General features: G+C 37.8%; 53 protein-coding genes (1 of these 53 only partly in view). 52 read left to right on the forward strand and 1 reads right to left on the reverse strand.

Translation table 11 applies throughout. The features are described from left to right. From ACQKOF_RS01365 to ACQKOF_RS01620, 52 genes are all read left to right on the forward strand, one after another. Nucleotides 1-1,250, forward strand: partial view of a DNA translocase FtsK gene (locus ACQKOF_RS01365; RefSeq protein ID WP_427552934.1) — the 3' portion only. The gene continues 1,039 nt to the left of window position 1, outside the view; only the last 1,250 of its 2,289 coding nucleotides appear in the window; its start codon lies off the left edge, out of view; the stop codon is at nt 1,248-1,250. Between the two features lie 185 nt (nt 1,251-1,435). After that, nucleotides 1,436-2,164, forward strand: coding sequence for a GntR family transcriptional regulator (locus tag ACQKOF_RS01370; RefSeq protein ID WP_387080068.1), 729 nt, complete (start codon nt 1,436-1,438; stop codon nt 2,162-2,164). A gap of 54 nt (nt 2,165-2,218) precedes the next feature. Then, nucleotides 2,219-3,301 (forward strand): BMP family lipoprotein, encoded by a 1,083-nt coding sequence (locus tag ACQKOF_RS01375; RefSeq protein ID WP_427552937.1) that lies wholly within the window; start codon nt 2,219-2,221, stop codon nt 3,299-3,301. Between the two features lie 511 nt (nt 3,302-3,812). After that, on the forward strand, nt 3,813-5,360 hold the full coding sequence (locus ACQKOF_RS01380) for an ABC transporter ATP-binding protein (RefSeq protein WP_427552939.1): 1,548 nt from the start codon (nt 3,813-3,815) through the stop codon (nt 5,358-5,360). After that, nucleotides 5,360-6,406, forward strand: coding sequence for an ABC transporter permease (locus ACQKOF_RS01385; RefSeq protein WP_427552941.1), 1,047 nt, complete (start codon nt 5,360-5,362; stop codon nt 6,404-6,406). The genes ACQKOF_RS01380 and ACQKOF_RS01385 overlap by 1 nt, the downstream gene beginning before the upstream one ends. A 1-nt stretch (nt 6,407) precedes the next feature. Beyond that, nucleotides 6,408-7,367, forward strand: coding sequence for an ABC transporter permease (locus ACQKOF_RS01390; protein WP_427552943.1), 960 nt, complete (start codon nt 6,408-6,410; stop codon nt 7,365-7,367). 255 nt (nt 7,368-7,622) lie between these two features. Next, entirely contained in the window at nt 7,623-8,894 is a 1,272-nt protein-coding gene (gene yfmF / locus ACQKOF_RS01395) for an EF-P 5-aminopentanol modification-associated protein YfmF (protein WP_427552945.1), read from the forward strand. Continuing rightward, nucleotides 8,891-10,192, forward strand: coding sequence for an EF-P 5-aminopentanol modification-associated protein YfmH (gene yfmH / locus ACQKOF_RS01400; protein WP_427552947.1), 1,302 nt, complete (start codon nt 8,891-8,893; stop codon nt 10,190-10,192). Before yfmF ends, yfmH begins: the two co-directional genes overlap by 4 nt. After that, nucleotides 10,189-10,917: an elongation factor P 5-aminopentanone reductase gene (ymfI, locus tag ACQKOF_RS01405; RefSeq protein WP_427552949.1), complete on the forward strand. Its 729-nt coding sequence runs from the start codon at nt 10,189-10,191 to the stop codon at nt 10,915-10,917. The genes yfmH and ymfI overlap by 4 nt, the downstream gene beginning before the upstream one ends. Before the next feature lie 44 nt (nt 10,918-10,961). Then, a complete protein-coding gene (locus tag ACQKOF_RS01410) occupies nt 10,962-11,219 on the forward strand; it encodes a DUF3243 domain-containing protein (RefSeq protein WP_370042801.1) in 258 nt (85 codons plus the stop codon). 227 nt (nt 11,220-11,446) lie between these two features. Next, nucleotides 11,447-12,235 (forward strand): DUF3388 domain-containing protein, encoded by a 789-nt coding sequence (locus tag ACQKOF_RS01415; protein WP_427552951.1) that lies wholly within the window; start codon nt 11,447-11,449, stop codon nt 12,233-12,235. 15 nt (nt 12,236-12,250) lie between these two features. Then, entirely contained in the window at nt 12,251-13,174 is a 924-nt protein-coding gene (locus ACQKOF_RS01420; protein ID WP_427552953.1) for a helix-turn-helix domain-containing protein, read from the forward strand. A 50-nt stretch (nt 13,175-13,224) separates the two neighbouring features. Then, the gene (gene pgsA, locus ACQKOF_RS01425) at nt 13,225-13,803 is read left to right on the forward strand and encodes a CDP-diacylglycerol--glycerol-3-phosphate 3-phosphatidyltransferase (protein ID WP_427552955.1); all 579 of its coding nucleotides are present in this window, start codon (nt 13,225-13,227) and stop codon (nt 13,801-13,803) included. Between the two features lie 17 nt (nt 13,804-13,820). Beyond that, nucleotides 13,821-15,080, forward strand: coding sequence for a competence/damage-inducible protein A (locus tag ACQKOF_RS01430; RefSeq protein ID WP_427552957.1), 1,260 nt, complete (start codon nt 13,821-13,823; stop codon nt 15,078-15,080). A gap of 159 nt (nt 15,081-15,239) precedes the next feature. Next, on the forward strand, nt 15,240-16,304 hold the full coding sequence (gene recA, locus ACQKOF_RS01435) for a recombinase RecA (protein WP_386846775.1): 1,065 nt from the start codon (nt 15,240-15,242) through the stop codon (nt 16,302-16,304). A 684-nt stretch (nt 16,305-16,988) separates the two neighbouring features. After that, nucleotides 16,989-18,548: a ribonuclease Y gene (rny, locus tag ACQKOF_RS01440; RefSeq protein WP_427552959.1), complete on the forward strand. Its 1,560-nt coding sequence runs from the start codon at nt 16,989-16,991 to the stop codon at nt 18,546-18,548. Between the two features lie 279 nt (nt 18,549-18,827). Further along, nucleotides 18,828-19,592 carry a tyrosine-protein phosphatase gene (locus tag ACQKOF_RS01445; RefSeq protein ID WP_427552961.1) on the forward strand — a complete coding sequence of 255 codons (765 nt, stop codon included), beginning with the start codon at nt 18,828-18,830 and terminating at the stop codon, nt 19,590-19,592. A gap of 168 nt (nt 19,593-19,760) precedes the next feature. Next, a complete protein-coding gene (locus ACQKOF_RS01450; protein ID WP_427552963.1) occupies nt 19,761-20,861 on the forward strand; it encodes an O-antigen ligase family protein in 1,101 nt (366 codons plus the stop codon). Between the two features lie 116 nt (nt 20,862-20,977). Further along, on the forward strand, nt 20,978-21,694 hold the full coding sequence (locus ACQKOF_RS01455; protein WP_427552965.1) for a YveK family protein: 717 nt from the start codon (nt 20,978-20,980) through the stop codon (nt 21,692-21,694). An 8-nt stretch (nt 21,695-21,702) separates the two neighbouring features. Beyond that, complete coding sequence (locus ACQKOF_RS01460) at nt 21,703-22,398, forward strand: CpsD/CapB family tyrosine-protein kinase (RefSeq protein WP_370042921.1); 696 nt, start codon at nt 21,703-21,705, stop codon at nt 22,396-22,398. A gap of 9 nt (nt 22,399-22,407) precedes the next feature. Further along, entirely contained in the window at nt 22,408-23,487 is a 1,080-nt protein-coding gene (locus ACQKOF_RS01465) for a glycosyltransferase (protein WP_427552967.1), read from the forward strand. A 147-nt stretch (nt 23,488-23,634) separates the two neighbouring features. Further along, a complete protein-coding gene (locus ACQKOF_RS01470; protein ID WP_427552969.1) occupies nt 23,635-24,789 on the forward strand; it encodes a glycosyltransferase in 1,155 nt (384 codons plus the stop codon). Nucleotides 24,790-24,804: 15 nt separating this feature from the next. Further along, on the forward strand, nt 24,805-26,343 hold the full coding sequence (locus tag ACQKOF_RS01475) for an oligosaccharide flippase family protein (protein WP_427552971.1): 1,539 nt from the start codon (nt 24,805-24,807) through the stop codon (nt 26,341-26,343). Nucleotides 26,344-26,463: 120 nt separating this feature from the next. After that, nucleotides 26,464-27,489, forward strand: coding sequence for a glycosyltransferase family 2 protein (locus ACQKOF_RS01480; protein ID WP_427552974.1), 1,026 nt, complete (start codon nt 26,464-26,466; stop codon nt 27,487-27,489). 160 nt (nt 27,490-27,649) lie between these two features. Beyond that, complete coding sequence (locus ACQKOF_RS01485) at nt 27,650-28,447, forward strand: TIGR00282 family metallophosphoesterase (RefSeq protein WP_427553153.1); 798 nt, start codon at nt 27,650-27,652, stop codon at nt 28,445-28,447. Between the two features lie 795 nt (nt 28,448-29,242). Continuing rightward, nucleotides 29,243-29,509 carry a stage V sporulation protein S gene (locus ACQKOF_RS01490; protein WP_010858535.1) on the forward strand — a complete coding sequence of 89 codons (267 nt, stop codon included), beginning with the start codon at nt 29,243-29,245 and terminating at the stop codon, nt 29,507-29,509. Nucleotides 29,510-29,931: 422 nt separating this feature from the next. Then, the gene (locus ACQKOF_RS01495; protein ID WP_427552976.1) at nt 29,932-31,671 is read left to right on the forward strand and encodes a 2-oxoacid:acceptor oxidoreductase subunit alpha; all 1,740 of its coding nucleotides are present in this window, start codon (nt 29,932-29,934) and stop codon (nt 31,669-31,671) included. Then, on the forward strand, nt 31,671-32,537 hold the full coding sequence (locus tag ACQKOF_RS01500; protein ID WP_387080111.1) for a 2-oxoacid:ferredoxin oxidoreductase subunit beta: 867 nt from the start codon (nt 31,671-31,673) through the stop codon (nt 32,535-32,537). Before ACQKOF_RS01495 ends, ACQKOF_RS01500 begins: the two co-directional genes overlap by 1 nt. Nucleotides 32,538-33,029: 492 nt before the next feature. Beyond that, nucleotides 33,030-33,737, forward strand: coding sequence for a lantibiotic protection ABC transporter ATP-binding protein (locus ACQKOF_RS01505; RefSeq protein ID WP_427552979.1), 708 nt, complete (start codon nt 33,030-33,032; stop codon nt 33,735-33,737). Nucleotide 33,738: 1 nt separating this feature from the next. Next, nucleotides 33,739-34,467 carry a lantibiotic immunity ABC transporter MutE/EpiE family permease subunit gene (locus tag ACQKOF_RS01510; protein ID WP_427552981.1) on the forward strand — a complete coding sequence of 243 codons (729 nt, stop codon included), beginning with the start codon at nt 33,739-33,741 and terminating at the stop codon, nt 34,465-34,467. Between the two features lie 3 nt (nt 34,468-34,470). Continuing rightward, entirely contained in the window at nt 34,471-35,226 is a 756-nt protein-coding gene (locus tag ACQKOF_RS01515) for a lantibiotic immunity ABC transporter MutG family permease subunit (RefSeq protein ID WP_427552983.1), read from the forward strand. A 28-nt stretch (nt 35,227-35,254) separates the two neighbouring features. Next, entirely contained in the window at nt 35,255-35,917 is a 663-nt protein-coding gene (locus tag ACQKOF_RS01520) for a response regulator transcription factor (RefSeq protein ID WP_427552985.1), read from the forward strand. After that, nucleotides 35,905-37,335 carry a sensor histidine kinase gene (locus ACQKOF_RS01525; protein WP_427552987.1) on the forward strand — a complete coding sequence of 477 codons (1,431 nt, stop codon included), beginning with the start codon at nt 35,905-35,907 and terminating at the stop codon, nt 37,333-37,335. The genes ACQKOF_RS01520 and ACQKOF_RS01525 overlap by 13 nt, the downstream gene beginning before the upstream one ends. A 169-nt stretch (nt 37,336-37,504) precedes the next feature. Next, nucleotides 37,505-37,876 (forward strand): 2-oxoglutarate ferredoxin oxidoreductase subunit beta, encoded by a 372-nt coding sequence (locus ACQKOF_RS01530; RefSeq protein ID WP_427552989.1) that lies wholly within the window; start codon nt 37,505-37,507, stop codon nt 37,874-37,876. 249 nt (nt 37,877-38,125) lie between these two features. Beyond that, nucleotides 38,126-39,214 (forward strand): ABC transporter substrate-binding protein, encoded by a 1,089-nt coding sequence (locus ACQKOF_RS01535; protein ID WP_427552991.1) that lies wholly within the window; start codon nt 38,126-38,128, stop codon nt 39,212-39,214. Beyond that, nucleotides 39,204-40,040, forward strand: coding sequence for an alkaline phosphatase family protein (locus ACQKOF_RS01540; RefSeq protein ID WP_427552993.1), 837 nt, complete (start codon nt 39,204-39,206; stop codon nt 40,038-40,040). Before ACQKOF_RS01535 ends, ACQKOF_RS01540 begins: the two co-directional genes overlap by 11 nt. A 595-nt stretch (nt 40,041-40,635) precedes the next feature. Next, nucleotides 40,636-41,475, forward strand: coding sequence for an ABC transporter permease (locus ACQKOF_RS01545; RefSeq protein WP_427553155.1), 840 nt, complete (start codon nt 40,636-40,638; stop codon nt 41,473-41,475). Continuing rightward, a complete protein-coding gene (locus ACQKOF_RS01550) occupies nt 41,475-42,260 on the forward strand; it encodes an ABC transporter permease (protein ID WP_427552995.1) in 786 nt (261 codons plus the stop codon). Before ACQKOF_RS01545 ends, ACQKOF_RS01550 begins: the two co-directional genes overlap by 1 nt. Further along, nucleotides 42,257-43,258, forward strand: a complete 1,002-nt coding sequence (locus ACQKOF_RS01555) for an ABC transporter ATP-binding protein (RefSeq protein ID WP_427552998.1) — start codon at nt 42,257-42,259, stop codon at nt 43,256-43,258. Before ACQKOF_RS01550 ends, ACQKOF_RS01555 begins: the two co-directional genes overlap by 4 nt. Further along, entirely contained in the window at nt 43,255-44,040 is a 786-nt protein-coding gene (locus tag ACQKOF_RS01560; RefSeq protein ID WP_427553001.1) for a DeoR/GlpR family DNA-binding transcription regulator, read from the forward strand. Before ACQKOF_RS01555 ends, ACQKOF_RS01560 begins: the two co-directional genes overlap by 4 nt. After that, complete coding sequence (locus ACQKOF_RS01565; RefSeq protein WP_427553003.1) at nt 44,037-45,044, forward strand: histidinol phosphate phosphatase domain-containing protein; 1,008 nt, start codon at nt 44,037-44,039, stop codon at nt 45,042-45,044. The genes ACQKOF_RS01560 and ACQKOF_RS01565 overlap by 4 nt, the downstream gene beginning before the upstream one ends. Before the next feature lie 58 nt (nt 45,045-45,102). Next, on the forward strand, nt 45,103-45,312 hold the full coding sequence (locus tag ACQKOF_RS01570; RefSeq protein ID WP_427553005.1) for a hypothetical protein: 210 nt from the start codon (nt 45,103-45,105) through the stop codon (nt 45,310-45,312). Between the two features lie 126 nt (nt 45,313-45,438). Beyond that, complete coding sequence (gene miaB, locus ACQKOF_RS01575) at nt 45,439-46,983, forward strand: tRNA (N6-isopentenyl adenosine(37)-C2)-methylthiotransferase MiaB (protein WP_427553007.1); 1,545 nt, start codon at nt 45,439-45,441, stop codon at nt 46,981-46,983. After that, on the forward strand, nt 46,984-47,421 hold the full coding sequence (locus ACQKOF_RS01580) for a RicAFT regulatory complex protein RicA family protein (RefSeq protein WP_370042771.1): 438 nt from the start codon (nt 46,984-46,986) through the stop codon (nt 47,419-47,421). Nucleotides 47,422-47,591: 170 nt separating this feature from the next. After that, entirely contained in the window at nt 47,592-48,206 is a 615-nt protein-coding gene (cotE, locus tag ACQKOF_RS01585; RefSeq protein WP_427553009.1) for an outer spore coat protein CotE, read from the forward strand. Between the two features lie 119 nt (nt 48,207-48,325). Next, nucleotides 48,326-50,905 carry a DNA mismatch repair protein MutS gene (gene mutS / locus ACQKOF_RS01590; protein WP_427553011.1) on the forward strand — a complete coding sequence of 860 codons (2,580 nt, stop codon included), beginning with the start codon at nt 48,326-48,328 and terminating at the stop codon, nt 50,903-50,905. Between the two features lie 14 nt (nt 50,906-50,919). After that, a complete protein-coding gene (mutL, locus tag ACQKOF_RS01595; RefSeq protein ID WP_427553013.1) occupies nt 50,920-52,788 on the forward strand; it encodes a DNA mismatch repair endonuclease MutL in 1,869 nt (622 codons plus the stop codon). A gap of 196 nt (nt 52,789-52,984) precedes the next feature. Continuing rightward, nucleotides 52,985-54,631: a glycerol-3-phosphate dehydrogenase/oxidase gene (locus tag ACQKOF_RS01600; protein ID WP_427553015.1), complete on the forward strand. Its 1,647-nt coding sequence runs from the start codon at nt 52,985-52,987 to the stop codon at nt 54,629-54,631. 3 nt (nt 54,632-54,634) lie between these two features. Continuing rightward, the gene (locus tag ACQKOF_RS01605; protein ID WP_427553017.1) at nt 54,635-55,549 is read left to right on the forward strand and encodes an alpha/beta fold hydrolase; all 915 of its coding nucleotides are present in this window, start codon (nt 54,635-54,637) and stop codon (nt 55,547-55,549) included. Beyond that, nucleotides 55,536-56,438 carry a tRNA (adenosine(37)-N6)-dimethylallyltransferase MiaA gene (gene miaA / locus ACQKOF_RS01610; protein WP_427553019.1) on the forward strand — a complete coding sequence of 301 codons (903 nt, stop codon included), beginning with the start codon at nt 55,536-55,538 and terminating at the stop codon, nt 56,436-56,438. Before ACQKOF_RS01605 ends, miaA begins: the two co-directional genes overlap by 14 nt. A gap of 90 nt (nt 56,439-56,528) precedes the next feature. Next, nucleotides 56,529-56,759, forward strand: coding sequence for an RNA chaperone Hfq (gene hfq, locus ACQKOF_RS01615; protein ID WP_427553021.1), 231 nt, complete (start codon nt 56,529-56,531; stop codon nt 56,757-56,759). A gap of 99 nt (nt 56,760-56,858) precedes the next feature. Then, entirely contained in the window at nt 56,859-57,161 is a 303-nt protein-coding gene (locus ACQKOF_RS01620) for a rhodanese-like domain-containing protein (RefSeq protein WP_427553023.1), read from the forward strand. A 57-nt stretch (nt 57,162-57,218) separates the two neighbouring features. Here ACQKOF_RS01620 and ACQKOF_RS01625 read toward each other — a convergent pair whose 3' ends face one another. Further along, a complete protein-coding gene (locus ACQKOF_RS01625; protein ID WP_427553025.1) occupies nt 57,219-57,614 on the reverse strand; it encodes a hypothetical protein in 396 nt (131 codons plus the stop codon). Nucleotides 57,615-57,671: the final 57 nt, after the last annotated feature.

Below are 57,671 nucleotides of genomic sequence, written 5' to 3' on the forward strand. Positions count from 1 at the left end.
TAACCAAATACGAAATATTACCAGATGTAGGTGTGAAAGTAAGTAAAATTGTAAACTTACAGGATGATCTTGCCTTAGCACTTGCTGCGAAGGATATTCGTATGGAAGCACCCATTCCTGGGAAGTCAGCGATTGGCATTGAAGTACCAAATAGTGAGGTAGCAATTGTTACACTAAGGGAAGTATTAGAGTCTAAAGATGGGGCAAAGCCAGAAGCATTATTACAAGTTGCGTTTGGTCGTGATATTACTGGGCAAGCAGTACTCGCTGAACTCAATAAAATGCCACATTTACTTGTTGCAGGTTCAACAGGTAGTGGGAAAAGTGTGTGTATAAATGGTATTGTCGTATCAATCCTAATGCGTACAAAACCACATGAGGTAAAGCTGATGATGATTGACCCGAAAATGGTGGAGTTAAATGTTTATAACGGAATTCCTCATCTACTGGCACCAGTTGTTACAGATGCACGTAAAGCGTCTCAGGCTTTAAAGAAAGTTGTGTCAGAAATGGAACGCCGCTATGATCTATTTTCTCATACAGGTACTCGTAATATCGAAGGCTACAATGGCCATGTACAAAAAGTCAATGAACAAACGGGTGAAAAACAACCGAAATTACCTTATATTGTGGTAATTGTAGACGAGTTAGCAGACTTAATGATGGTTGCCTCAAGTGATGTAGAGGATTCTATTACACGTTTAGCACAAATGGCACGTGCAGCAGGGATTCATTTAATCATTGCAACCCAACGACCAAGTGTAGATGTGTTGACAGGTGTTATTAAAGCAAATATACCTTCGCGCATTGCCTTTGCGGTGTCATCAGCAATCGATTCTAGAACGATATTAGATATGGGTGGAGCAGAACGTTTGCTAGGTCGAGGAGATATGTTATTTTTACCTGCCGGTGCATCTAAACCAAAACGTGTGCAAGGTGCTTTTTTATCAGACCAAGAAGTTGAGTCAGTTGTTAACTTTGTTATAGAACAGCAAAAGGCACAGTATCAGGAGGAAATGATTCCGACCGAAGAAGAGGCGATTTTAGAGGAAACGGATGAATTATTTGATGAGGCTGTACAGTTAGTTGTAAGTATGCAAACGGCCTCTGTTTCGATGTTGCAACGCCGCTTCCGTATCGGCTATTCGAGAGCTGCTCGTATTGTTGATCAAATGGAACAACGCGGTATTGTCGGGCCTTCAGAAGGTAGTAAACCTCGACAAGTGCTCATTCATCAATACGATAATTAGAGCCAAAATAACGACAAAAACTCGAATAATATTGTCTACATCGAGCAGGCTCAAATTCTTTTAAAATTCGAAAGCAATTACACTAAGGTGTAATTGCTTTCAGTCTATAAAAATGTTATATTTATGAACGATTAGTAGGAATGTTGTACATCAGATGTCTGATCTCTGATTTGGTGGTGATATATGTGACTATTAAAGCAGATCATCGTCATCTCTATCTTCAAGTAATTGATCGTTTAAAGTCTGACATTGAAATAGGCGTTTTTAAAGAAAATGAAAAACTGCCTTCAGAGTTTGAATTATCGAAATCACTAGGAGTCAGTCGAGCAACACTTAGAGAAGCGCTACGACTGTTGGAAGAGGAAAATGTTATTGTGCGTCGACATGGGGTAGGGACATTTGTCAACCCTAAGCCGTTGTTTACATCAGGTATCGAGCATCTATCGAGCATTTCTTCTATGATCGAGGCAGCAGGTATGGAACCCGGTTCCCGCTTTTTAAAGGCGACGGAAAGCATACCTTCTGAGGAAGATTTAAAACGCTTCCAATGTGATGGCGAAGATAAAATACTCACAATTGAACGTGTCAGAACAGCGGATGGTGAGCCGGTAGTATACTGCATAGACAGATTACCAGCAAGCTTCCTGCCAACTGACTTTGTAGAAAAAAAGGAAGTTTCACTCTTCTCTGCACTTGAACAATCTGGTAAAATTCATGTTGCCTATGCTGTTACATATATTGATCCAATCGGGTATCATGAGCAAGCTTCACCGATTTTAAATTGCGGGCGTGAAACAGCTCTTTTAGTATTAAAGCAGTTGCATTACGATGATCATGATCAAGTAGTGCTGTATTCAAAAAATTATTTCCGAGCTGATAAATTCAGCTTCCATGTAGTTCGTAAAAGGGTGTAGAACATTTCTAAATATTTTTCCTGCTAATTACAATACCTTTGGGGGGTTAATCAAATGAAAAAACGTAAATTTGGCTTAGTATTATCATCAGTTTTAGCTGCAAGTGCAATCTTAGGTGCATGTGGTACGAAAGACGAAGAAAAACCTGCAAAAGAAAATGAAAACGCATCATCAGGCGAAAGCAGCAAAGAAGCATTCTCAGTAGCAATGGTTACTGACGTAGGTGGCGTTGATGATAAATCATTCAACCAATCTGCTTGGGAAGGTGTTCAAGCTTACGGTAAAGAACATAACCTAGAACAAGGTAATGGCTTCGACTACTTACAATCAAAATCAGATGCAGACTATGAATCAAATTTAAACGCTTTATTACGTCGTAACTTTGATTTAGTTTATGGAATCGGTTTCATGATGGCTGACGCAGTTGAAGCTGTTGCTTCAGACAACCCAGAAAAACATTTTGCATTAATCGATGCTGAAGTAAAAGCAGACAACGTTGTTAATGTTCTTTTCAAAGAGCAAGAAGGTGCTTTTTTAGCTGGTGTAGCTGCTGCGAAAATGTCTAAATCAGGTAAAATCGGTTTCGTGGGTGGAGTAGATATTCCAGTTATCAACCGCTTCGAGGCTGGATTTGTTGAAGGTGCAAAAGCTGTAAATCCAAAAATCAAAATCCAATCAAAATACACTGGTGCATTCGATAAAGCTGACCTTGGTAAAATTACTGCAAACAGCATGTACTCTTCTGGTGTAGATGTAATCTTCCACGCTGCTGGTGCAACTGGTAACGGTGTATTCTCTGAGGCAAAGGAACGTAAGAAAAAAGACCCTAATGCAAATGTATGGGTAATTGGAGTAGACGCTGACCAATACGAAGAAGGTAAAGTAGACGATAAAACAAATGTAACTTTAACTTCTATGTTAAAAGGTGTTAACACAGCAGTTGTAGATATTTCAAATAAAGCGAAAAACGGTGAATTCCCAGGAGGCAAAACGCTTACTTATGGTTTAGCTGAAGACGGAGTGAAACTTGCAGATTCTCGTGGTGCAATCCCAGCAGATGTTCAAGCTGTCATTGACGAATATAAAGAGAAAATTGCTAAAGGTGAAATTAAAGTTCCAGAAAAAGTGAAAAAATAATTCATCTTTTGATCATCATAAGGGACTTTTAGAGAGCCCTTATGATGATTTTTCAATCTATCGTTATATTTCGACTATTTGCAATACTCTATCGGATCATATTTATTTACCATAGAGGTAGTAATTTTTCTATGAGTTTATCGTAAGAATAGTAATGATGGTAACAAGTTAATAGAAGAAAGGTTTCTAACGATGACCTTTCCTGTATTAATTTATCTTTATTCAGAAGAATATCTACCTCTATTAGGGACAAGATATGCATGAATTTTTGTTAATAGGGTACATAATGCCGCTGAACGAAGATGGAACCTTTGGCTGAAGTCATTGCTGTGTATGTGAAAAACGTTGAATTAACAGTGACTATAGCTAGTATTATTAACAGGACGTATTGTTTATCTGTGTGAAAGTGGAATGTTAACGAAGCGTCAGCAACACATGTTTTCTGTAGCTAGAGCGAAGTAACAGCCACAAGGTGAAAATGATAAAAGTGCCTATTAAGGGAGTGACGAAATTGGAACACGTGATTGAGATGCTAGGAATCCGAAAAGAATTCGGTAATTTCGTGGCGAATAATAACATCACCCTCCAACTGAAAAAAGGCGAAATCCATGCATTGCTAGGTGAAAATGGTGCAGGTAAATCGACTTTAATGAACGTCCTTTTTGGTTTGTATCAACCAGAAGGTGGCGAAATTCGAGTTCGTGGGAAGGCTGTTAAAATTACAAACCCAAATGTGGCCAATGATTTGGGGATTGGTATGGTCCATCAACACTTTATGTTAGTGGAAAATTTTACAGTGACAGAGAACATTATTTTAGGTTCTGAACCCACAAAAATGGGGATTGTTAACATTAAAGATGCAGCAAAGAAAGTACAAGCACTTTCTGAGAAATATGGTTTAGATGTTGATCCGCATGCCAAAATCGAGGATATTACTGTGGGGATGCAACAACGTGTTGAAATTTTAAAAACACTATACCGCGGTGCAGAAATTTTAATCTTTGACGAACCTACTGCATCTTTAACACCACAGGAGATTACAGAGCTTATTCAAATAATGCGCCGCTTAATTGCAGAGGGCAAATCCATTATTTTAATTACCCATAAGCTAAAAGAAATTATGGAAGTCTCCGACCGTGTGACGATTATCCGAAAAGGGGAAGGGATTGGAACAGTTATAACTGCTGATACAAATCCTAACCAATTAGCTGAAATGATGGTTGGTCGCCAAGTCGAATTTAAAACAGAAAAAACAGAAGCAAAACCAACTGATGAAGTACTTACAATCGACAACTTGGTTGTTACAGACTATCGTAATATCGATAAAGTAAAAGGTTTGAACTTAAAAGTACGCAAAGGTGAAATTGTTGGTATTGCGGGTATCGATGGCAACGGACAATCCGAGTTAATCGAAGCCATTACTGGTCTCCGTAAAGTAAAGAGTGGACATGTTAAATTAAATGGTACTGATATTACAAATATGAAACCTCGAAAAATTACTGAGGAAGGCGTTGGGCATATCCCACAAGATCGCCATAAGCATGGTTTAGTATTAGATTTCCCAATCGGTCATAATATCGCACTACAAACATATTATCAGTCTCCAATCGCTAAGGGCTTTGTCATGGACTACAAGAAAGTGTCTGAAAAAGCACGTCAAATCATTGGGGAATATGATGTGCGTACTGGTAATGGTGAAATGACTCCAGCACGTGCCCTTTCAGGTGGTAACCAGCAAAAAGCAATTATCGGTCGTGAAATTGATCGTAATCCAGATTTATTGATTGCTGCTTTACCAACACGTGGCCTTGACGTAGGTGCTATTGAATTTATTCACTCTCGCCTTATCGAGCAACGTGATAAAGGAAAAGCAGTACTGTTAATTTCATTTGAATTAGATGAAGTCATGAATGTTTCTGACCGTATCGCTGTTATTTATGATGGTCAAATTGTTGATGAGTTAAATCCAAAAGAAACAACAGAACAAGAGCTTGGTCTATTAATGGCAGGACAAAGTAGTAAAAATAACATGAATGATGCGAAGGAGGGGAACGACTAATGTCAAATCGTGTCATTAATATACTCGTTCCTATCATCTCTATTATTATCGGTTTAATTGTTGGTGCTATCGTAATGTTAGTCAGCGGCTATGACCCAGTACAAGGTTATAGCGCCCTTTGGACAGGTATTTTTGGAGATTCATATTCTATTGGGAACACAATCCGTCAAATAACACCGTACATATTGGCGGGTCTTGCGGTAGCATTTGCCTTCCGCACAGGATTATTCAACATCGGTGTTGAAGGTCAGCTAATTTTAGGTTGGCTAGCAGCAGCTTGGGTAGGATATGCATTTGATCTACCTAAATTTATTCACTTACCATTAGCATTGCTTGCGGCAGCTGCTGCAGGTGCATTTTGGGCCTTTATTGCAGGTTTCTTAAAAGCGAAATTTAAAGTTCACGAAGTTATTGCGACAATTATGTTAAACTATACTGCGCTTTATATTGCGAATGCAGTGATTAAAAAATTGTCTGACGGTAGCTTTAAAACAGAACGCGTTCATGAATCAGCATCTTTGCGTTCTCCGTTTTTAAGAGAGCTTACAGACAATTCAAGTCTTCACTATGGGATCATTATTGCATTATTAATGGTAGTAGTTATGTGGTTCATTTTAGAAAAAACAACACGTGGATATGAGCTAAAAGCGGTAGGCTTTAACAAGCATGCTGCAGACTATGCTGGTATGAACGTCAACAAAAACATTATTTTAGCTATGACGATTTCAGGTATGTTCGCTGGTCTTGGTGGTGCTATGGAGGCACTAGGTACTTTCGGAAACGCTTCTATTAAAGCAGGCTTTACTGGTATTGGTTTCGATGGTATCGCTGTTGCCTTACTTGGTGCTAACACGCCACTAGGGGTTGTATTTGGAGCTTCATTATTCGGCTCACTAAAATACGGAGCGCTAAATATGCCAAATGCTGCGGGTATTCCAGAGGAAATTGTATCTATTATTATCGCGTTAATTATTTTCTTTGTAGCATCAGGCTATATCATACGAGTAGCATTACAAAAATTGAGCAAGAAAAAGGAGGGGCAATAACATGAGCTTTTTAGAAATGTTATATTTCATCATCCCTTCTGCAATTCTTTATGCAACACCTTTAATCTTTACGGCAATCGGTGGCGTATTCTCTGAACGTTCTGGTGTTGTAAACATCGGACTAGAAGGTTTAATGATTGTTGGTGCATTTGTTGGTATTTTTGTTAATCTAGAATTTGCTTCGACATTCGGTGCAGCAACAATTTGGGTGGCAATGCTGGCAGCTTTCGTTGTTGGGGGAATCTTTTCACTTCTCCATGCCGTTGCTTCGATTTCCTTCCGTGCCGATCAAACGGTATCGGGGGTTGCTATCAACTTATTAGGTTTAGCGGTATCCGTATTCTTGGTGAAAATGATTTATGATAAAGGTCAAACGGATATGATTACTCAACCAATAGATCGTTTCGCTATCCCTTATTTAGGAGATATTCCGTTCTTCGGTCCATTATTATTCCAAAACGTCTACAGTACATCGATATTAGCTTTTGCAGTAGCTATTGGAGCATGGTTTATCATTTATAAAACTCCATTTGGTTTACGCTTACGAGCTGTTGGTGAGCACCCAATGGCTGCAGATACAATGGGAGTAAATGTTAATAGAATGCGCTATATTGCTGTTGTCATCTCTGGGGCATTAGGTGGTCTTGGTGGTGCAGTGTACGCGCAAACAATTACACACGATTTCTCACATGCAACAATTGCTGGGCAAGGCTTTATGGCGATTGCAGCAATGATTTTCGGGAAATGGCATCCGATTGGTGCTTTAGGTGCAGCATTATTCTTTGGATTAGCTCAAACGTTAAGTATTGCAGGAAACCAAATTTCATACATTCAAGACATCCCTGCTGTTTACTTACAAATTTTACCTTATGTATTAACAATCTTTGCATTAGCAGGATTTATCGGTAAAGCAAATGCACCAAAAGCTAGTGGCCAACCTTATATTAAGGGGAAACGCTAAAAAACAGACAATTATTTACACTAAAGACTGGGCGAAAATGCTCAGTCTTTTTCCTTGTACATATCTCAAGTGTTTGGGAAAATAATGGTTGAGGTTAACCTTTATTTGCTAGTATGAATAGGTTAATTAATCACCAAATGTAATTTCTCACTTTTCATATACATACTTTGGATTCTTTTTGCAATTATAGACAATAGACATGTATAGTATGTGTAGTACTTTGTTATATTAAGAAAGATAAGGAGGGTTCTATATATGTTTAAAACAATACCTTTTGCAAAAGGTGTCAATTTGCATATCCGACAAACGACCCAATTTAAAACTGTGAATTTTTCAATTAAATGGAGAAAAGCATTAACGGCCACAAATGCGTCTGAACGCACTGTGTTAACAAATGTATTGCAACACAGTAATGAAAAATATAAGACAACAGCTGCATTCCGAGGTTTCTTGGATGACTTGTATGGCACAGTGTTGTATTTTGACACATCTAAACGTGGTAATGAACATACAGTACTGATGAATGTAGAGGCCGTTAATGATCATTATTTGGCAAATACAAGTGTTTTAAACGAGGTACTCGGTTTATTGCACACAGCAATATTTGAACCGAATTTAGAAAACGGTGTATTTAAGGAATCTATTGTAGAGCGTGAAAAGAAAACGGTCATTCAGCGTATTGAGTCTATTTTTGACGATAAATCTCGTTTTGCGCAGCAACGTCTTCAACAAATTTTACGTCCAAATGAACCGGCCTCTATTTCTGCTAACGGAACTGTCGAGGACATTCAAAAAATAACCCCTACATCATTATTTGAAGCATATCAATCCATGCTTGCTAATGATAAAATCGACATCTATGTCGCAGGTGATATCAATGAAGACGAAATCGTAGCGAACCTAAAAAAAGCGCTACCATTTACTGATCGTACACCTGAAGAAATCCCAGCTGTGCTTCCACAACAGCATCCACAAAATGATTATGTACGTGAACAACAAGAAATGAAGCAAGGAAAGCTGCATATTGGCTTTAGTACACCAGTACGATTTGGTGACCCTGATTTCACTAAAATGCAAATCTTTAACGGCGTGTTCGGTGGTTATCCTCATGCCAAATTATTTATGAATGTTCGTGAAAAGGAAAGTTTAGCTTACTATGCGTCTAGCTCATATGCGTCACATTATGGCTTAGTCTTTGTTGTGTCTGGGATTGAACCAAAGAATGAAGAAAAAGCGCTCTCACTAATTAAGGAACAACTTACTGTTATGCAAGCAGGCGATATTACAGATTTGGAAATAGAGCAAACAAAGGCAATGCTGACGAATCAGCTAAAAGAAGCATTGGATTCTGCTCGAGGACAAATAGAAATTTTTGACCAATATAAAGATTTACCCGAGGAGTTTTCTGTTGAAGCTTGGGCAAATAAATGGAAAGCTGTGACCAAGGAAGATATTGTTGAGATGGCGAAGCAAGTACAGCTAGAAGCGGTCTATTTCTTATGTGGAAAGGAGCAAGCCGCACAATGAAAACAATTGAATTCAAGCAATTAGATGAAACATTGTATTATGAAAAATTAGAGAATGGCTTAGATGTCTATATTTTACCAAAAAAAGGCTTTTCAAAAACGTTTGTGACGTTTACAACTAAGTACGGTTCTGTTGATCGTACATTTGTGCCGATTGGTGAGACGGATAGCATTACAGTACCAGATGGCATTGCTCACTTTTTAGAGCATAAAATGTTTGAAAAAGAAGATGGCGATGTCTTCCAAAAGTTTAGTGAATTCGGTGCTTCAGCCAATGCCTTTACATCATTTACACGTACGGCGTATTTATTTTCTTCGACGAACAATATTTATAACAGCACAGAAACATTATTAAATTTTGTTCAAGAGCCTTACTTTACAGAAGCAACAGTCAATAAGGAGAAAGGCATTATTGGTCAGGAAATTACGATGTATGACGATCAGCCAGATTGGCGGCTCTATTTTGGTACAATCGAAAATATGTATCATAATCACCCAGTAAAAATTGATATCGCTGGTACAATAGAGACGATTGATGGCATTACAGCGGACCATTTATACACGTGCTACAATACATTTTATCATCCGTCCAATATGTTATTGTTTGTCATTGGCGCAGTAGATCCTAATGAAATGATGACGTTTATTCGTGACAATCAAGGCAAAAAAGAATTCCCTGAACTAACACCAATTCAACGCTTCTTTGATCAAGAGCCGACTGAGGTTGCTATTAAAGAACGTGAGTTGCATATGGATGTACAAAAGCCTAAAGTCTATATCGGTTTAAAAGCAAAAGAAACAAATTTTTCAGGGCGTGACATGTTAAAGCATGAGCTGTCTGTTCAAATTGCACTTGAACTTATTTTTGGACGTACATCTAAATTTTATGAGAGTGTCTATGAAAATGGCTTGATTGATGAAACGTATGCATTTGATTTCACGTTAGAAAAGGGCTTTGGTTTTGCTATGATTGGCTCAGATTCTACAGATCCGGCTGCATTAGAGAAAGCTATTAAGGAAGAATTAGCAAAGTATGATGGAGATGCGCAATTTGAAAGTGCCGATTTAGAACGAGTGAAACATAAAAAAATAGGTTTCTTCCTACGTGCACTGAATTCTATAGAATTTATCGCCAACCAATTTACACGTTATTCGTTTAATGAAATGAATTTGTTCGATGTTGTGCCTGTACTAGAGGAACTAACGATTGAAGATTTGAAAAAAGCATTTTCTTCAATTCAAGGTGAATCTCAACAAACTGTCTTTAAAATTTTACCTACAGAGAAGGGCGTACAGTGAAAAAGTTTGTCCTCGTGTTAGGTGCATCAGGTGAGATTGGCCGTGCTATTTGCCAGAGTCTGGCAGAGGACGGTTGGTCCATCTACATACACTTTTCAAACAATGAAACAGGAGCACAGGCTTTATACCGCTCTCTTTCAGAAAACTTCCCTGCACAGGAATTTATGCTTGTACAGGGAGATTTTTCGAAAGCTTCCGGGGCACAATTGCTAGCATCGCAAATTTTTAATGTGCAAGCGATTGTCTTTGCAAATGGTCAAGCGCATTATTCTCTGCTTGAAGATACTACGGTGGAGGATATGGATGCATTATGGCGTGTTCATGTGCAAAATCCAATGCGTCTGACGGCATTACTGTCATCAAAGCTTCGCGCTCATGATGTCAGCTATGTGCTTTTTATCGGATCGATTTGGGGAGAGGCTGGATCGGCTGGCGAAGCACTTTACGCCACCGTGAAGGGCGCTCAACATGCTTTTGTGAAGTCATATGCAAAAGAAGCGGCACTGTCACGCATTCGTGTTAATGCCATTGCACCTGGCTTTATTAATACCTCGATGAACAGTCATTTATGTGAAGAAGAGCTTGAATATATTTTAGAGGACATTCCGCTAGGTATAGTTGGACAAACAACAGATGTTGCTGAAATGGTGCGTTTCTACCTTTCTGGAAAAGCAGATTATGTAACGGGACAAATCATTCGATTAAACGGTGGCTGGTACATATAATATTCTTTTTTGCACATACTACATGTGTAAAGGAGGAGGAACATATGACGATTTTAGAAAACTGGCAAAAATGGACATCGTTTTTAGGTCAAAATGTTATGCAAGCCGAATCAAGTGGCATGCCAAAGAAAATGATTCAATCGGCTGCTGTACAAATTGGGGAATATTTGGCGACAAATGTCGATCCTAAAAATGAACAAGAACGAGTGCTGTCGGATTTATGGAGCGTTGCCTCTGAAGATGAAAAACATGCATTGGCGAATTGTGTCATTAAACTTGTACAAGATAAGCATGTGCAGTAAAACAAAGAGGAGAACTATCTCCTCTTTTTTCTATTTTAAAAGGAATTTTTTGCATTGAAAAGGGAACGTATGTAAGCCTATTTTGTATGTTCAAAAAAAAAATAGTAAGTTTTTAAAAATAACGCCATAATTCCACGTATTCTAACTTTCCATTACATAAAAAATCAGCTATGATGGAACTTATAAAGGATTTTTTACGTTAACTAATAGGAAGGGAACGAGTGTGTTTGAGCGATTGGTACTTTGAATATGAAATTCAGGTGAATCGCCCTGGATTATTAGGAGATATTGCTTCACTTTTAGGGATGCTTCGGGTCAATATTATTTCAATAAATGGTGTCGATGAGGATCGACGTGGTATGTTAGTGCATACAGACAACGATGAGACAATTGAGCGTTTTCGTACAATTGTTTCGACAATGGAACATATTAACGTGACCAAATTTCGACAACCTAAACTCCGTGATCGTTTAGCTATTAGGCACGGTCATTATATTCCTCGAGATGCAGATGAAAAAAACACCTTCCGCTTCGTACGAGATGAACTTGGTATTTTAGTTGACTTTATGGCTGAACTCTTTAAAAAAGAAGGTCATAAGCTCATTGGGATACGTGGAATGCCTCGTGTTGGAAAAACAGAATCGATCGTGGCGGCTAGTGTATGTGCCAATAAAAAATGGATTTTTTTATCATCTACAATGATTAAGCAGACTGTTCGCAATAAGCTCGCTGGTGATGAATTCAGTGACAATAATATTTTTATATTAGATGGCATTGTGACACGTCGTTCATCGGATGAGCGGCATTTACAACTAGTGCGTGAAATGATGAGTATGCCTTCCATTAAGGTCGTCGAGCATCCAGACATGTTTGTTCAGCATTCAGAATATAAGATAGAGGATTTTGATTATATTATTGAATTACGTCATCATCCAGATGAAGAAATTACGTATGAAGTAATAGAAAAAAATCATATGATGTCCGAATCCAATACATTTGGAGGATTTAATTTTTAAATTGAGTTAAAGTAGGTGTTATTAGTGGCAGAATTAGGGACTCGACTGAAAGAGGCGAGACTGTCTAAAGGCTACAGTTTAGACGATTTACAAGAAATAACGAAAATTCAAAAACGTTATTTAATAGGTATTGAAGAGGGCAATTATTCGATTATGCCTGGTTCGTTTTATGTACGAGCTTTTATTAAACAATATGCTGACGCTGTCGGTTTGAACGCAGAGGAACTTTTAGAAACGTATAAAAGCGAGCTACCAGGTACTCCAAACAATCAAGTAAGTCAATTGACGACTAGCCCAAGTAGAAGAAAAGTATCAAAGGGTCCTTCTACTAAAATGATGGAGGCAATGCCTAAAATAATCGTTGGTTTATTTATCATTGTCATCATTGTAGTAATTTGGGTGCTTATGCAATCTAGAAATAGTGCAGGACCAAATGTTATGGACGATTCAGCTTCATCAGAAATAGAATATGATACAAAAGCAAAACCAATAGATACAGAAAAAGATAAAGAAAAAGAAAATAAAAAGGCTCAAACAGATGACAAACAAGAGTCAACAGATTCAAAAGATTCAGAAAAGGAAACACCTGACGAAAAACAAACTGAAGATGTTAAGCAATCGATTTCAGCAGGGACTACTGAAGCGGATGGTGCTACAACTTCATATACGTTAACAGGTGCTAATACATTAAAAATACGTATTGAAGTATCTGGTCCTACATTTATCGGTATTCGTAACCAACAGCAACAAGAATTACTAACAGATACTCGTGTATATAATGCTGGAGAAGTAGTAGAATTCGACGCAACATCTCAAAATTACGCTCGTATCCGCTTAGGTAATTCAACGCAAGCTAAAGTATACATTAATGACGAGCTTTTAACGTATGCACAGCAAATTGTAACGCAAAACATCGTCATCAATTTCAATAAAGAATAGTAGTCATCTAGTGATGACTACTTTCTTTCATCATGAAAGGTGTTAGAAAAATGAACATTCCAAATAAAATTACCATCTCTCGAATTTTACTTATTCCGTTCTTTGTCATTGTTATGATGTTTGATTTTGGCTGGGGAACAATGTCACTATTTGGTGCGGAGATGCCTGTTCATCATTTTGTAGGTGCACTCATTTTTATTATTGCTTCAGCGACTGATTGGGTGGATGGTTTTTATGCACGTAAATATAATCTTGTGACAACATTTGGGAAATTCTTAGACCCACTTGCTGACAAATTGCTAGTTTCAGCAGCTTTTATTTTAATGGTAGAGCTTAAAATGGCGCCTGCATGGATAATAATTATTATTATTAGCCGTGAGTTTGCAGTAACTGGCCTTCGTTTGATATTGGCAGGTGAAGGAGAAGTTGTTGCAGCGAACCAGCTTGGTAAAATTAAAACGTGGGCTCAAATTATGGCCATCGGAGCAGCACTTTTACACAATACAATCTTTACACTTATTGGTATTCCATTTGATACAATTATGCTATATATCGCATTGTTCTTTACACTGTGGTCTGGATGGGATTATTTCTATCTAAATCGACGTGTCTTACTTGAGTCTAAATAAGAGAGGTCTTGAGGATCATGAATGCTGAAATTCTTGCAGTTGGCTCAGAGTTATTGCTTGGTCAAATTTCGAACACAAATGCAAGATTTATTTCTAGTCAGTTGTCCGAGTTAGGGATAAATGTGTATTATCACACTGTTGTTGGAGATAATGCAAAACGTTTAGAAGAGGCTATTTCCATTGCGGAGACTCGTGCTGATTTAATCATTTTCTCTGGTGGGCTTGGTCCTACAAAGGATGATTTAACAAAGGAAACGATTGCTCGCCATCTTGACGTCCCTCTCGAATTTGATGATATCGCACTGGCAAATATTGAACGATTTTTTGCAAAACGAGGACGTCCAATGACGGATAATAATCGTAAGCAGGCTTTAATATTAGCAGGTAGTGAGGTGCTTGTAAACCATCACGGTATGGCACCTGGCATGATATTAACAAAGGATGAGCGTACGTATATATTGCTTCCAGGGCCACCTAAAGAGCTTGAGCCAATGTTCCAGTTTGAAGCAAAGCCAAAGCTCGGTGCGATGTTAAATGCCGGTGGGGTAATTGCATCGCATGTTATGCGTTTTTATGGAATTGGAGAGGCGGAACTTGAAGTACGTGTCCAAGATATTTTAGATTCGCAAACAAACCCAACTGTTGCTCCACTTGCTTCTGACGGTGAGGTTACATTGCGTGTAACTGCCAAAGCAGAAACGGAGCAAGAAGCGCAGCAGCTTATTACAGCAAAGGTAGCAGAGATTCAAGCACTTGTTGGGGACTATCAATACGGTATAGATGATGATTCTCTTGCCTCTAAAACAGTAGAGATGTTACTAGATAATAAGTTAACAATTTCTGCAGCAGAAAGTTTAACAGCGGGATTATTTCAGTCAGAGCTTGCTGAAATACCAGGTGTAGGGGATGCCCTTGTTGGTGGCGTTGTTACGTATACAGAAGAGGCTAAGATTAAGCAACTTGGTATTTCGAAAGAATTATTAACTACACATGGGATTGTAAGCAGTGAATGTGCAGAGGCTATGGCTAGTGCTGTACGTGAAAAGTTTGATACGGATATTGGTATTGGATTAACAGGCGCGGCAGGTCCTACAGCCCATGATCATCAACCAGTAGGGACGGTTTGGATTGGTATTGCAATTGGCGATGAAGAACCGATAACGTATTTACTTCATTTATCGGGTATGCGTAATACAAATCGATTGCGCGCGGCGAAATTTACTTGTCATTATTTAATGCAGCTTTTGGAAGAACGAGGCTTTAAAAAACGTTATTAAATATAGTTAGAAATAGAAATTTGGGTAATGGAAAGTTACCCAAATTTTTATTTTGAAGAAAAACGAATAAATGTTCGCTTTTTTCTTGCGTCTTCTCTTAAAAACAAGTATAGTAGAGATAGAGAAAAACAGTGAACAGTTTTCGAAGGAGGAAAATGAATGAGTGATCGTAAAGCTGCCTTAGAACAGGCGTTAAAACAAATTGAAAAGAATTTTGGCAAAGGTTCTATCATGAAACTTGGCGAAAAAACCGATTTAGAAATCGCTACATCTTCAAGTGGTTCGTTAGCACTTGATGCTGCATTAGGTGTGGGTGGTTATCCACGTGGACGTATTATTGAAGTATACGGCCCTGAATCATCAGGTAAAACAACGGTTGCTCTTCATGCCATTGCAGAGGTGCAGGCAAATGGTGGACAAGCAGCGTTTATCGATGCTGAGCATGCACTAGATCCAATTTACGCACAAAAATTGGGCGTCGATATTGATGAGCTTTTATTATCTCAACCAGATACAGGAGAACAGGCGCTTGAAATCGCAGAAGCATTAGTACGTAGTGGTGCTATCGATATCATCGTTATTGACTCAGTAGCAGCATTAGTTCCGAAAGCGGAAATCGAGGGAGATATGGGTGATTCGCATGTTGGTTTACAAGCGCGTTTAATGTCTCAGGCCTTACGTAAGCTTTCAGGTGCTATCAATAAATCAAAAACGATTGCTATTTTCATTAACCAAATACGTGAAAAAATTGGTGTTATGTTCGGAAACCCAGAAACAACACCTGGTGGACGTGCACTTAAATTCTATAGCTCCGTTCGCTTAGAAGTACGTCGTGCAGAAGCTATTAAACAAGGCAATGACATTATGGGTAACCGTACAAAAATTAAAATTGTGAAAAACAAAGTAGCACCACCATTCCGTACAGCTGAAGTTGATATTATGTACGGTGAAGGAATTTCAAAAGAGGGCGAAACAGTCGATTTAGGTGTTGAACTAGACATCGTTCAAAAAAGTGGCTCTTGGTATGCTTACGGTGATGAGCGCCTAGGTCAAGGTCGTGAAAATGCTAAACAATATTTAAAAGAAAATCCAGCAGTACTTGACGACATCGCAAATAAAATCCGTGCTTCTTACGGTATTGCATCTTCATCTTACACAATTGCTGCGCATGATGAAGAGGAAGATATGGATGAGGAATTAAAGCTTCTTCTTGAAGATAAATAATATAAATGCATTGTTCCCACTCTTTATAGTGAGAGCAATGCATTTTTTTGTTTACACATACTGGGGAATATGGGTTTATAATATTTGTTAGGATAGCCATATATTTAATAGCAAAGGAAAATGTCCCTATCATTTCACCAAAAGTAACTAGTCTTAAAAATACTTCCTAAGTACTGCTTCTACCTATTAATTTTATAAGTTAAAATAAGTGTTAGTGTAAAAGTATTAGGTAATTAATTCTCTTAATGGATATCACTGACTTTTTTTCTTGGAAGGGCGAACATGTGCCCGACTATCCTTGACAGAGCTTGAGGCTAGCTATACAATTAAATATGTATAATTTCTGAATTATGACTTTAAATAGGCAGTACATTCTGTCTTCATTTAATAGGCCTTTAAAGACCTATTAAATGAAGATTGGGCCCTGGCAGATGTCATGGATTTTGAATGAACTGAATATAAGAATGTAGGCCTGAAATCTTCGTATCCAGCGAAAATGGCTAACTAATCTGCAATGGTAAAAACGCCACGTCCTGTGACTTTACCGAATGACCGACATCGTATCGGCCCTCGTGCAGACCTGAACACAATTCAAAATCCGGGACGCAATTATTATGCCAAGGCGAAATTGATGTATGCGCCTACTGAAACTGTAATACCCAAATAGCAAGAGGAGGTGTTCATATGGATGGAATTACTATCATCTCCGCTTTGCTTGGACTCATCGTTGGTGCCGCTGTTAGCTATATCTACATGAAAAAAGTGAATGACTCAAAAATCACTGGTGCTAAACATGTCGCTGAAACAATCGTTGAAGAAGGAAAACGAGAAGCGGAGGCATTGAAGAAAGAAGCACTACTTGAAGCCAAAGATGAAACTCACAAATTTCGTACTGAAGCAGAAAATGACATTCGTGAACGTCGTTCGGAACTTCAGAAACAAGAGAACCGTTTATTGCAAAGAGAAGAGAATCTTGATCGCAAAGATGATGCTCTAAATAAGAGAGAAGCAAGCTTAGAGCGTAAAGAACAAGCTCTTAGCGAAAAACAACAGCATATTGAACAGATGGAAAGCAAAGTGGACGAGCTTGTTGCCACACAAAAAACGGAGCTAGAACGAATTTCTGCTTTAACTAGAGATGAAGCAAAAGCTATTATTTTAGGAGAAGTAGAAAAAGAGCTAGCAACTGATATTGCTGTGATGACTAAGGAAGCTGAAACACGTGCGAAGGAAGAATCAGATAAAAAAGCACGTGAAATTTTATCACTGGCACTGCAGCGTTTTGCAGCAGACCATGTTGCTGAAACAACAGTATCTGTCGTGAACTTGCCAAATGATGAAATGAAAGGTCGTATTATTGGTCGTGAAGGTCGTAACATTCGAACTTTGGAAACGTTAACAGGTATAGATTTAATTATTGATGATACTCCAGAGGCGGTTATTTTATCAGGCTTTGATCCAATTCGTCGTGAAACGGCTCGACTTGCACTTGAAAAACTTGTACAGGATGGCCGCATTCACCCTGCTCGAATTGAGGAAATGGTGGAAAAATCTCGTCGTGAGGTGGATGAACAAATCCGCGAAACCGGTGAGCAAACAACATTTGAAATTGGCATTCATAACTTACATCCAGATTTAATGAAGATATTAGGCCGCATGAAATATCGTACAAGCTATGGACAAAACGTCCTAAAACATTCAGTTGAGGTCGCATACTTAGCAGGCTTACTTGCTGCTGAACTTGGTGAAGATGTAGCATTAGCTCGCCGTGCAGGCTTATTACATGATATTGGTAAGGCTATCGACCATGAAGTTGAAGGTAGCCACGTCGAAATCGGTGTGGAATTAGCAACAAAATACAAAGAACATCCGGTCGTTATCAACAGTATTGCTTCTCACCATGGCGATACAGAAGCAACATCTGTTATTGCCGTATTAGTAGCTGCAGCTGATGCGTTATCAGCAGCTCGTCCAGGTGCTCGAAGTGAGACGCTTGAAAACTATATCCGTAGACTTGAAAAGTTAGAGGAAATTTCCGAAAGTTATGATGGTGTAGAAAAATCCTTTGCGATTCAAGCTGGTCGTGAAATTCGTATTATTGTACAACCTGAAAAAATTGATGACTTGGCTTCACATCGCTTAGCGAGAGATATCCGTAAGCGAATTGAAGAAGAACTTGATTATCCAGGCCATATTAAAGTAACGGTTATTCGTGAAACACGTGCAGTGGAGTATGCGAAATAATGTTGAATGTTAGAGGTTTCTCTAGATGAAAATCTAGGGAAACCTCTTTTTTATTATTTTTATCATAGAAAAGAACGAAGAGGCGGAGTGAAGGATAGAAATTGAAGCGACGGAAAGAAAGGTCAGAGAGACGGAAAGAAAAGCCAAAGCGACAGATGAATAGCCCCAAAGCGCCAATTGAACGTTAACATTTGATGCATAACTAGAAAAAGGAACTATGCTAGTCATGTTTAACAACTACCTTTCATAAAAAAGAAGAAAAAGGAAGTTGTGATATAGATGATTGATATACATGCGCATTTATTATTCGGCGTTGATGATGGGCCAAAAAATGAAGCGGAATCATTGAAGATGCTACAGCAAACATCAAGTGAAGGAATAACAGAAATAATTTGTACGTCTCATGCAATGCATCCACAATACCATGTTAACTATTCGGTTGTAGAGGAGCAAACAACATATTTACAGCAATTGTTAGAGGAACATCAGATACCAATCAAACTTCATACAGGGCATGAAGTGCGTTTGCATGAAGATCTTCATACATTGATTAAACAAAAGCAACTCCATACATTGGCAAATTCTAACTACATCCTTTTGGAATTATCCTCTAGTACGATCCCTGCGTATACAAGAAAAATGATTATACTGTTGAAGGCAGCGGGATATACTCCCATTCTTGCGCATCCTGAACGAAATTATGCCATTAGAGAAAAACCAACGCGACTTGAAATATTGATTCAAGAAGGCGCGTTAACACAAATAACGGCGGGAAGTTTAATAGGTTTCTATGGAAAAGAGGTACAGCGTTTCTCGTTAGCATTAGTGCGAGCAAATTATATTCATACATTTGGATCCGACGTGCATAATGTAACATCGAGACCATTTTTCTATAAGGCAGCTTTAAATTACCTTGAAAAACAAAAGGAGCTAGATGCTGTCGATCAACTCTTAAAGAATAATGAACTTGTCATTGCAAACAAGCAGATACTTCCGCTTGAATTAGACAAAATCTACAGTAAGAAATGGTGGAGAATTTTTTAACTTCTTTCAGCAAATGTTTTGTGTAGCGAAAGCGAAGCGTCAGCGAGCACAAAGGCGAATCCGGACGCAATTATGCCGAGGTATAAATGGATCATTATTATAATTAGAATTGAGCGTGATTTTCAGATGAAATTATGTTCCACGCTACTGTTTAGCGCCCTTATATTTATGAGCTTAATGCAACCCGTTGAAGGGATTTATCATAAATTAACATTGTTGATTTGCCTAGTTATTATCTTTTTATCCTTTCTAATGCATAAAAAAATTATCATCCAAAATGTACAGGCCAGCTTGTTTTTTAGTTTATATATTTTTTTCTGTGTCATTTCCGCAGGGGTCAATCAAGATATAGAGCTATTAAAAAATAGCCTACAGTTATTTTGTATTTTTTTTACTGTAGCGATTTTTTTTAATGATATTGTGAAAAGGCATGTTAAAGAAATTGTCCTTAATGGTGTTTTATTAGCGTATATTCCATTTCTTATTTTATGCTTTCAAAAAAATCATTTTATGTACGGTGCCTTTGCAGGGGTATTTGAAAATCCAAACACATTGGGCGTTTCCATGATAGGTTTGACAGTTGTGGTGCTAATGAAGCTTTATGAAATAATAATTGCAATGTTGGAGGGGTACCAACAGTTGAAATTAACAATTCAATTAGGGTGCTATACAATCTTTTATTTATTTGCCTTGTACGTCATTATGCTGTCGAATGCGCGTACATCACTATTAACGGTTGCTATTTTGACAACAGTGATGATTGTTTTATTAGTAAAAAGAACGAAAAAAAGATTTTTGCCCTTACTAAAATTTTCATTATTATTAATAGTAGCTTGTTTATTACTAATTATAGCTATCCATGAAGTTGAAATGATGCAGAAGGCGTTTCAAAGTATTCTTTTGAAAATGGAGAAAAAATCTACAAATATTACAGATGGTCGTCTTGATATTTGGAAATATGTATTTGAGCATTTTAGTTTTTGGGGACATGGTACTGAATCACTATGGGTAATAGGAGTTTCTCATGCTCACAATACATTTGTGAATATATTACAGGAGGCGGGCTTACTACCACTCGTATGTTATGCTATCTTTCTTATATCGATTGCGAGAGGTCATAGTCAGATGGATAAACAGCTAGTGGTATTTACAGTTTTCGTCATTGTCGCTGCACTGGGAGTATCTACATTTGAAATACTCTATTTTAATGTGCTTCATATACTTGTCTTTGTAGTAAGTGGATTTGGCAGAAATAAAAACATGACGTAGTTGGTCAAAAAAGCCTATTCAGTCGCAATATATTTTTATCGAATAACTGTAAGGTTTGCTTAATATACTTCATTAATACTGCAATTATCTACATTTGTAGGAGGGAATCTATTTTTGTGAATGAAGAAATTACAGTTCAAAGTATAATAAAAGCATTGCAAAAACGCTGGTTCTTTATCCTAGTGCTTACAATGTTGTCGATTGGTATAGCCGCTGTGTTAAGCTTTTTTATTTTTACACCTATATATGAAGCGGAGACACAAATAATAGTGAATCAAAAAAGCTATGATAATCAGCAACTAGTAGGGGCACAAAATGTTGATACAGATCTTCGGCTAATCAATACGTACAATGTCATTATTAAAAGCCCTGCTATTTTATCGAAGGTGATTGATAAGTTATCGCTAACGACTACACCTGAACGATTAATGAATCAAATAGATGTCTCTAGTGCGAGTAATTCTCAAGTAGTGAATATTCGTGTACAAGATGAGAAAGATTCTAAGGCTGTAGAAATTGCCAATACAGTCGCAGAAGTTTTTAAAGAAGAAATCCCTGTGCTTATGCATGTGGACAATATCAATATCTTGTCTATTGCAAAAGCTAGTGAACATCCAGCACCTGTTAAGCCAAACAAAATTTTAAATCTACTGATTGGAGCTATGTGTGGTTTCGCTCTAGCCCTACTGTTTGCTTATATGATGGAAGCATTTGATAAAACAATTAAAAGCGAACGTGATATCGAAGAAATTTTATCACTACCAGTCATCGGGGTGGTCAGTAATCTAGAAGCGCATGTGAAAAAAAAGTCTAAGGCTAGGGGGAACCCATAATGTTTTCGATGCGAAGAAAAAAGAAGAACAAGTCACTGATGGCACGCAAGCTAGTTACTGTTTCAGACGTTAAATCAATTCCATCTGAGCAGTTTCGAACAATTCGCACAAATATTAAATTTGCACAGCCAAATCAAGATGTGAAAACGATTTTAGTGACCTCCTCTATTCCTGGTGAAGGAAAATCCACAAATGCAGCGAATATCGGTGTAGTTTTTTCGCAAGATGAGAAGAAGGTATTAATCGTAGATGCCGATATGCGTAAGCCCACTCTTCATCATACATTTCATCTCGCAAATAGTGGTGGCCTATCCTCTATACTATCTAGGCAAGAAAAATTTATAGATGTTATTCAAGAAACATTTGTAGAAGGAGTAGACATCGTTTCAAGTGGACCCATTCCGCCCAATCCAACAGAGCTGCTAGCGTCTGAAACAATGATATCTTTTATGGAGATGGCGAAGGAAAAATACGATATCGTAATTTTCGATGCTCCGCCTTTATTATTTGTATCGGATGCACAAATTTTATCTAATAAATGTGATGGTACGATACTAATTGTCAATTCAGGCACTGTTGGGAAAGCCGCGGTGCTAAAATCAAAGTCCATATTAATGACTTCTCAAGCCAATATTTTAGGGATTGTGTTAAATAATTTTAAAATGAAATGGGATAAGTACTATCAATACTATGGAGTGGAGTAATAAAAATCTATGAAGAAGATTTTGCATATTATTCCGACTACAGACTTTGGCGGGGTTACAACGATGATATTAGACATTTGGGCTAATACAAATAAGTCATTGTACCAATTTGATTTTGTAGTGTTTAACAAAGGAAGATACCATGACTATTTTATGGAGCATGGTTCCCAATTGTTTTATCAAAAATATATTACGAAGCAAGGTCCTCTTGCCTATGTGATGAAAATATACAAAATAATTAAAGAAAATGGATATGATGCAGTGCATGATCATACGGGTTATCGAGCTGTTTTCACATTGCTAGCAGCACGTTTGGCTGGCATTAAATGTAGAGTGTTACACAGTCATACAAATGTTGCTGAAGAATGGAGTAATAAATATTTTTTGTCCTTTCTAAAAAAAATAAGTGTTATGAATGCGACAAAGCTCGTTGCATGTAGTACAAATGCAGGGAAGTTCTGCTTCGGAGAAAAATCCTTTGACCTATTATTTAATCCAATGGATATCTACAAAATAAAATATCTTTCACAAGCTGAAAAGGAATTATTAAAAAAAGAACTAGGCATTAGTGATGATGATTTAGTTTTAGGACATATTGGACGTTTTGTCCCAGTGAAGAATCAACAGTTTTTACTGAAACTTGCTACAAGATTAAAGCAAAAACATATTAAATTTAAGTTGTTGCTTATTGGAGAGGGGCCATTAGAGGAAGAAATTCGTATGTTGGTCGAACGTAATCATTTACAGGAATCCGTAAAACTATTAGGCCAACGTGCTGATATTTTCAAACTTCTTCAGCTGTTCGATAAATTTATTTTACCATCTAAATATGAAGGATTTGGAATCGTCCTATTAGAGGCACAGGTATGTGGGACCCCATCACTTGTTTCTACAACTGTACCTAGAGAAGTCGATCTTAATGTAGGCTTAATTCAGTATTTAGATATAAATGGGGATATTGAAGATTGGCTACAAGAAATCATTAAAAAGAATGAGCCGATTGAACTGCATAGCATTATAGATGGAGTCGAAAACAAAGGATTGAATGCAGAAGATATTGCCAAAAAAATGTGTTCTTACTACATTTAACACTTAGCTATGAATATGCAATCAATCTAAGCCTCAGTTCGAAAGATATGCGCTTAGAATCCGCTCGCGCTCGAGTAAAGGCGTTAACTAATTAAGTAAGCTAACAATCCAAATGTAGAGTCTCAATAGCTCGGACAATCTAAGCCCATGATAAAAAAGGATGATCATATACAAAAAAAGATTAAAATTACCCATATCATAACCGCCATTGGTTTTGGAGGAGCGGAAACTATGCTCTATCGATTATTACAATCCATCGACAGGGATTTGTATGAGGTAGATGTTATTTGTTTGACGGAGATGGATGTGTATGGCGAGTTAATTCAACAGCAATTAAATTTGAATGTTTATATTTGTAATATGAAATCTAATTTCCTCCGTTCATTTCTAACGTGTTTGAAAGTATGTAAAAATAGCGACATTATCCAAACGTGGATGTACCATTCAAACTTATTAGGTTATCTGATTTCAAAGGTTTGGAGAAAAAAGCTAATTTGGGGAATTCACCATAGCAATTTGGATAAAAAGGACAATAAATGGACAACTATTTTTATTGCAAAGCTTTGCGCGAGATTATCTAAAAAGGTAGATATGATTATTTCCTGTGGTCCAAAAGTAAAAGAGATTCATGAAGCAATCGGCTATGCTAGTCATCAACATAAGGTCATCGTCAATGGCATTAATACGGATTTATTTAAGCCACGTGTCAAAAGACAATATTATTTAGAGCTTTTTGATGTAGATAATCGACATATTTTATTGCATATTGGTAGATGGGATCCATTAAAGGATTATAAAAATTTAATTGCTAGCTTAAAGTTGTTAAATCTTGAAAGACAAGATTTTTATATGTTTCTAGTAGGGCTTGAAATAGATGCGAATAATAGTGTGTTACTTCAAATGATCAAGGATGCCCATTTAGAGGATGTCATTTTTTTATTAGGTAGTAGAGATGATATATCACAGTTAATGTCGGCAGCCGATCTGTTTGTCTTATCCTCTTCAGGTGAGGGGTTACCAAATGTATTAGTGGAGGCATTAGCGAGTGGAACGTGCTGTATCACGACAGATGTTGGAGATTGCAAATATTTAGTAGGAGAGTTCGGTGAGACTGTTACTGCAAAAGATGCTTATGCGTTATCTCAAGCTATCAATAAAGCATTAAATTATAGTTCGAAGCAATATGCTGAAAAGGCAAAGCTTGGTAGAGAACGTATATTAGCTAATTTCAATATTAAACAGGTAATAGAACAATATCAATCTATATATCCAATGGTGTTGCCAAAAAGCTATTCAAAATAAGGAAAAGGTGTGTTTATGAAAGAAATTAAAATTGCAGCAGTTCTTTCATATATATCAATTGGTTGTACGATTATTTCTTCCATAGTGTTTACGCCAATCATCATCTCGATGCTTGGGCAAGAAGAATACGGTCTATATTCACTAATGATTGTGCTTGTTGGTTACCTTTCCATTTTAGATTTAGGGTTAGGCAACGCCATTGTGCGCTATATTTCTAGAAACAGAGCGGCGAATGATAAAATATTAGAAGCGTCGTTAAATGGTTTTTTTCTAAAATTATTTATAGGCATTGGTATTATGACATTACTCGCTGGGTTCCTTCTATTTTCACAAGTGGACGTAATTTTTGGAAAAAGCTTGACTGTAGAACAGCTCGATAAAGCCAAGTTAATGGGCTATGTCATGACGATAAGCTTGGCGGCGCAATTTCCACTTAGTGTGTTTTCCTCCATATTACAAGCCTATGAAAAATTCATTTTTATTAAATTAACAGCATTAATGCAGGTCATCATACAGCCTCTAACGATGTTGTTTTTTCTTTTACAGGGCACAAATGCTGTTACATTAATCTATATTGTAGCGATCTACAATGCGTTATTTTTACTAATTGATGCGCTATTTTGTCTAAAAGTATTAGATATTAAATTTACGTTTACATTGAATAATCGAGCTTTTATAAAGGAAATCTTCGTCTATGCCATTTTTATTTTTATTACAGTTATTGTCGACAAAATTTATTGGCAAACGGATCAAGTTCTTTTAGGAATAATAAAAGGAACTGAGGATGTAGCAATTTATGCAGTTGCTATACAAATTGTCTTAATTTTTATGTCGCTGGCCTTGGCGATTAGCGGCTTGTTTTTGCCTCGAATTTCGATTTTAGTAACACAAGATGATGGGTTATTGCACATTAATAAACTATTTATAAAAGTAGGATCTATACAATTTTTAGTAGTTGGCTATATATTAGGGGGCTTTTTTCTTTTTGGGAAAGAATTTTTATCATTATGGTTAGGCAAAGAATTTATAGCCGTTTATTATATTGTGTTAATTATCATGATGCCTTTTATAATAGATCTCATTCAAAATCTAGGATTAAGTGTGTTAAAGGCTAAAAATTTGTTTAAATTTAGAACGATATTATTAATATGTGTAGCGGTCGGAAATATTTTTATTTCAATTCCTGCGATTTATTATTATGGGAAAATCGGTACAGCCTATGTCACAGCGTGTTCCTTATTTATTGGAAATGTAGTGATTATGAATATTTATTATTATAAGAAAGTAAAATTAGATGTTTACGGATTTTGGAAGGCAATAGGAAGATTAGCAATTGCCTTTGGGCTCGCTATTACTTGCATAAAGCTTTTATGGCTGGTGACAAATCCAGCAACTACTTGGTTTTCAATCGTTCTCTATATTTTTTACTATAGTGTAATTGTTGGCGTTAGCCTGCTATTTGTAGGGTTGAAAAAAGAAGAGAGAAAAAGATGGCTGGAGCAGCTAAAAGCCATTTTTTTAACTTATTTCAGCAGATGTCGAAACATCCTTTGAAATAGAGGAGCTCAGTCTAAGAACGACGCCACGTCCTGTGGCAATTTATCTGTGCGAAAGCAAAGCGACAGCTACAATTCTGCCGAGGCATAATTGATAAAATAGGGGAGGCGCGAAATTTTGGAATCCAAAATCTTAGTGAGTGTCATCCTACCTGTTTATAATGCAGAAAAATATTTAGAGAAATGTTTAGCTAGCATATGTCAGCAAACGTTAAAAAACATAGAAATTATTGCTATTAATGATGGTAGTAGTGATCAATCATTGATGATCTTACGTAAATTTGCAAAAGAAGATGCACGAATCACTATTTTTGACATACCAAATGGAGGCGTAAGTAAAGCAAGAAATTTAGGCATTGAGCATGCGAATGGTCAATATGTTACTTTTGTTGATGCGGATGATTGGATTGAAGTAACAATGCTCCAAGAATTGTATCTCGCTTGTAGACTAACAGGATCAACTATTGCGAAGTGTGATTTATTTTGGCGGGAGACGACTGGTAGTAGGCAATTGAGTTACCCTTCACAAGCTTGTTGTACGTTTAGTGCAGTAGATTGTTTAAATCAGTTATTTACTGAAATAGGAGAAAGACATTTTGGCTTTGTTAGCTGTAAATTATATTTAAAATCTTTTCTAGATAAACATGCTCTACGCTTTGATGAAGATATGAGTTTTGCAGAAGATACAGTTTTTATTACGAGAGCCGTCATAAGGAATCAAGCCATTTGCTATGTTCCTAAGCAGTTATATTACTATAATGTTGAAAACCAAAACTCATTAACGAGAGGCACAATCGTTAATTTACGTCAGAAGTATGATGTATTATATGAAAAGCTAAAAAAGGAGCTAGAAATTGGCAATATATATAATGAAGTAAAAAATAGCTTTTTAAATTATCAGTTTGAAGGTTTACTTGTGATCTTGCATCATATACAGACAAACACAGTCAGACAAGATATTAAAGTAGGGATACAATCATTTCTAAAAAAATATCCAGATCTACTAAAGGTCAAACTTATTAATAGAAATGTAAAGCAATTATTGTTTTTTAGGCTCATAAAGATGAATTGGCTCAATCTTTCCTCAACACTTATTTACGCCAATTTGAAAAAGAATAAAATAATTAAAGGGAATGCCAAATAATTAGTGTTTTATATTTTTTTTGCTTAATGTTCTTACTGAGGTTACAATTAATGATGATATTTATCTTCAATGATATACGTGTAAGTTAAGAAGATTAAGTCTCTCAATGGAAACAAAAATGACATTGGGCGTAATGGATAGAAAGAGTGGTATTGTAAAAATGAAAGTTTTATTTATAGGTGATATTGTAGGTTCAATAGGACGGGATGCTGTAGAAAAATATTTACCCCGATTAAAGAAAAAATACAATCTAGACGTTGTTATTGCAAATGGTGAAAACGCAGCAGCAGGACGTGGAATTACACGTAATATTTATAATGAGCTATTGCAAATGGGTGTAGATGTTATTACGATGGGCAATCACACTTGGGATAATAAAGATATTTTTGATTTTATAGATGATGCAGATTATTTAATACGCCCGGCAAACTTTTCAAATGATGCCCCAGGTAAGGGTATGATGCAAATTTCAAAAAATGGCGTTACATTATCTGTTATTAATTTGCATGGTCGAGTATTTTTACCTCCTCATGAGGATCCATTTGCGATGGCGGAGAAATTAATCGAAGAAGCACATAAAACGTCACCGCTTGTATTCGTTGATTTCCACGCAGAAGCGACAAGTGAAAAAATTGCCCTTGGATGGCACTTAGATGGAAAGGCCTCGGCAGTCGTTGGTACACATACACATGTGCAAACAGCTGATGCACGTATTTACCCAAATGGAACAGCCTATATTACGGACGTTGGTATGACAGGCCCATACGATGAAATTTTAGGAATGACGAAGGAAAGTGTTATTTATAAATTCCAAACAAATATGCCATCTCGTTTCGAAGTGCCTAAAAAAGGACGCGAAGTGTTAAGTGGTTTCTTTGTAGAGATTGATGATAAAACAGGAAAAGCTCTACATTGTGAGCGAATTTATATAAACGAAGATTATCCGTTTCAAGGATAAGGAGAGAAACTATTGTGTATTAAAAAATGCACAATAGTTTTTTTATGTTTAAAAATTGTTATGTCAATGAAAATAAATCATCATATTAAATAAAGTTTGGCTCTTCGGCAAAACGAGGGGTTGATTTCCGTTCTGACTGGGCGCTTTCCTGGGGGCGTCCGATGAGCCGCTTCATTCTCGTTCCTCTATCGCTAATCCCCAAGGAGTCGCCCAGTCTCTACTACAATCAACCTCTTCACTTAGTATGTATTTTCTGGCATGTTACTCTAATTTATAGTGATAAAGAAAAGCTTCAACAAGATGCGTTTTCGTGCGAAAGCGAAGCGACAGATATACAATCGACTTAACTGTTATTAGTCTTTATTCTGATGAGTAACCATTGCGTTCACTTATGAAATGCTTAAAAGTTCTACACTATTGTTGATTGGAGTGGAAGGCTACTTGACTCCCGTGGAAAAGCGAGACAGGCGAGACCCTGCACGGAGCGAAGCGGAGGAAGCGGAGGAAGCGGCTCGACGCTGGCCCACAGGAAAGCGAGTAGCTTGGAACGAAAATCACCCTCACTTTTCATGAGCTCCACTATTTTTAATATGATATCTTTATTTCATTGATCCAGTAAATTTTCTACGTTGAATTTTCAGTCTTTTTTGATTGTTTCAATATATAAGAAATGAAAATAGTCTATTTCCTTCTCGCCGAGCATAAAATGACCTATCGACAATAACTTGAGGTCCAAACAAGGGGGACATGAGTTGTTGAGCGTAAACACTATTCGCGAAACGGGGAGGAATAATTGTGGATTCATTAAAAGTATCATCACGCTCTAATCCAAATTCAGTTGCAGGTGCATTAGTCGCGGTAATCAGAGAAAAAGGGCAAGCAGAAATGCAGGCAGTTGGGGCAGGGGCACTTAACCAAGCCGTGAAAGCAGTGGCCATTGCACGCGGATTTGTAGCGCCAAGTGGCACAGATTTAATTTGCGCACCGGCGTTTGCCGATATTTTAATTGCTGGTGAGGAACGTACAGCTTTAAAGCTTCTTGTGGAAAAACGTGTTCGATAAAAAGTAATGAAGTAAAATGCCTTGCACATAATAAGCTGCAAGGCATTTTTTTCGTGGTTGCGTAGCTCATGCTTAACATATTCACATGTTAAATGACTTAAAACCGAAAAGTTAGGGCCGATATTTGTTAAAATATATGCCATGTATAGAAGTTGATTGGTGTGAAGACTGGCGACTCCTTGGAAATTTTTATTTTTGTTTAGCAAATGCTTTTGTAGCTGAAGCAAAACGTCAACAACAATTACGCTAAGGCGAAATTGATACTTAGCTGTTTGAAAATTACAACTTTTTGAACGGGATTTTCAGTCAAAGGTCTGATTTTCGTTTAAATCGGGGAATAACAATAGTGCAGACCGTTTCTTCGTGTTAAACTTATGAAGGAAAAATAATAGTATACACATTGGATCTAAGGAGTTGTTGACATGTTACATCAGCTTTCATGGAAAGTCGGTGGGCAACAGGGTGAAGGGATTGAAAGTACAGGCGAAATTTTCTCAATGGCAATGAATCGTTTAGGTTACTTCCTATACGGTTATCGTCATTTCTCTTCTCGAATTAAAGGTGGCCATACGAATAATAAAATTACAGTTCGTCCAACAGAAGTACGTTCAATTGCGGATGATTTAGATATTTTAGTAGCGTTCGACCAAGAAACAATCGACGTCAATTATAAAGAACTAACAGAAAAAGGCGTTATTTTGGCGGATTCAAAATTTACTCCAGTGAAGCCAGAAGATTCAAAAGCGCCATTATTTGCGGTACCTTTTACAGAGGTAGCGGCAGAGCTTGGTACTTCGTTGATGAAAAATATGGTGGCAATCGGAGCAACAGCTTCATTGCTAAATTTAGAAGACGCAGTGTTCCAAAATGTTGTAGATGATATTTTTGGCAAAAAAGGTGAAGAAGTTGTTCAGAAAAATATGGAGGCCATTGCACGCGGTCATGAATTAATGAATGAGCTTTTAGGTGATCGTGTAGGTGAATGGGCTTTAGCACCAGCAGATGGTAAACGCCGTATGTTCATGATCGGGAACGATGCAGTAGCACTTGGTGCACTTGCAGCTGGGACACGCTTTATGGCAGCCTACCCAATTACACCAGCTTCTGAGATTATGGAATACCTTATTAAAAAATTACCGAAATTCGGTGGTACAGTTATTCAAACAGAAGACGAAATTGCTGCAGCGACAATGGCAATTGGGGCAAACTTTGGTGGTGTTCGTGCCTTTACAGCTTCTGCTGGCCCTGGTCTTTCATTAATGATGGAAGCACTTGGTCTTTCAGGTATGACAGAGCAGCCACTAGTTGTTGTGGATACACAACGTGGTGGTCCATCAACAGGGTTACCAACAAAACAAGAGCAATCAGATTTAATGGCAATGTTATATGGTACGCATGGTGAAATTCCAAAAGTAGTAATTGCACCTTCTACAATGGAGGAAGCATTCTTTGACACAATCCAAGCGTTTAACATTGCAGAAGAATTACAACTACCAGTTATTTTAATGACTGACTTGCAATTATCTCTAGGTAAACAATCTGTAGAGCCATTCGATTACAATAAAATTGAAATTCGTCGCGGTAAAATTGTTACAGGCGACATTGAAGAAGCAGCTGATAAAGCATACTTCAAACGTTATGAAGATACGGAAGACGGTATTTCACCGCGTGTGTTACCTGGTACGTTGAATGGTATTCACCATGTAACAGGGGTTGAGCACGATGAAACAGGTAAACCATCTGAAGCAACTGGTAACCGTCAAGTACAAATGGATAAACGTTTCCGTAAGCTAGGAGCATTGAAATTTGATAATCCAGTATTTTCAAATGCACCACACGAAGAAGCCGATATTTTATTAGTGGGCTTTAACTCAACACGTGGAGCTATTGAAGAAGTACAAGAACGATTAAATGCTCAAGGTATGAAGGTGAATCATGCGCATATTCGTTTAATTCATCCATTCCCATCTGCTGAGGTGGCACCACTTGTAGCAAAAGCGAAAAAAGTAATCGTTGTAGAAAATAACTACACAGGTCAATTAGCAAATATTATGAAGATGAATATTGGTGGTCACGATAAAATCGAGACTATTACAAAATATAATGGTACACCATTCTTGCCAGGTGAATTAGAAAATCGTGTGAAGGAGTTGACTCGCTAATGGCAACATTTAAGGATTTTCGTAATACAGTGAAACCAAACTGGTGCCCAGGCTGTGGTGACTTCTCTGTACAAGCAGCGATTCAGCGCGCCGCGGCTAACGTTGGAATTGAACCAAACGAACTAGCAGTTATCTCTGGGATTGGCTGTTCTGGTCGTATTTCAGGATACATTAATTCTTACGGTTTCCACGGTATTCATGGTCGTGCATTACCAATTGCACAAGGCTTAAAAATGGCTAACCGTGATTTAAACGTTATAGCTTCTGGCGGTGATGGGGATGGCTTTGCGATTGGTATGGGTCATACAATTCATTCTATCCGTCGTAATATTGACATCACATACGTTGTTATGGATAACCAAATTTATGGTTTAACAAAGGGGCAAACATCTCCACGTTCTGCTGCAGGATTTATTACAAAATCTACGCCAGGTGGTGCGATTGAGCCTTCATTAAAACCATTAGAAGTAGCTTTAACAAGTGGAGCTACATTTGTCGCACAAGGTTTCTCAACAGATATTAAAGAGTTAACAGCATTAATTGAAGCAGGCATTAATCATAAAGGCTTCTCATTCATCAACGTATTCTCACCTTGTGTTACTTATAACAAAGTGAACACGTACGATTGGTTTAAAGAGAACTTAACGAAGCTTGCGGATATTGAGGGCTATGACAATTCTGACCGTGGAATGGCAATGCGTACAGTGATGGAGCATGAAGGTTTAGTAACAGGTATTATTTATCAAGATACTGAAACAGCTTCATATCAAGAAAAAGTACCAGGCTATTCAGAGCTACCATTAACAGATATTGATATTAAAATGAGTGAAAATGATTTTAATGAATTAGTGAAAGAATTTATGTAAATCAAATTTTATATAGCATGGAAAAGCATTTGGAATACTTCCAAATGCTTTTTGTGTTTTTGAAAGACTGTTATGTCAATGAAATTAAGACGTTATATTAAATAAAGAATGGCTTTTTGGCAAAACGATGGGTTGATTTCCGTTCCGATCGGGCGCTTTGCCGCTGACGCTTCGCTTTCACGCAGAGCAGAGCTTCCTGGGGGCGTCCGATGAGCCGCTTCGCTTCGCTGCAGGGTCTCATCTGTGACACTGATCCCCAAGGAGTCGCCCAGTCTCCACTCCAATCAACTATTTCTTAAAGCATATCAATCTAATATATAGTCATAAAATGAAACTTCAGTAAGGGGGGCATTTGTGCAAAAGTGAAGCACTACAACATTCACAAACCTTGACCAGATTGATTTTTATAGTGAATCTCACAAAAATCTTCGATATCCTTATAAAATCCTTATAATCATTTTTTACACTATAATCATCGAAAGGAAGATGATTATGGAAGATATTATTTTACAAACAGAAAACCTTAGTAAAAGCTTTAAGGGGCAAAAAATTGTAGAGGACTTGTCGTTAACGATACCACGCAATACTGTTTATGGTTTGCTCGGTCCAAATGGTGCAGGGAAATCAACAACGTTAAAAATGATTACAGGGATGCTGCGTCCGAATGCAGGAAAGATACTTTTTAATGGACGTGAATGGAATCGCAATGATTTAAAAGACATTGGTATATTAATTGAAACACCACCGCTTTATGAAAATTTAACGGCAAGAGAAAATCTCAAGGTTCGAACGATTGCCCTCGGATTGCCAGAATCGCGTATTGATGAAGTATTAAGAATTGTTGACTTGACCAATACAGGAAAAAAACGAGCTGGACAGTTTTCGTTAGGGATGAAACAACGCCTAGGAATAGCTATTGCGCTATTAAACTATCCAAAGCTTTTAATTCTTGATGAGCCAACAAATGGCCTCGATCCAATCGGCATTCAAGAGCTTCGAAAGCTGATCCGATCTTTTCCAGAGCAAGGTATTACGGTCATTTTATCTAGCCACATCCTGTCAGAGGTAGAGCAGGTCGTTGATGAAATTGGTATTATTGCGGGAGGGAAATTAGGCTATCAGGGAATTGCCCCTCAAGGTCAGGAATTAGAATCATTATTTATGCAGGTAGTGTCTGCTAATAGAAAGGCAGGCATGTAACATGATATCAATTATGAAGGCTGAAAGATTAAAATGGAAAAAGACTTTTATTATTAAATTAGTTTGGCTAGCGCCCATTGTGGCGATATTACTAACTGCAGTATTAATGGGAGGAAGTTTTTTTCAAAGTGGCGCTTATAATTGGTGGTATACAATGCTTCTGCCGGGTGCACTGACGATATGTTGTGCATTGGTGATCGAAAAAGATGCTAAATTGAAATATCATAGTATTCTCGCATTGCCGCTCGATCTTAAGAAGACTTGGTTTGGGAAAATACTTGCATGTAGTGCCTGGTTGTTATTAACTACACTTATTTTCTTTGCAGGAATTACTACTGGTGGAATACTTTTTGGCAATAGCTTTACTTTCATAAATAGTCTTACAGGTAGTTTGTTAATTTTCGTAACGTTTTTATGGCAAATTCCACTTTGTTTATTCCTTGCGGCAAAATTAGGAACTTATATGGCTATTTTAATAAATTTAGTTGGCAATATTGCTGGTATGATTGCACTAGCAAATGGAGAGTTTTGGTATAGCGTTCCTTATGCTATTACAGCAAGACTAATATGTCCAACATTAGAGATTTTACCAAATGGTCTGCCAGTGCCTGAGGGCAGCCCGTTATTAAGCATGTCGACTATAGTTCCAGGCATACTACTTGCTCTAGCATGGTTTGCCTTAATCAGCTTCCTAACTGCACGTTGGTTTCAGAAAAGGGAGGCGAAATAGTGTATGGTAATGTTAAGATTACTGAGAGCAGAATTTCTTAAAATAAAAAGAACGCCATTTTTACTAATTCATCTCCTTGTACCTATTATTATTTCTGGGCTGTTTTTAGCATACTACTCATATTCACCATGGAATTTTGATTGGAAAGTATCAGCTTATTTTCAGGCTCTCTCGTGTGGATTTCCAATTATCATTGGATTAGTTTGTGCAATGGCATCAGAGCAAGAAGCAACTGCAGGACATTTTCAGGAGATGCTAACAGCTTCTAAAACAAAAATAATAGCATTTTTAAGTAAGCTACTACTTTTATTATTGTTTAGTTTTGGTGCAGTATTATTATCCATTGGTATTTTTAGTGTTGGTTTTATTGAACTTTTACATGAGGATACTTTTAATTTTCAATTTTATTTAATAGCTGGATGCATACTATTTGCAAGCTATGTATTTTTATATATTTTACATTTTTTTGTTAGTCTTCATTTTGGGAAAGGCGCCTCAATCGGATTAGGTATTGTGGGATCACTAATAGTAGCCTTATTACTCACTGGACTAGGTGATGGTATTTGGTCATTTATACCTTATGGTTGGGGTGGTCACTTTGTTTCATTATGGGAAATGAAGGCGTCGGGGCTTGACCTATCAACGGTGGAAACAGGACTACAGAAAGGTATTATTGCTTCAGTTTGTGGAACATTGCTAGCATTATTCCTATCTTGTTTATGGTTTTGGAAATGGGAAGGAAGAAAGTCTGATAATTAGGGTATGAAGAAATGATGAGGGTAGAAGTATGGCAAAAATATTAGCAGTAGATGATGAAAAAGATATTTTAGTATTGATAAAAAATGCATTACTAAAAGACGAACATTTAGTAACGGCAGTATCTAATGCGACAGAAGTCAGTAAAATGGATCTTGGTGCCTTCGATTTAATTTTATTAGATGTAATGATGCCCGAAATTGATGGATTCACTTTATGTGGCCAAATACGTCATGCTGTAGATTGTCCTATCCTTTTTTTAACGGCTAAATCATTGGAGGAAGATCTAATGTATGGTCTTGGTCTTGGCGCAGATGATTATATTATCAAGCCGTTTGGAATTGGGGAGCTACGTGCAAGAGTGAATGCACATTTGAGACGCGAAAAAAGAGAAAGACGTAGCATCCTTTTTGTGGATAACATTCACTTCAATTTATCTGGCAAAGAGCTATTTGTAAATGAGGAGAAGGTAATGCTGACAAAAAGTGAATATGAAATATGCGAATTTCTAGCTCGAAATCGAGGACAAGTGTTTTCTAAAGAAAAGATTTATGAAACGATTTTTGGGTTTGATGGGAAGAGTGACAGTACGGCTATTACTGAGCATATAAAAAATATTCGTTCAAAGCTACATGCCTTTAATGTTGACGTCATTGACACTGTTTGGGGGATCGGATATAAATGGAGACAATAAAGCCTAATAAAGGAACACGTTTACATACTTTTTTTCTTCGATATCTCTTTTTCCTATGTATAGGCACAATTTTATTAGTAGTACTACTGTTTAGTATATTTTTATTCACTTTTTCTGCCAATATCGTTTTGCCCGCAAATTATGCAGAAACTCAGATTTCATTATCAAAGGAACGCATTGCGTCTAGTAGTTCGATTACAGCTGATATTATTCCAGACCTTGTTGACTACGCTGTTTTTTCTAAAGATGGACAATTTCTTGCAGGGAATCTTTCAGAAAAGGAAGCTTTTAAGGCATGGAATGTAATGAAAAAAGGAGAAACTTCAAATAGTTCCCAATTTTACTCGTTTATAGAGCGAGAAAATGAGATTTGTATATTACGATATTATTTAGTACCTCAGTATAGTTCAGAAATTTTAAGAAAATATTTGCCTAATCCACAACTATTAGAATTTCTAGTGTTTATTATAGGGATAGTATCTTATGCAACTGTGCTTGCTATCCACTTTGGTAGAAGTCTTAAGAAAAAAATGTTTGGCTTGCAGGAAGCGATTGAAAAAATACAAAATCAAAATTTGGATTTTACGATAAATTCTTCAGGAATCCGTGAAATAGATGAAATATCCATTTCTCTTGAGCATATGAGAGAGGCCTTAAACAGCTCCTTAAAACAGCAATGGGAATCAGAACAGACCCGTAGAGAACAAATTTCTGCTCTTGCCCACGATCTGAAAACACCTCTTACAATTATTCGAGGGAATGCAGAGCTTTTACAGGATACTGTTCAAGATGATATACAAAGAGAATATAATGACTATATTTTGAAAAATACAATGGAAATAGAAAAATTTACGAAAGAGCTAATCGATTTATCGAAAATGGAGAAAAATATCGTTCGTGAAAAAACGAATGTTAAAATGGATAAATTTATGATGGAAGTAGAACATCAAATGAGAGCTCTTTCGATGGAAAAAAAACTTCAAGTAGATGTCCAAAAGGAAATGCTACCTGCACTTATATTTATCGATGAAGAGCAGTTCTATCGAGCGATTTTAAATGTCATTGCCAATGCTGTAGAGCACACTCCTGAAAATGGAAAGGTGACATTAACTGTTCAAGATGCCACTGATTTTATTCAATTTACCGTTATTGATAGCGGCAGTGGATTTTCTCCGAGAGATTTAAATGAGGCTACCAAACAATTTTATCGCGGAGATCCAAGCAGAAATGCAGGAAATCACCATGGGATGGGACTTTATATTGCCCAATCAATTGTTCAGAGTCATGGTGGCATACTGCTAATTGGCAATGATTTAACAGTTGGTGGAGGGAAAGTGACCATTACAATCCCAATCCCAATCAAAGAAGTGCCCAGCCAGAACGGAAATCAACCCCACGCTATGATGACGAGCCTTTAATTAATAAAAAGGTTGGTTAACACACCTGATAAAATATCTTGAGAAAAGAATGATTATGGCAAATTTGCTAATATCATTCTTTTTGTTTTGGTAAATGGAAAAAATGGGGAGTGTGTTCGGGCAATAGTATTGTAAAAAATGCTACAATAAAAGAAAAAAAGAAGAGGCGATGCACGTGGATAACGTCATTGATTTTATTGCAAAGAAAAGAGAACGTGAAGAAAGACAACGTGCCCAGGAATTAGAAAGGTATGTAGCGACACAATGTAATTTTCAGCAACCAGAAAATATTGATGCGCTTGTTGACGGAAAAGTGATTGAGGTCAAGGACCATACGTTGTTTTTAGGTTTTCTCTCGATATTAAAAGATGAAAAAATTGATCCACTTGATATTTTTCAAGATGTTTTTACATTAGAACCTGCTCGCTTTGAGATGTCCTACAATATGAGATGGTGGTCAGTTGTACAGCTTGCCTTTACATTTTTAACAATTTTAAAGGAAAACGAGCCACATACATATGCAGATTTTCTTGGTTTATAAAATTAATCTAGAGTGTGTGCACGTCTTGGAAAGCTACATAAACGTGCGCATACAGAACTAGATTCCTACTTACTCCTCTAAAAATTTTACAATCCCCCTTCAATTAATAATTGTTCATAGATTTTAATAATTCCTTAATAATTTTTACTGAATATTTTAACGTCCTCCATACTTGCTTAATGTTTGTTTCCTAACATAAGTGTTGTAAGGCAAATGAAAACAAACATAAACAAATGGAGGTTCCAACTCATGGCAATTCAAAAGTTGTGGAAGAAAGGTCTAATCGGAGCATTAGCAATTTCAATGTTGGCAGCTTGTTCTGACGGTTCATCTGGTTCGAATGAAGTGAAAAGTGATTTGACACTTGAAGAGATGACGAAAAAAGCAAAAGAAGAAGGAACTGTAAATTCTGTCGGTATGCCAGATACATGGGCTAACTGGGTAGAGACTTGGGGAGATCTTGGTACTGAATATAGCCTCAAGCATAAGGATACAGACATGTCGAGCGCTGAGGAGCTAGCAAAGTTTGAGGCAGAAAAGGATGATGCCACTGCGGATATTGGTGACGTCGGAATTGCCTTTGGACCGATTGCCAAGGACAAAGGTTTAACATTACCGTACAAAACATCTTATTGGGATGAAATACCTGACTGGGCAAAGGATGATGAAGGACATTGGATCGTGGGTTACACTGGAACCATTTCATTTTTAACTGATAAAAACAACGTCAAAAATGCCCCGAAATCTTGGGAAGACATTAAAAACGGAAATTACACTGTCAGCATTGGTGATGCTTTAACAGCAAATCAAGCACAGTTTGCTATTTTAGCAGCTGCTATGGCATTTGGTGGCGATGAATCGAATATTCAACCAGGAATAGACTTTTTTGCAGACTTAGCAAAACAAGGGCGTTTAAAAGGAGATCCAACTGTAGCGAATTTGGAAAAAGGCGAAATTGACGTAGCTATCTTATGGGATTTTAATGCACTTGGCTATCGACACCAAATTGATGAGAAACGTTTTGATGTCGTCATTCCATCAGAAGGCTCTGTAACATCAGGCTATGCAACGATCATTAATAAATACGCCAAAAATCCTTATGCAGCAATGCTTGCTCGTGAATATATTTTATCAGATGCAGGACAAGAAAATTTAGCGAAGGGTTATGCTCGTCCAATTCGTGACAAGGTTCAATTGTCTCAGGATGTTCAAAAGCTATTATTACCTGCGGAAATGTACAAAAATGCACAGCCAGTAAAAGACCAAAAGAAATGGGAAGAAACAACAAAGCAAATTCCACAACTATATCAAGAGCAGGTATTAATTCATGGGAAATAATAAAGTTGTCTTAATTGTCGTCGATGCACTTCGCTTTGATACAGCCTGTACCCATATGGGATTTATGCACCATTTAGTTGAACGTAAGATTTCAGCACGCTACAAGGTTTGCTCAGAGGTTCCGTCACTATCAAGGCCTTTATATGAAACGATTTTAACGGGGACACCACCCATTGTACATGGAGTAACGAGCAATATGACAGTGCGTTTATCCACGCAAAATAGTCTATTTCATTTAGCAAAAGAAAATGGTCTTTCTACAGCAGCAGCTGCCTATTATTGGGTCAGTGAGCTATACAATCGTGCACCATTTGTGCATATGGAGGACAGGTTACAATTAGATACTCAATTGCCGATTGAGAATGGCTTGTTCTACTTTGAGGATCACTATCCAGACAGTCATTTATTTGCTGAGGCTGCTTGGCTTATGGATAATAAGCAACCGGACTTCTTATATATTCATCCGATGAATGTAGATGATGATGGTCATAAATTTACAGCTGACTCGGCACAATATCGAAATCGTGTTTTAGCAGTTGATGCTTTATTATCTTTATTTATCCCAAAATGTCTTGCGCAGGGCTATGAAGTTATCGTGACAGCTGATCATGGGATGACGAGTGATGGTAATCATGGAGGCACAACAGCTGAGGATCGCCATGTGCCCATGTTTGTTATTTCGAATCACGTTAAAGCAGGCATTAAGGATGAGATTGTATCACAGTTACAAATTGCTCCGCTATGCTGTCATTTATTGAAAATCGAACCATCTGATGAAATGGTTCCTCTGTTATTAGAGGGGATGCAATCTTTAAAAAAGGTTTAATTATCAATATTTATTCAGGTATGTCGATTAGGGGAAAAGGTTTATTATTGAGTGATTTAAAGAGGGTATCACCATAACGTGGGGTTGATTTCCGTTCCGGCAGGGCGCTTTGTTGTTGCTGTCGCTACGCTTTCGCACAGATAAAACAATTGCTGACGCTTCGCTTTCGCGCAGAGCAGAGCTTCCTGGGGGCCGCTTCACTCGCGTTGCTCGCTCCAGGGTCTCATCTGTGACGCTAATCCGAAGGAGTCGCCCTGCCTCCACTCCAATCAACTTATATATGGTATAGGTTTTAACAAATATCATCTCTAATTTTGTATGACGAGCCAATATAAAAGGTTTTTTGTAGCTTATGTATACCCATCTTTAACTGATTGTAGCGGGGGCAAATCGAGTGCTCCTACCACTTTGCTTTTGTCACAGAGCAAAGCTTCCATTGGGAATAATAAGTAGTCGTTTTAGAAGTGTGCTTCCTCTAATTAATATGGATAAAATCGTTATTCTCACCTTTCGCCACTTATGACTACTTTGCTAGTTTCAGGGCGCGAATATTTTTATTAATTTAAATGGCTGCTATTAAATATTGAAAGAAGTGATGGGTTTGATTTCAAAGCGGCAAACAGTTGCCTGGCTTTCTCCTTTTCTAGTACTTGTCCTGTTATTTTTCTTAGTACCGTTACTGTATATGCTAATCACAAGCTTTCAAAATAGTGATGGTTTTACACTCGCACAATATAAATCTGTACTAACGAACGATTACATTTTACAAGGCTTTAAAAATAGTATTACACTGTCCGTTATTTCGGCAGTCATTGCCTTAATGGTTACCTTATTTGCAGTTTATGCGATTATGAGATTTTCTGAGCCAGTGCGTGAAAAGATTTTAATACTGACAAACTTAACATCAAATTTTTCAGGTATTCCGTTAGCATTTGCGTTTATCGTATTACTTGGCAATAGTGGACTCTTTACATTGCTATTTGATAAATGGGGAATTGGCACATTATCGTCCTTTTCTCTATATAGCTGGGGTGGTTTGTTACTGATTTATATTTATTTTCAGCTACCATTAGCATTAATGCTTTTATACCCAATTTATGATGGAATTCAGCAACAATGGAAGGAAGCTGCGGCACTACTTGGAGCTTCTACGTGGCAGTTTTGGATGAAGATTGGGGTCCCTGTTATGCTTCCTGGGATTGTTGGAACATTTAGTGTATTGTTTGCCAATGCAATGGGAGCGTATGCCTCTGCCTACGCGTTAACTAGCAGTAATTACAATTTAGTAGCCATTCGTATTGGTTCTCTTATTAAGGGAGATATTTTTGCCCAACCAGAGCTGGCAAGTGCTATTGCCGTAATACTAGCAGTAACGATGGTGACGGCAATGCTATTAAGTGAATGGAGCATTTCAAAAACAAGGAGGAAATTATAGTGAAAAAAAGAGGCTTTGCAGATTTATTTTTCCTCCTGTTAATGATGTATTTAGTGTTGCCAGTTGTTGCAACAATGCTTTATGCCTTTGCGACGAATTGGAATAAAACCATTTTGCCAGAAGGATTAACATTTAAATGGCTTGCTACATTATTTCAGGATGCCGAATTTATACAGGCGTTTGGACGTTCTGTTTTATTGTCAGGTGGAGCTGTAATGATCGCATTGCTCGTTATCGTACCGGCCATATTCGTAATCGTGTTGTATTTTCCAAAATACGAAAAATGGATTCAGATGGCTGTTGTGATGGTGTATTCATTTCCAGGAATTATTTTAGCAGTCGGACTCATTCGTGTTTACAGTAAATTTGGTGTGCCGATGATTTTAGTAGTTTTAGGGGCCTATGTTATCGGTATTCTACCATACATTTACCAAGGGACACGCAATAGTTTGCGAAATGTAGATGCACGGCAGCTTTTAGATGCAGCACAATTACTGGGAGCATCGAAATTGCAGGCATTTACCAAAATATTGTTACCTACTGTTTACCCTGGTTTATTTGCTGGTGCATTATTATCGTTTTCCGTGCTTTTTGGAGAGTTTGTATTGATTAATCTTGTCGTTGGTTCTCGCTTTGAAACAGTGCAAATTTATTTAATGAAGAAGCTTAGTACAAGTGGACATATTGCTAGTGCAGTTGTCTTTATTTATATCGTTCTTATGGGCTTATTAACGTTCGCTATTGCAACATTAACGAAACGATCGAAAGGTGCTACAAATCTATGAGCTATATTGTGATTGAAGGACTTCATAAAAAATATGGATTAACGACGGTTTTATCAAATATAGATATGAAGATTGAAAAAGGTGAATTTATAACTCTTTTAGGTCCAAGTGGCTGTGGTAAGAGTACCATTTTACGTATTTTAGCAGGCTTAACAGATGCATCTGCTGGAAAAATTATCATTGAAGGTAAGGATATGATTGGTGTTCAATCAAAGGATCGTCAGGTTGGTATGGTGTTTCAATCATATGCTCTATTCCCAAATATGACGGTGAAGGAAAATGTAGCCTTTGGTTTACGCATGCAAAAAGTAAATACTGCTGAAGTGGACCAACGTGTTCAAGAAATGCTTGAGATCGTGCATTTAAGTGAAAAAGCCAACTCATATCCGAAAGAATTATCTGGCGGTCAGCAGCAACGTGTTGCCCTTGCTCGTGCTTTAATTGTACGTCCAAAGGTATTGCTGTTAGATGAGCCGCTCAGTGCGCTAGATGCCCAAATTCGTAAGAAACTTCAAGCTGACTTAAGAGCTATCCAACAAAAGCTAGGCATCACGATGATTTTAGTTACGCATGACCAAGAGGAAGCGATGGCTGTTTCCGACAGAATATTTGTTATGAATAATGGCATGATTGCACAAAGCGGAACACCTACTGCGATTTATACAAGCCCTGAAAGTGAGTTTATCGCTAATTTTATCGGACATTACAATGTCTTTACGCGTCAAGTTCTAGAGAAAATGATTGGCGAGACATTGCCAAAAGAATACTCAAAATTTGCGATTCGACCAGAAGCGATTCATCTCAATCAGAGACAGGGGGATGTTTGTATTACTGGAGAGGCGAAGCAGTCATTAATGAGTGGCAATGTTATCCGAACAACGTTAGAGGGTGAATGTATCTTTACGATGGAGCAGCTACATCAACGAGGGCATTCAATTGAGCTGGGTAAGAAATATATGTGTTATGTAGCGAAAGAAGATGTGATTGCATTATCATGACCTATGCAAAAATTGAACGTTTTGAATTTATTTTAAAACAGTTAGAGGTTGATGGGAAAATTGTTGTTGCCAATATTGCAGAAGAATTACAAGTGGCACCAGAAACGATTCGTAGAGATTTTGATGAGCTAGAACAACAGCATTTATTAACGAGAGTACACGGAGGAGCTGTAAAGTATACGAACGTTAGAAATGAACCAGCATTTTTGCGGAAGCTTCAAATGCAAAAAGAGGCTAAACGTAATATAGCTCGTTTAGCAGCTAGACGTATATGTGACGGGGATACAATTGCGGTTGATACAGGCACAACAACGGTGCATATTGCAGATTTTTTATTGGCAGTCAATGATATAACTGTCGTAACCAATTCGATCGCTGCAGCTGTACAATTTAATTTGGCTATAGAAGAGCGGCGGATGACGGGGAAGGTCATATTACTTGGAGGAACGACAAATCCAAGGCAATCCTCAGTAACAGGAGCTATGACATTAGAATTATTAGGAAATATGAATTTTGATAAAGCATTTATATCGTGTGGTGGAATAAGTGAAGGTATCGTATACGATTATGATTTGGATGAATCGTTAATTTCTAAAAAAATGCTTGATCGTAGCAAGGTGAACTTTTTATTAGCGGATGCATTTAAAATAAATGGTAAGTCCTTTTATCAAATATGTCACATAGAAGAGTGCTCAGAAATTCTTTGCGATATAGCTTGCCCATTGGAGTGGCAAGCGTATGAGGAAAAGTGGACAGTATGCAATGGAGGGAAATGCGGATGATTGATTATCATGTACATTTAGAGGAGGGCCCATATTCATTTCGTTGGTTAGAGCGTACTTCTCAGGCAATTAGATTTTTTAATGAAGATGAAGGAATAGCAAAAGGTTCTAAAGCATTTATAGAGTTGCAAATGCAGCAGTTATCACAGCGATTACAAAGTGGTTGCTATAGTGAGGAATGGTTAGATTTATATTTACAACAAGCAAAGCAGCTTGGTTTGCGCGAGGTTGGAATTGTGGACCATCTATATCGTTTCAAGGAGACGCGAGCATACTTCGAGCGTTATATGCAGTTAGATAACAATGAAGTTGGTAGAGTTCAGCGTTACTGGCTTGATCGTGTGATGACGGAAAGCATGGATGATTTTGTGTTAGCTATTAATCGAGCAAAGGAAAAGTGGAGTCGTCATGGTATTTCCTTAAAGCTTGGCATCGAGGCAGATTATTTTGTCGGTGGTGAGGAAGAATTAGCATCATTATTAGGACGATATCCATGGGATTATGTTATCGGATCTGTCCATTTTGTGGATGGCTGGGGCTTTGATAACCCTCAAACACAATACATTTTTGAGGATATGAACACCGCAACCTTACAGGAAAACTTTGCACGATTTTTTGCTACAGTAGAAAAAATGATCCTCTCGAATATGTTTGATTTTGTGGCACATTTGGACAACTTTAAAGTGTTTGACTATCAAGTGAAGGATACGGCTTTTCTTGATTCGTGGTATGAAAGAATTGCTAAGGCACTTGTGACCACACAAACTGCCACTGAAATAAATGCCGGCTTATATTATCGCTATCCAGTAAAGGAAATGTGCCCTGGCCCCCATTTCTTGCAAATTTTAATTGAACATGGTGTAGCCTTTACAGTTTCCTCAGATGCGCATTTCCCAGACGATTTAGGTAAATACACCTTTGCGAATATAGAGTTACTAAAAAGCTATGGCATTCAATCAATAATTGGGTTTGATCAACGCAAAAAACAGTATATAGAACTATAATAATTGTCGCCGTTGATAGATATCTTCGGTGATTTTTTATTTTTAGGAAGAGTGGTGGATGGGCTTCAGAGAGGTGATGGATTGGTTGAGCAAAGCGACGGAAAGAGCCGGCGAAGTGACGGAAAGATATGCCAAAGCGACGGAAGGAATCGTCCAAGCGACGGAAAGAACCGACGAAGTGACGGATGAAACTGCCAAACCGACAGATAGCTCCCCTCCCGCAAAACTGACGTCCCCCGCAACCAATCGAAAATATTCATCTAGCTAAGAGTAATTAAGTCTAAACCGCGACATTTAGTACGCAAACCTTGTAGGATGTTGCAATTATTCAGTATAATAGTAAAATGGGAATTCAAATGCATGGATTTCGTTTGAAAGGAGTTACCTGATTGCGATGAATGAGGAACAACGTTTAGCTAATCAACAAGTCAATCAACCAAAAAAAGAAGACAAGCCTGAAAAGGATTATAGTAAATATTTTGAAACGGTCTTTACGGCACCTTCATTAAAAGATGCTAAAAAACGTGGGAAAGAAGAAGTTAAGTACCATAAAGACTTTAACATTGCAGAAGAGTTTGCAGGTATAGGCACAGGGCGTACTTTTTATATTCGTACGTATGGCTGCCAAATGAATGAGCACGATACGGAAGTTATGGCTGGGATTTTTATGCAGCTAGGTTATGCGCCTACCGATGTAATTGATGAGGCTGATGTCGTGCTACTGAATACGTGTGCCATTCGTGAAAATGCGGAAAACAAAGTATTTGGAGAGCTTGGCTTCCTACTAAAATATAAACGTAAAAATCCAGAAATGCTGATCGGAGTTTGTGGCTGTATGTCACAGGAAGAATCCGTTGTAAATAAAATTTTAAGAAGTTATCCTCATGTCGATATGGTGTTTGGTACACATAATATTCACCGTTTACCGAACATTTTAAAAGAAGCATATATGTCTAAGGAAATGGTCATTGAGGTTTGGTCTAAAGAAGGCGATGTTCTTGAGAATCTGCCGAAAAAACGTCTTGGATCCATCAAAGCTTGGGTAAATATTATGTACGGCTGTGATAAATTCTGTACGTATTGTATCGTACCTTATACGCGTGGTAAGGAGCGTAGTCGCCGTCCAGAGGAAATTATTGCTGAAGTTCGTGAACTAGCGGCTGCGGGCTATAAAGAAATTATGCTGCTGGGGCAAAATGTCAACGCTTACGGTAAGGATTTTGAGGATATTGAATATCGACTTGGTGATTTAATGGATGAATTACGAAAAATTGATATTCCACGAATTCGTTTTACAACGAGTCATCCACGTGACTTCGATGATCATTTAATCGAAGTTCTTGCAAAACGTGGTAACTTAGTTGAACATATTCATTTACCAGTACAATCTGGTTCAAATGATGTGCTAAAAATTATGGCGCGAAAGTATACACGTGAGCATTTCCTTGGATTAGTAGCGAAAATTAAAGCGGCTATTCCGGAAGTAACACTAACGACTGATATTATCGTAGGCTATCCTAATGAAACAGAAGAGCAATTTGAGGAGACATTATCCTTGTACCGTGAAGTAGGCTTTGAAATGGCCTTTACTTATATTTATTCTCCTCGTGAAGGTACACCTGCTGCCAAAATGGTGGATAATGTACCTGAAGAAGTGAAAAAAGAACGTCTTCACCGTTTAAATGAGGTTGTAGGGGAATACTCTCGCAAAGCATTAGAGGGCTTGAAGGGTGAAATTGTAGAAGTATTAGTCGAAGGTACAAGTAAAAAACGCGAGGATGTGTTAGCTGGCTATACTCGTAAAAATCGTCTTGTAAACTTTAAAGCGCCAGCAGAACTAATTGGTCAATTAGTGAAGGTAAAAATAGTTGAAGCTACTTCTTATTCACTAAGTGGTGAGTTCGTAGAAGTAATAAAAAATGAAAAGGTGGAAGCGTAAATGTCACAAGTATTATATACAAAAGATGATTTAATCAAGAAGTCACACGAAATTGCGCATATGATTGCCAATACGCCAGAAGTTGAATTTTTCAAAAAGGCAGAAGCGCAAATTAATGAAAACCAACAAGTACGTGAGCGTATTGCAAGTCTAAAAAGCCTACAAAAGCAAGCTGTTAACTTCCAACACTTAGGAAAAGAAAAAGCGCTTAAATTAATTGAAGATAAAATCGAAAAAATCGAAGAAGAAATCAACGCGATCCCAGTGGTTCAACAATTTAAAGAATCTCAAGGTGATGTAAATGATTTATTGCAATTAGTTTCGAACACAATTGCTAACAATGTTACAAATGAAATTGTTCGCTCAACTGGTGGAGATGTACTTCGTGGAGAAACTGGCTCATACGTAGCCAATACAACACCGGGCAGCTGCTCATAAACATAATAGAAGTAATAGCTCGAATGATGTCATTCGAGCTTTTTTTATGTGTACTTCTTCAAAACTCGTGGAAATTGGCGCAATTCAGACAACATAGTATGAAAAAAGTCAGTAATTCGATTCTATAAAAATATATGTTCACCCAATAGGCGCTACCTGCATATGATGGAGTGAAAAGAGTCGAAGGAGGAATTGCGCTGAAACGTTTACGACAAATCGTGACGAGAGCAGTAGTTGCCAAAGGGAAGAAGAGAACGGAAGAACGTGTAACATTAAGTCCATCAAATAAGCCGACGAGTATTCTCGGTTGCTGGGTCATCAATCATACTTGCTCCGCGAAAAAAGTCGGTAAATTTGTAGAAGTATCAGGGAAATTTGATGTCAATGTATGGTATGCCTATAGTAGTCATTCGAAAACAGCAGTGTTTTCTGAAACGGTGCACTATAAAGACAAAGTGAAGCTTTCTTTTAGAGAAGGCGAAGTGAGTGCTGGTGATGATGTTCGTGTACGTGTCATTCAAGAGCCAAACTGCATAGAGGCAATCATCTCTCCATGTGGTACGAAGTTTGAAATCGTAGTAGAACGTGAAGTAGTTGTAGAGGTAATGGGAGAAACGACGATTTGCATTAGTGTACATCCACTAGATTTCGAAGAGGAATGGAACTTTGATGAGAGTTCATCCTCGTCTTCATCTAGCTCCAGTTCCAGCTCATCGTCTAGCTCAAGTGAAGAAGGCAGGTATGTTTTAGAGTCCTCATCGTTTCCTGATGAAAGATCAAGATAATACTAAAGATTTTATACATGCGAAGCGCTAGCATCTTAAAAAAGGTGAATTAAGCGTTTCGCATGTATCTTTTGTTATAATAAAAATATCTATATGGATAGAGCGAGGGAATTTTTAAAATGACAACATATACACCAATGATGCAACAGTATTTGCAGGTAAAGGAAGATTACAAGGATGCCTTTTTATTTTTTAGATTAGGCGATTTTTACGAGATGTTTTTTGAGGACGCTATTAATGCCTCTCAACTTTTAGAAATTACATTAACGAGCCGAGATGCGGGTGCAAAAGAGCGTATTCCAATGTGTGGCGTTCCGCATCATTCGGCAAGAAATTATATTGAAACTCTTGTGCAAAAGGGCTATAAGGTTGCAATTTGTGAGCAAACAGAAGATCCAAAGCAAGCAAAGGGTGTAGTGAAGCGTGAAGTCGTACAGCTTATTACACCAGGTACGATCATGGAAGGTAAGTCGCTCGATGGTAAAACCAATCATTTTATTGGTGCTGCGGAGCAATTCGACGATACGACATATGGCTACGCTTATTTAGACTTATCTACAGGTGAAGCAGTAGCCTCCCTGATTGAGGGCGACAGTAAAGCACTTTTATTGCAAATGCAGGCATATGGTATTCGTGAATTAATTGTAACGGAAAGTTTGCAACTTCTATTGGCAGAGCATGCAGTAAACGCGGGTATCGTCCTTTCTATTGAAACAGATGGAATGACGTTGGATAAAGCTGGACATTATTTAGATGCGGTGCCAAATGATTTACAGATGGCTTGCCTTCGTTTGCTAGCTTATATCGATAAAACACAAATGCGTTCATTATCACATATTCAAGCATTTACCTACAATGAAATGAAAAATTATTTACGTATTGATTCTAGCTCTAAGCGTAATTTAGAGCTTATTCAATCAATTCGCGGAGGCGATCAAAAGGGCACACTCTTATGGTTGTTAGATGACACAGTGACAGCAATGGGGGGACGAAAGTTAAAGCAATGGTTACACCAACCACTTGCTTCACATTCTGCCATTGAAGCTAGACTAGCAACCGTCACTGATTTATTGGAGGAGTATTTTGTAAGAACGGAGCTACAAGCCTCTTTAAAACAAGTATATGATTTAGAGCGTGTAGCTGGGCGTGTAGCTTTTGGTAATGTTGGAGGACGTGATTTAGCACAGCTACGTGATTCATTACGTCAAGTACCTACCATTCAGCAGCAATTACTTAGTACCAATAAAGAAACGTTGCAAAAGCTAGGCGCTGCACTTGATACGTGTGCGGATGTAGAGGCGCTATTAGCTCGTGCTATTACAGACAATCCGCCAATTACGATTAAAGAGGGTGACGTCATTCGAGATGGCTATGATGAGCGCTTAGATGAACTACGTTATGCTTCTCGTAATGGGAAGGATTGGATTGCACAGCTAGAGCAAGAGGAACGGATAAAAACAGGCATTAAAAACTTAAAAATCGGTTACAATCGAATTTTCGGCTACTATATTGAAATTACGAAATCTAATATCCATTTAGCTGATTTAACACGCTATGAACGTAAACAAACGTTGGCAAATGCCGAGCGTTATATTACACAAGAGCTTAAAGAAAAAGAAGCATTAATTTTAAATGCTGAGGAAGAAAGTTTAACGTTAGAGTATAACTTATTTGTGGCAATACGTGATGAATTAAAGGAATTTATTCCACGTGTCCAAGCTTTGGCGGCAAGCATTAGTGAGCTAGATGTGCTATTAAGCTTTGCAAGTGTTTCAGAGAAATATCGTTTTACAAAGCCTGAGTTTCATGGTGGACGTTCGTTAGAAATTATTGAAGGGCGCCATCCGGTTGTAGAGAAAATGCTCAATAAGCAAATGTATGTACCAAACGATTGTGTACTTGAGGAAAATAACAATATGATGCTTATTACTGGTCCGAATATGTCCGGTAAAAGTACGTATATGCGTCAGGTTGCACTAATTGTTGTCATGGCACAAATGGGCTGTTATGTGCCTGCAGAAAAAGCTAAATTACCAATTACAGATCAGATCTTTACACGCATCGGTGCAGCAGATGATTTAGCTGCGGGACAATCAACATTTATGGTGGAGATGTTAGAATCTCAGCACGCGATTACACATGCTACAAAAAATAGTTTAATGCTGTTTGACGAAATTGGTCGTGGGACATCTACTTATGATGGCATGAGTCTTGCTCAATCCATGATGGAATACATCCATGACAAAATTGGAGCAAACACTCTATTTTCAACTCACTATCATGAATTGACGGCACTTGAAAAGGAGCTTCCTCGACTGCAAAATGTACACGTATCTGCTACTGAAAAAAATGGCACGGTTGTCTTTTTGCATAAGGTGAAAAAAGGAGCTGCCGATAAATCTTACGGAATTCATGTAGCACAGCTTGCACAATTGCCAGAGGAAATTTTAACAAGAGCACAAGTGCTACTTGAAAACTTCGAGGCTGGAAATGAAGCTGGAAACGAAGTAGCCGTGGTACAAGAAGTAGTTGAAAAGCCAGTGCAAATGTCACTATTTACGGAGGAAGAACCAGTCTCTCCAGCAGAGACAGAGGTGCTTAAAAACCTAGAAAAAGTAAATATTCTAGGTACTTCACCAATGCAAGCGATGAATATTTTATACGAACTACAGCAGCAACTAGTAAACGCAAAAAAGTAAAGGAGTGATGCGCTATGGGAAAAATACAAATTATGGACGAGTGGCTGTCCAATAAAATCGCGGCAGGGGAAGTAGTTGAAAGACCAGCCTCTGTAGTTAAGGAGCTTGTTGAAAACGCCATTGATGCAGGAAGTACGTCCATTGATGTTTTTTTACTAGAAGCGGGCCTCACTTCAATTCAAGTCATTGATAATGGTAGTGGTATGGATGAAGAGGATGCATTAATATCATACTCTCGCCATGCGACAAGTAAAATTCATCAGGAGCATGATTTATTTCGAATTCGTACACTTGGCTTCCGTGGTGAGGCATTAGCTTCCATTGCATCGGTGTCAAAAATGACACTCATTACATCTAATGGTGAATCGGGAACGTATTTAGAGCTTGAGGGTGGGCATGTTGCTACTCATAAACCTGGCCCTTTGCGCAAGGGAACAGATATTACAGTAGCACAGCTATTTTTCAATACACCTGCTCGATTAAAATATATGAAAACAATACAGACCGAGCTTGGACATACAATTGATCTGATGAACCGTCTTGCACTCGGAAATCCACAAATTGCGTTTAGATTATTGCATAACGGTCAGCAATTGTTACAAACAAATGGACGAGGTGACGTACAGCAAGTGTTAGCTGCCATTTACGGTGTGCATAATGCTAAGAAAATGGTGGCATTCAATGGAGAGTCATATGATTATAAAATTTCTGGCTTCGTATCACTACCTGAGGTAACTCGTGCTTCGAAAAACTATATGTCGTTGTTTGTGAATGGTCGCTGGGTGAAGCATTATTTAGTACAAAAAGCGATTGTAGATGCCTATCATACGTATTTGCCCATTGAACGTTTTCCAATTGTAGCGCTTTATATAGAGGGAGATCCTTATTTAACAGATGTCAATGTTCATCCTGCCAAGCATCAAGTACGTTTAAGTAAAGAGCCTGAGCTTCTAAAGTTAATTGAGGAAACAATACGAGAGAAAATCCGCCATGTTATTCGAGTACCGCTAATGGAAAAGAAGGAGAAAGTGGTAAAGCCTGCGACGGAGCAGTTAAATATATGGAAACCAGCACCAAAGCTTGATGTGGAGAAAATGAATGCTATTGTAGAAAAGCTCTATGATGTGCAAACTGTTCAGGAGTCGAACGCATTAGAGCCTATAGTGCCAGAACCTAAATCTGTTCCTGCTGATATTGAAGATAGCTGGCAACCGACAACGATGATGGAAGTAATTCCTCCTGAAGAAGTGAAGCTAGAGGAGCCGGTGGAAATTCTAGAGGATGAGCCAGCTAAAGAACCATTCCCTGCGCTTGAAGTGGTAGGGCAAATTCACGGCACATATATTGTTGCACAAATGGAGGATGGCTTTTATTTAATTGATCAACACGCTGCTCAGGAGCGTATTAAATATGAATTTTTCCGTGAAAAGGTCGGTCAGGTGAACCCAAATGAGCGTCAGGCTTTATTGCTTCCATTGACCTTCCATTATGCTGCTGACGAGGCTCTTATATTAAGAGAAAATAGACAGGAGTTAGAAGCTGTTGGCGTATTTTTAGAGGAATTTGGACAGGCTTCATTTGTCGTGAGAGAGCATCCTAGTTGGTTCCCTAAGGGGGAAGAACAAGAAATTATTGAGGACTTAATTGAACAGGTGCTGACAACTAAAAAGGCGGACGTCAAAAAATTACGTGAGGCGGCAGCAATTATGATGAGCTGTAAAAAGTCGATAAAGGCCAATCATTATTTAACGAAAGAACAAATGGACACTTTATTGCAAGATTTACGTAATGCAGACAATCCATTTACATGCCCACATGGACGTCCAGTACTTATTCATTTTACAACTTATGAAGTGGAAAAAATGTTTAAACGGGTAATGTAGTTGTAATGCCTAACAATTTATTATAAGAATAATCAAGAGCAACATGAACAGTCCATGCTGCATAAAAGGAAATTTAGAACATAATAAAAATGAAGTTAAAGTTTCTATGCATAAAGTTATTGCTAGTTATACAGGCTGGCATACGCAATAGAGGTTAAACGTATTTTCAAATTAGAGCTAATGGGGGAGAAAGGTTATGTTTTCATTTGAGCATCGTCCTAAGATTATGCAGTTTTTAGAGCAATATAGCTTTGACGTTTTAGTCATTGGTGGCGGCATCACTGGTGCTGGCATTGCACTTGATGCAGCATCTAGAGGGTTATCAGTCGCTGTGATTGAGAAGCAGGATTTTTCTGCTGGCACATCAAGCCGTTCAACAAAGCTTATTCATGGTGGACTTCGTTATTTAAAGCAACTTGATGTAGGCGTAGTAGCGGAGGTTGGGCGTGAGCGTGAAATTGTTTATGACAATGCTGTTCACGTGACAACGCCTGAAAAAATGCTACTACCTTTATATAAAAAGGGCTCACTTGGACCATTTACAACATCAATGGCATTGAAGGTATATGATCGATTAGCGGGTGTCAAAAAGCATGAACGTAGAACAATGTTAAATGCTCAGGAAACGGCAGCGCTCGAACCTTTACTCAATCGAGATGAGCTTATTGGTGGTGGCTATTACGTTGAATACCGTACAGATGATGCCCGTCTGACGATTGAAGTGCTGAAAAAAGCTGTGGAATATGGAGCGCTTTGTTTAAATTATGCGGAGATGACAGAATTTTTATATGAGAAGAAAAAGCTTGTCGGGGCACAAGTGAAGGATCATATTACAGGGAAAACGATTGAAGTACATGCCGCGCAAATCGTCAATGCTACTGGACCTTGGGTAGATGAGGTCCGCCAAAAGGATAAAGTAGTAGACAAAAAGCAATTACGTCTCACAAAAGGGGTTCATATTGTCCTTGATCAAAAGGATTTTCCATTACGACAAGCAGTGTACTTTGATATAGTGGATGGGCGTATGGCCTTTGCAATTCCACGTGATGGTAAAGCCTATGTAGGGACAACAGATACAGTTTACGAGGGAGACCCTGTACATCCTGTCGCTACCCAAGAGGACGTTGATTATTTAATTGCTGCTGCAAAAACTGTCTTTCCAACTGCAAATATTTCAAGAGATACGATTGAATCGTCGTGGGCAGGTGTGCGTCCACTTATTTTTGAAAAAGGGAAGGATCCATCCGAAATTTCACGCAAAGATGAGATATGGACGGCTCCGAGTGGACTAATGACGATTGCGGGTGGCAAACTAACGGGCTACCGTCAAATGGCAGAAACAATCGTTGATAAAATTGTGAAAACCCATAAATATAAGCACGCAAGTCCATGTGTAACACGTGAGTTATCACTTTCTGGTGCAAAAGGCATTAATGCCATCAATTTCACTGATTATAGTACTTATAAAGCTAAAGAGGGCGTTCAGTATGGTCTAAATTATGATGAAGCCAAACAGCTTGTACAAAAATATGGCACGAATGTTGATGCTTTATATAACCAGGTAAAATATTTGCATGAATATGGAAGTACGATGCCCCTGGCCCTACATGCAATGCTACTTTATGGCATAGAAGCGGAAATGGTATACACACCAAGTGATTTCTTTATCCGTCGAACAGGCTTATTATACTTCGATATTGATGCGGTAAAACTTTATAAACAGCAGGTCATTCAAGTTATGCAACACCATTTTAACTATACAGAGTCACAAAGAAATACTTATGTCGCTCAACTTGAGCAAGCAATTTTAGATGCAACAAATTTTGCGGAGGAAGGAGTGTAGGCAATGCGTTATATTGAAATGTCAGATGGCCATTTTCTGTTTACTCGAACATTAAAGCCAACCAAGCCATGTATTGGTCATATTCATATTCTACATGGTATGGCGGAACATAGTGGACGTTATGTTAAATTTGCAAATAGCCTAAATGAAGCTGGCTATGCAGTGACAATGCATGATCATCGTGGGCATGGAGAAACAGCAGCCTATAATGGCACACTAGGTTTTTTTGCTGAAGAAAATGGTTTTGATCGCGTCGTAGAGGATGCATATGAAGTAGTAACATTATTGCATGAACAATTTACAGATGTACCTTTGATTTTATTTGGCCATAGTATGGGATCGTTCATTACTAGAAGATATATTCAATTGTACAGCGATCAAGTGGATAATGTGATTCTTTGTGGAACAGGAAATGTTACAGCATTGCATACGATGGGGAATTTAGTTTCAAAAGTATTGGCCAAACAGCTTGGTAAAGAGACGGAGAGCAAGTTGTTAAATAAGCTGAGCTTTGGTAGCTTTAATAAACAGTTCCCAAATTCGAAGACTGCGTATGACTGGTTATGTTCAACAGAGGACGAGGTGCAAAAATATATAGATGATCCGTATTGCGGCTTTATTCCAACAAATCAATTTTTTGTGGATTTAACTACAGGTTTTATGTCATTAAATCGTAAAACAGAGATAGCAAAAATAAAGAAAGACTTACCTATATTATTGATAAGTGGTAGTAAGGATCCAGTAGGAGAACAAGGCCAAGGTGTGTACGCTGTTGCACAACAATTTGCAGCAGCGGGCATACAGGATGTGACGGTTTACTTATTTGAGGATAAGCGCCATGAAATCCTAAACGAGGACAATCAAGAGGCAGTCTATCAAGTTTTATTACGGTGGTTAGAAAAATATGATACAAGATAAAATACAGCAGGCAGAGGTCGTAGCAATCGTAGGGCCTACTGCTTCTGGTAAAACGGCACTAAGTATTGAGTTAGCAAAAAAATATAATGGCGAAATCATCAATGGTGACTCCATGCAAATCTATCGAGGCTTAGATATTGGTACAGCGAAAATTACTGAAGAAGAGATGGAGGGTGTACCCCATCATTTACTAAGCTTCAAAGAGCCCACAGAGTCCTTTTCAGTAGCAGACTATCAAAAATTAGTGCGAGCTAAAATTGTAGAAATTCAAGCGAGTGGTAAGCTACCGATTATTGTAGGGGGCTCAGGTTTATATGTGCAGGCAGTACTTTATGACTTTCAATTTACAGAGGAGCAGGTAGATGTGGCGGCGCGAAAAGCCTATTATGCAGAACTAGAGAAATTAGGTCCAGAGGCAATGCATGCTAAGCTTAAAAAATTTGATCCACAAACAGCAGAGACGATTCATCCAAATAATACTCGCCGTGTTATACGAGCGTTAGAGATGATTGAACTTAGTGGCGTTTCAAAGGCATCCGAAGCACACAATCGTGGAGAAGTTCCACTCTACAATCATGTGATTATAGGGCTTGGGCAAAATATGTCACGTGAAGTGCTCTATGATCGTATTAACCTTCGTGTCGATATAATGATGGAAAAAGGGCTTTTAGAAGAAGTAAAAGGCTTATGGCAGCAAAATATTCGAGGTGTACAGTCAATCCAAGCAATCGGCTACAAGGAATTATATGATTACCTGGATGAAAAATGTTCTTTAGAAGAAGCCATTGACAGTTTAAAGCAAAATTCTCGCCGCTATGCGAAAAGACAACTAACATACTTCCGAAATAAAATGGATGTATATTTTGTTAATAATGACGAAAAACTTTAATCAATTTCTAAAAATTACTAATTGCCAAATTGGTAGAACATGCTACTATAGGAATGAAGAGGTAGAAAGAGAGTATAGGGAGGCATTTTGATGAAATCAATTAACTTGCAAGATACATTCTTAAACCATCTACGTAAAAACAATGTTTTTGTAACTGTGTTTTTATTAAACGGATTTCAGTTGAAAGGAACTGTGAAATCCTATGATAATTTTACAGTATTATTACTAGATGCTGAAAACAAGCAACATCTTATTTACAAACACGCTATTTCTACATTTGTTCCAACAAAGCAAGTAGATTTTTTAGAGACAGACGAATAGAAACATTAGAGTAAAACAGTTAGTGTTCATGACACTAGCTGTTTTTTTGCCTTCAGGCTATAATGTAAGAGGAAATCGACATATTGGAGGACTACACAGATGAAAACTATGGATACAACAGAAATATTAGAACTATTAGATGCGAACGAAGACCTATACATTATTGATGTTCGAGAAGATGATGAAGTAGCACAAGGCATGATCCCTGGTGCTCAGCACATTGCTCTTGGAACAATCCCTGAACGCTTAGAGGAATTAGATGCTTCTAAGCCATACATTATCGTTTGTAAGGCAGGCGGTCGTTCAGCAAATGCTTGTGCATACCTTGAAGCGCAAGGCTTTGACGTAACAAACCTTGAAGGCGGCATGCTTGCTTATGATGGAGAGTTAGAATTTAAATAATGACATACTTTAAAGAGAAAGAGCCTATTAATATTTGCTCTTTCTTTTTTCTTGTTCTTATTTTTTTAGAGAGTTCATGATAAGGCTAAAATTTTTTTCGAAATTATTGTATGGATTATCCTTTTTTTGCTCACGAATCTTTAGGTTATAACTGGCAAAGTTTAAACCGGCACCGTAAATTTGTAATGCGCCATTCGCTAGATCACCTTTCTGAAGAAGTTCAATACCTTCCTTTAAGAAGTTTTCGCTCTCATCAAAGTGACATTCAGTAATGTTTTTATCTCCACTGTGAAATAACTTTAGGTTTTCAATGATTTTATTCGCTGTATCTTCACTTATTGTAGCGTCTACATTGATTAATATTTGGTTTATCGGTTTTACTAGCCGAGCATATAGGCTATCATAATTTTCACATGTTTCAGCAATTGCGTTTCTTAGCTCTTTTGTGTCCATCGTCTCTTCGCCTACCTTTTTATTTTGTCCTACCTTACATTGTATTAACCTCCAAAT

This window comes from Lysinibacillus sp. NPDC093190 (genome assembly GCF_050280425.1).
Taxonomy (GTDB): domain Bacteria; phylum Bacillota; class Bacilli; order Bacillales_A; family Planococcaceae; genus Lysinibacillus.

What these genes read in the sequence shown, in the direction of transcription:
- ACQKOF_RS01545 (WP_427553155.1), top strand. Translation starts at nt 40,636, where the DNA reads ATGGGTTTGATTTCAAAGCGGCAAACAGTTGCCTGGCTTTCTCCTTTT.
- recA (WP_386846775.1), top strand. Translation starts at nt 15,240, where the DNA reads ATGAGTGATCGTAAAGCTGCCTTAGAACAGGCGTTAAAACAAATTGAA.
- ACQKOF_RS01445 (WP_427552961.1), top strand. Translation starts at nt 18,828, where the DNA reads ATGATTGATATACATGCGCATTTATTATTCGGCGTTGATGATGGGCCA.
- mutL (WP_427553013.1), top strand. Translation starts at nt 50,920, where the DNA reads ATGGGAAAAATACAAATTATGGACGAGTGGCTGTCCAATAAAATCGCG.
- rny (WP_427552959.1), top strand. Translation starts at nt 16,989, where the DNA reads ATGGATGGAATTACTATCATCTCCGCTTTGCTTGGACTCATCGTTGGT.
- ACQKOF_RS01620 (WP_427553023.1), top strand. Translation starts at nt 56,859, where the DNA reads ATGAAAACTATGGATACAACAGAAATATTAGAACTATTAGATGCGAAC.
- ACQKOF_RS01580 (WP_370042771.1), top strand. Translation starts at nt 46,984, where the DNA reads ATGTCACAAGTATTATATACAAAAGATGATTTAATCAAGAAGTCACAC.
- hfq (WP_427553021.1), top strand. Translation starts at nt 56,529, where the DNA reads ATGAAATCAATTAACTTGCAAGATACATTCTTAAACCATCTACGTAAA.
- ACQKOF_RS01475 (WP_427552971.1), top strand. Translation starts at nt 24,805, where the DNA reads ATGAAAGAAATTAAAATTGCAGCAGTTCTTTCATATATATCAATTGGT.
- ACQKOF_RS01625 (WP_427553025.1), bottom strand. Translation starts at nt 57,614, where the DNA reads ATGGACACAAAAGAGCTAAGAAACGCAATTGCTGAAACATGTGAAAAT.
- ACQKOF_RS01410 (WP_370042801.1), top strand. Translation starts at nt 10,962, where the DNA reads ATGACGATTTTAGAAAACTGGCAAAAATGGACATCGTTTTTAGGTCAA.
- ACQKOF_RS01510 (WP_427552981.1), top strand. Translation starts at nt 33,739, where the DNA reads ATGATATCAATTATGAAGGCTGAAAGATTAAAATGGAAAAAGACTTTT.
- ACQKOF_RS01600 (WP_427553015.1), top strand. Translation starts at nt 52,985, where the DNA reads ATGTTTTCATTTGAGCATCGTCCTAAGATTATGCAGTTTTTAGAGCAA.
- ACQKOF_RS01485 (WP_427553153.1), top strand. Translation starts at nt 27,650, where the DNA reads ATGAAAGTTTTATTTATAGGTGATATTGTAGGTTCAATAGGACGGGAT.
- pgsA (WP_427552955.1), top strand. Translation starts at nt 13,225, where the DNA reads ATGAACATTCCAAATAAAATTACCATCTCTCGAATTTTACTTATTCCG.
- ACQKOF_RS01540 (WP_427552993.1), top strand. Translation starts at nt 39,204, where the DNA reads ATGGGAAATAATAAAGTTGTCTTAATTGTCGTCGATGCACTTCGCTTT.
- ACQKOF_RS01385 (WP_427552941.1), top strand. Translation starts at nt 5,360, where the DNA reads ATGTCAAATCGTGTCATTAATATACTCGTTCCTATCATCTCTATTATT.
- ACQKOF_RS01450 (WP_427552963.1), top strand. Translation starts at nt 19,761, where the DNA reads ATGAGCTTAATGCAACCCGTTGAAGGGATTTATCATAAATTAACATTG.
- yfmH (WP_427552947.1), top strand. Translation starts at nt 8,891, where the DNA reads ATGAAAACAATTGAATTCAAGCAATTAGATGAAACATTGTATTATGAA.
- mutS (WP_427553011.1), top strand. Translation starts at nt 48,326, where the DNA reads ATGACAACATATACACCAATGATGCAACAGTATTTGCAGGTAAAGGAA.
- miaB (WP_427553007.1), top strand. Translation starts at nt 45,439, where the DNA reads ATGAATGAGGAACAACGTTTAGCTAATCAACAAGTCAATCAACCAAAA.
- ACQKOF_RS01535 (WP_427552991.1), top strand. Translation starts at nt 38,126, where the DNA reads ATGGCAATTCAAAAGTTGTGGAAGAAAGGTCTAATCGGAGCATTAGCA.
- ACQKOF_RS01465 (WP_427552967.1), top strand. Translation starts at nt 22,408, where the DNA reads ATGAAGAAGATTTTGCATATTATTCCGACTACAGACTTTGGCGGGGTT.
- ACQKOF_RS01500 (WP_387080111.1), top strand. Translation starts at nt 31,671, where the DNA reads ATGGCAACATTTAAGGATTTTCGTAATACAGTGAAACCAAACTGGTGC.
- ACQKOF_RS01375 (WP_427552937.1), top strand. Translation starts at nt 2,219, where the DNA reads ATGAAAAAACGTAAATTTGGCTTAGTATTATCATCAGTTTTAGCTGCA.
- ACQKOF_RS01525 (WP_427552987.1), top strand. Translation starts at nt 35,905, where the DNA reads ATGGAGACAATAAAGCCTAATAAAGGAACACGTTTACATACTTTTTTT.
- ACQKOF_RS01530 (WP_427552989.1), top strand. Translation starts at nt 37,505, where the DNA reads ATGCACGTGGATAACGTCATTGATTTTATTGCAAAGAAAAGAGAACGT.
- ACQKOF_RS01495 (WP_427552976.1), top strand. Translation starts at nt 29,932, where the DNA reads ATGTTACATCAGCTTTCATGGAAAGTCGGTGGGCAACAGGGTGAAGGG.
- ACQKOF_RS01555 (WP_427552998.1), top strand. Translation starts at nt 42,257, where the DNA reads ATGAGCTATATTGTGATTGAAGGACTTCATAAAAAATATGGATTAACG.
- ACQKOF_RS01560 (WP_427553001.1), top strand. Translation starts at nt 43,255, where the DNA reads ATGACCTATGCAAAAATTGAACGTTTTGAATTTATTTTAAAACAGTTA.
- yfmF (WP_427552945.1), top strand. Translation starts at nt 7,623, where the DNA reads ATGTTTAAAACAATACCTTTTGCAAAAGGTGTCAATTTGCATATCCGA.
- ACQKOF_RS01570 (WP_427553005.1), top strand. Translation starts at nt 45,103, where the DNA reads ATGGGCTTCAGAGAGGTGATGGATTGGTTGAGCAAAGCGACGGAAAGA.
- ACQKOF_RS01565 (WP_427553003.1), top strand. Translation starts at nt 44,037, where the DNA reads ATGATTGATTATCATGTACATTTAGAGGAGGGCCCATATTCATTTCGT.
- ACQKOF_RS01470 (WP_427552969.1), top strand. Translation starts at nt 23,635, where the DNA reads ATGATAAAAAAGGATGATCATATACAAAAAAAGATTAAAATTACCCAT.
- ACQKOF_RS01605 (WP_427553017.1), top strand. Translation starts at nt 54,635, where the DNA reads ATGCGTTATATTGAAATGTCAGATGGCCATTTTCTGTTTACTCGAACA.
- ACQKOF_RS01460 (WP_370042921.1), top strand. Translation starts at nt 21,703, where the DNA reads ATGCGAAGAAAAAAGAAGAACAAGTCACTGATGGCACGCAAGCTAGTT.
- ACQKOF_RS01520 (WP_427552985.1), top strand. Translation starts at nt 35,255, where the DNA reads ATGGCAAAAATATTAGCAGTAGATGATGAAAAAGATATTTTAGTATTG.
- ACQKOF_RS01390 (WP_427552943.1), top strand. Translation starts at nt 6,408, where the DNA reads ATGAGCTTTTTAGAAATGTTATATTTCATCATCCCTTCTGCAATTCTT.
- ACQKOF_RS01515 (WP_427552983.1), top strand. Translation starts at nt 34,471, where the DNA reads ATGGTAATGTTAAGATTACTGAGAGCAGAATTTCTTAAAATAAAAAGA.
- ACQKOF_RS01505 (WP_427552979.1), top strand. Translation starts at nt 33,030, where the DNA reads ATGGAAGATATTATTTTACAAACAGAAAACCTTAGTAAAAGCTTTAAG.
- miaA (WP_427553019.1), top strand. Translation starts at nt 55,536, where the DNA reads ATGATACAAGATAAAATACAGCAGGCAGAGGTCGTAGCAATCGTAGGG.
- ACQKOF_RS01430 (WP_427552957.1), top strand. Translation starts at nt 13,821, where the DNA reads ATGAATGCTGAAATTCTTGCAGTTGGCTCAGAGTTATTGCTTGGTCAA.